The sequence below is a fragment of the Nesterenkonia massiliensis genome (genome assembly GCF_000455245.1).
Classification (GTDB): Bacteria; Actinomycetota; Actinomycetes; order Actinomycetales; family Micrococcaceae; genus Nesterenkonia; species Nesterenkonia rhizosphaerae.
In genome coordinates this window covers 166,135-223,805 of the sequence record NZ_HG005166.1, presented here as the reverse complement: position 1 = coordinate 223,805, position 57,671 = coordinate 166,135, and the positions used below count along the sequence as shown (strand labels likewise).

52 protein-coding genes and 2 pseudogenes (2 of these 54 only partly in view) are annotated in these 57,671 nt (G+C 63.1%); 10 read left to right on the top strand and 44 right to left on the bottom strand.

Features of this window, described 5'->3' with window-relative positions; all coding sequences use genetic code 11:
- Together TX78_RS04225 and TX78_RS04220 are read right to left on the bottom strand one after the other, a co-directional pair.
- Positions 1-110: pseudogene (locus TX78_RS04225) on the bottom strand (hypothetical protein) (its annotated part extends 163 nt beyond the left edge of the window); the annotation flags it as partial.
- 112 nt (positions 111-222) lie between these two features.
- Positions 223-1,998, bottom strand: a complete 1,776-nt coding sequence (locus TX78_RS04220; protein WP_233722156.1) for a glycoside hydrolase family 3 N-terminal domain-containing protein — start codon at positions 1,996-1,998, stop codon at positions 223-225.
- 166 nt (positions 1,999-2,164) lie between these two features.
- On the opposite strand from TX78_RS04220, the gene TX78_RS04215 reads away from it, so the two are divergent.
- Entirely contained in the window at positions 2,165-3,313 is a 1,149-nt protein-coding gene (locus TX78_RS04215; protein ID WP_044493975.1) for a glutamate--cysteine ligase, read from the top strand.
- Between the two features lie 196 nt (positions 3,314-3,509).
- Complete coding sequence (locus TX78_RS12520; protein WP_147640410.1) at positions 3,510-4,658, top strand: hypothetical protein; 1,149 nt, start codon at positions 3,510-3,512, stop codon at positions 4,656-4,658.
- Positions 4,659-4,753: 95 nt separating this feature from the next.
- Here the strand turns inward: TX78_RS12520 and tsaD are convergent, their stop codons facing one another.
- The 21 genes from tsaD to glmS form a co-directional block, all read right to left on the bottom strand.
- The gene (gene tsaD, locus TX78_RS04205; RefSeq protein ID WP_044493973.1) at positions 4,754-5,854 is read right to left on the bottom strand and encodes a tRNA (adenosine(37)-N6)-threonylcarbamoyltransferase complex transferase subunit TsaD; all 1,101 of its coding nucleotides are present in this window, start codon (positions 5,852-5,854) and stop codon (positions 4,754-4,756) included.
- Positions 5,851-6,411 carry a ribosomal protein S18-alanine N-acetyltransferase gene (gene rimI / locus TX78_RS04200; RefSeq protein WP_044493970.1) on the bottom strand — a complete coding sequence of 187 codons (561 nt, stop codon included), beginning with the start codon at positions 6,409-6,411 and terminating at the stop codon, positions 5,851-5,853. The genes tsaD and rimI overlap by 4 nt, the downstream gene beginning before the upstream one ends.
- A 2-nt stretch (positions 6,412-6,413) precedes the next feature.
- The gene (gene tsaB / locus TX78_RS04195; RefSeq protein WP_044493968.1) at positions 6,414-7,106 is read right to left on the bottom strand and encodes a tRNA (adenosine(37)-N6)-threonylcarbamoyltransferase complex dimerization subunit type 1 TsaB; all 693 of its coding nucleotides are present in this window, start codon (positions 7,104-7,106) and stop codon (positions 6,414-6,416) included.
- Between the two features lie 48 nt (positions 7,107-7,154).
- Positions 7,155-8,876, bottom strand: a complete 1,722-nt coding sequence (phnE, locus tag TX78_RS04190) for a phosphonate ABC transporter, permease protein PhnE (protein ID WP_049897436.1) — start codon at positions 8,874-8,876, stop codon at positions 7,155-7,157.
- A gap of 15 nt (positions 8,877-8,891) precedes the next feature.
- On the bottom strand, positions 8,892-9,740 hold the full coding sequence (phnC, locus tag TX78_RS04185; RefSeq protein ID WP_044493967.1) for a phosphonate ABC transporter ATP-binding protein: 849 nt from the start codon (positions 9,738-9,740) through the stop codon (positions 8,892-8,894).
- Positions 9,741-9,856: 116 nt separating this feature from the next.
- A complete protein-coding gene (locus TX78_RS04180; protein WP_044493964.1) occupies positions 9,857-10,861 on the bottom strand; it encodes a phosphate/phosphite/phosphonate ABC transporter substrate-binding protein in 1,005 nt (334 codons plus the stop codon).
- A 241-nt stretch (positions 10,862-11,102) separates the two neighbouring features.
- Positions 11,103-11,645, bottom strand: a complete 543-nt coding sequence (gene phnN, locus TX78_RS04175) for a phosphonate metabolism protein/1,5-bisphosphokinase (PRPP-forming) PhnN (RefSeq protein WP_044493962.1) — start codon at positions 11,643-11,645, stop codon at positions 11,103-11,105.
- Positions 11,642-12,817 carry an alpha-D-ribose 1-methylphosphonate 5-triphosphate diphosphatase gene (locus TX78_RS04170; RefSeq protein ID WP_044493960.1) on the bottom strand — a complete coding sequence of 392 codons (1,176 nt, stop codon included), beginning with the start codon at positions 12,815-12,817 and terminating at the stop codon, positions 11,642-11,644. The genes phnN and TX78_RS04170 overlap by 4 nt, the downstream gene beginning before the upstream one ends.
- Positions 12,818-12,831: 14 nt before the next feature.
- Positions 12,832-13,578, bottom strand: coding sequence for a DUF1045 domain-containing protein (locus TX78_RS04165; RefSeq protein ID WP_049897434.1), 747 nt, complete (start codon positions 13,576-13,578; stop codon positions 12,832-12,834).
- Positions 13,578-14,312 (bottom strand): phosphonate C-P lyase system protein PhnL, encoded by a 735-nt coding sequence (gene phnL / locus TX78_RS04160; RefSeq protein ID WP_081652554.1) that lies wholly within the window; start codon positions 14,310-14,312, stop codon positions 13,578-13,580. The genes TX78_RS04165 and phnL overlap by 1 nt, the downstream gene beginning before the upstream one ends.
- Positions 14,313-14,317: 5 nt before the next feature.
- Positions 14,318-15,148, bottom strand: a complete 831-nt coding sequence (phnK, locus tag TX78_RS04155) for a phosphonate C-P lyase system protein PhnK (protein WP_081652590.1) — start codon at positions 15,146-15,148, stop codon at positions 14,318-14,320.
- Positions 15,149-15,159: 11 nt separating this feature from the next.
- Complete coding sequence (locus TX78_RS04150) at positions 15,160-16,029, bottom strand: alpha-D-ribose 1-methylphosphonate 5-phosphate C-P-lyase PhnJ (protein WP_044493957.1); 870 nt, start codon at positions 16,027-16,029, stop codon at positions 15,160-15,162.
- On the bottom strand, positions 16,022-17,161 hold the full coding sequence (locus tag TX78_RS04145; protein WP_044493956.1) for a carbon-phosphorus lyase complex subunit PhnI: 1,140 nt from the start codon (positions 17,159-17,161) through the stop codon (positions 16,022-16,024). The genes TX78_RS04150 and TX78_RS04145 overlap by 8 nt, the downstream gene beginning before the upstream one ends.
- Entirely contained in the window at positions 17,161-17,820 is a 660-nt protein-coding gene (gene phnH / locus TX78_RS04140) for a phosphonate C-P lyase system protein PhnH (protein WP_044493953.1), read from the bottom strand. The genes TX78_RS04145 and phnH overlap by 1 nt, the downstream gene beginning before the upstream one ends.
- Entirely contained in the window at positions 17,817-18,386 is a 570-nt protein-coding gene (gene phnG, locus TX78_RS04135) for a phosphonate C-P lyase system protein PhnG (RefSeq protein ID WP_081652553.1), read from the bottom strand. The genes phnH and phnG overlap by 4 nt, the downstream gene beginning before the upstream one ends.
- A gap of 161 nt (positions 18,387-18,547) precedes the next feature.
- Positions 18,548-19,240, bottom strand: coding sequence for a GntR family transcriptional regulator (locus TX78_RS04130; RefSeq protein ID WP_049897433.1), 693 nt, complete (start codon positions 19,238-19,240; stop codon positions 18,548-18,550).
- A complete protein-coding gene (gene tsaE / locus TX78_RS04125) occupies positions 19,237-19,908 on the bottom strand; it encodes a tRNA (adenosine(37)-N6)-threonylcarbamoyltransferase complex ATPase subunit type 1 TsaE (RefSeq protein ID WP_233722155.1) in 672 nt (223 codons plus the stop codon). Before tsaE ends, TX78_RS04130 begins: the two co-directional genes overlap by 4 nt.
- 44 nt (positions 19,909-19,952) lie before the next feature.
- Positions 19,953-21,098 carry an alanine racemase gene (gene alr / locus TX78_RS04120; RefSeq protein ID WP_044493952.1) on the bottom strand — a complete coding sequence of 382 codons (1,146 nt, stop codon included), beginning with the start codon at positions 21,096-21,098 and terminating at the stop codon, positions 19,953-19,955.
- Positions 21,099-21,179: 81 nt separating this feature from the next.
- Positions 21,180-22,820, bottom strand: a complete 1,641-nt coding sequence (locus TX78_RS04115; protein ID WP_049897432.1) for an NAD(P)H-hydrate dehydratase — start codon at positions 22,818-22,820, stop codon at positions 21,180-21,182.
- Between the two features lie 3 nt (positions 22,821-22,823).
- Positions 22,824-23,174, bottom strand: coding sequence for a holo-ACP synthase (locus tag TX78_RS04110; RefSeq protein WP_044493951.1), 351 nt, complete (start codon positions 23,172-23,174; stop codon positions 22,824-22,826).
- Between the two features lie 105 nt (positions 23,175-23,279).
- On the bottom strand, positions 23,280-25,145 hold the full coding sequence (gene glmS, locus TX78_RS04105) for a glutamine--fructose-6-phosphate transaminase (isomerizing) (protein ID WP_044493948.1): 1,866 nt from the start codon (positions 25,143-25,145) through the stop codon (positions 23,280-23,282).
- Between the two features lie 101 nt (positions 25,146-25,246).
- On the opposite strand from glmS, the gene coaA reads away from it, so the two are divergent.
- From coaA to mscL, 3 genes and pseudogenes are all read left to right on the top strand, one after another.
- Positions 25,247-26,230 (top strand): type I pantothenate kinase, encoded by a 984-nt coding sequence (gene coaA, locus TX78_RS04100; protein WP_407635378.1) that lies wholly within the window; start codon positions 25,247-25,249, stop codon positions 26,228-26,230.
- A gap of 7 nt (positions 26,231-26,237) precedes the next feature.
- Positions 26,238-27,158, top strand: a complete 921-nt coding sequence (locus TX78_RS04095) for a M15 family metallopeptidase (RefSeq protein ID WP_049897431.1) — start codon at positions 26,238-26,240, stop codon at positions 27,156-27,158.
- 43 nt (positions 27,159-27,201) lie between these two features.
- Positions 27,202-27,582, top strand: a pseudogene (mscL, locus tag TX78_RS04090) (large conductance mechanosensitive channel protein MscL); the annotation flags it as partial.
- 178 nt (positions 27,583-27,760) lie between these two features.
- Here the strand turns inward: mscL and TX78_RS04085 are convergent.
- From TX78_RS04085 to rplM, 4 genes are all read right to left on the bottom strand, one after another.
- Positions 27,761-28,564: an aspartate dehydrogenase gene (locus tag TX78_RS04085; protein WP_044493944.1), complete on the bottom strand. Its 804-nt coding sequence runs from the start codon at positions 28,562-28,564 to the stop codon at positions 27,761-27,763.
- A 3-nt stretch (positions 28,565-28,567) separates the two neighbouring features.
- The gene (gene glmM, locus TX78_RS04080) at positions 28,568-29,920 is read right to left on the bottom strand and encodes a phosphoglucosamine mutase (protein WP_044493943.1); all 1,353 of its coding nucleotides are present in this window, start codon (positions 29,918-29,920) and stop codon (positions 28,568-28,570) included.
- Positions 29,921-30,115: 195 nt separating this feature from the next.
- The gene (gene rpsI / locus TX78_RS04075; protein ID WP_044493941.1) at positions 30,116-30,613 is read right to left on the bottom strand and encodes a 30S ribosomal protein S9; all 498 of its coding nucleotides are present in this window, start codon (positions 30,611-30,613) and stop codon (positions 30,116-30,118) included.
- A 38-nt stretch (positions 30,614-30,651) separates the two neighbouring features.
- On the bottom strand, positions 30,652-31,095 hold the full coding sequence (gene rplM / locus TX78_RS04070; protein WP_044493939.1) for a 50S ribosomal protein L13: 444 nt from the start codon (positions 31,093-31,095) through the stop codon (positions 30,652-30,654).
- 431 nt (positions 31,096-31,526) lie between these two features.
- Between rplM and TX78_RS04065 the strand changes: the two genes are divergently transcribed.
- Genes TX78_RS04065 through TX78_RS04055 form a run of 3 tightly spaced genes read left to right on the top strand, consistent with a single transcriptional unit; the run spans position 31,527 to position 35,328 of the window.
- Complete coding sequence (locus TX78_RS04065; protein ID WP_044493937.1) at positions 31,527-32,324, top strand: DeoR/GlpR family DNA-binding transcription regulator; 798 nt, start codon at positions 31,527-31,529, stop codon at positions 32,322-32,324.
- Positions 32,321-33,298: a 1-phosphofructokinase family hexose kinase gene (locus TX78_RS04060; protein WP_044493936.1), complete on the top strand. Its 978-nt coding sequence runs from the start codon at positions 32,321-32,323 to the stop codon at positions 33,296-33,298. The genes TX78_RS04065 and TX78_RS04060 overlap by 4 nt, the downstream gene beginning before the upstream one ends.
- A gap of 14 nt (positions 33,299-33,312) precedes the next feature.
- A complete protein-coding gene (locus TX78_RS04055) occupies positions 33,313-35,328 on the top strand; it encodes a PTS fructose transporter subunit IIABC (protein ID WP_101750612.1) in 2,016 nt (671 codons plus the stop codon).
- A gap of 213 nt (positions 35,329-35,541) precedes the next feature.
- On the opposite strand, the gene TX78_RS04050 is transcribed toward TX78_RS04055, so the two are convergent.
- The 5 genes from TX78_RS04050 to TX78_RS04030 form a co-directional block, all read right to left on the bottom strand.
- Complete coding sequence (locus TX78_RS04050) at positions 35,542-36,684, bottom strand: mannitol-1-phosphate 5-dehydrogenase (RefSeq protein ID WP_044493934.1); 1,143 nt, start codon at positions 36,682-36,684, stop codon at positions 35,542-35,544.
- A 189-nt stretch (positions 36,685-36,873) separates the two neighbouring features.
- Complete coding sequence (locus TX78_RS04045; protein WP_324603308.1) at positions 36,874-38,865, bottom strand: PTS mannitol transporter subunit IICBA; 1,992 nt, start codon at positions 38,863-38,865, stop codon at positions 36,874-36,876.
- Positions 38,866-38,962: 97 nt separating this feature from the next.
- The gene (gene ptsP, locus TX78_RS04040) at positions 38,963-40,621 is read right to left on the bottom strand and encodes a phosphoenolpyruvate--protein phosphotransferase (protein ID WP_044493931.1); all 1,659 of its coding nucleotides are present in this window, start codon (positions 40,619-40,621) and stop codon (positions 38,963-38,965) included.
- The gene (locus tag TX78_RS04035) at positions 40,621-40,893 is read right to left on the bottom strand and encodes an HPr family phosphocarrier protein (protein WP_044493930.1); all 273 of its coding nucleotides are present in this window, start codon (positions 40,891-40,893) and stop codon (positions 40,621-40,623) included. The genes ptsP and TX78_RS04035 overlap by 1 nt, the downstream gene beginning before the upstream one ends.
- Entirely contained in the window at positions 40,890-41,210 is a 321-nt protein-coding gene (locus tag TX78_RS04030) for a PTS sugar transporter subunit IIB (protein ID WP_044493929.1), read from the bottom strand. Before TX78_RS04030 ends, TX78_RS04035 begins: the two co-directional genes overlap by 4 nt.
- A 158-nt stretch (positions 41,211-41,368) precedes the next feature.
- Between TX78_RS04030 and TX78_RS04025 the strand changes: the two genes are divergently transcribed.
- Positions 41,369-43,294, top strand: coding sequence for a BglG family transcription antiterminator (locus tag TX78_RS04025; protein WP_044493928.1), 1,926 nt, complete (start codon positions 41,369-41,371; stop codon positions 43,292-43,294).
- 135 nt (positions 43,295-43,429) lie between these two features.
- Here the strand turns inward: TX78_RS04025 and TX78_RS04020 are convergent, their stop codons facing one another.
- The 10 genes from TX78_RS04020 to TX78_RS03975 all read right to left on the bottom strand — a co-directional run bounded on the left by TX78_RS04020 (position 43,430) and on the right by TX78_RS03975 (position 53,571).
- Positions 43,430-44,080: an SDR family oxidoreductase gene (locus TX78_RS04020; RefSeq protein ID WP_233722154.1), complete on the bottom strand. Its 651-nt coding sequence runs from the start codon at positions 44,078-44,080 to the stop codon at positions 43,430-43,432.
- Between the two features lie 341 nt (positions 44,081-44,421).
- The gene (locus tag TX78_RS04015) at positions 44,422-45,876 is read right to left on the bottom strand and encodes a sugar porter family MFS transporter (RefSeq protein ID WP_044493927.1); all 1,455 of its coding nucleotides are present in this window, start codon (positions 45,874-45,876) and stop codon (positions 44,422-44,424) included.
- Positions 45,877-46,042: 166 nt separating this feature from the next.
- Entirely contained in the window at positions 46,043-46,921 is an 879-nt protein-coding gene (gene truA, locus TX78_RS04010) for a tRNA pseudouridine(38-40) synthase TruA (RefSeq protein ID WP_044493925.1), read from the bottom strand.
- Positions 46,922-47,011: 90 nt separating this feature from the next.
- Complete coding sequence (gene rplQ, locus TX78_RS04005) at positions 47,012-47,581, bottom strand: 50S ribosomal protein L17 (RefSeq protein WP_044493924.1); 570 nt, start codon at positions 47,579-47,581, stop codon at positions 47,012-47,014.
- Between the two features lie 68 nt (positions 47,582-47,649).
- Entirely contained in the window at positions 47,650-48,669 is a 1,020-nt protein-coding gene (locus TX78_RS04000) for a DNA-directed RNA polymerase subunit alpha (RefSeq protein ID WP_044493923.1), read from the bottom strand.
- A 131-nt stretch (positions 48,670-48,800) separates the two neighbouring features.
- Positions 48,801-49,202: a 30S ribosomal protein S11 gene (rpsK, locus tag TX78_RS03995; RefSeq protein WP_044493921.1), complete on the bottom strand. Its 402-nt coding sequence runs from the start codon at positions 49,200-49,202 to the stop codon at positions 48,801-48,803.
- Positions 49,203-49,217: 15 nt separating this feature from the next.
- Positions 49,218-49,586, bottom strand: a complete 369-nt coding sequence (rpsM, locus tag TX78_RS03990) for a 30S ribosomal protein S13 (RefSeq protein ID WP_044493918.1) — start codon at positions 49,584-49,586, stop codon at positions 49,218-49,220.
- A 265-nt stretch (positions 49,587-49,851) separates the two neighbouring features.
- Entirely contained in the window at positions 49,852-49,965 is a 114-nt protein-coding gene (rpmJ, locus tag TX78_RS03985) for a 50S ribosomal protein L36 (RefSeq protein WP_044493916.1), read from the bottom strand.
- 13 nt (positions 49,966-49,978) lie between these two features.
- A complete protein-coding gene (infA, locus tag TX78_RS03980) occupies positions 49,979-50,200 on the bottom strand; it encodes a translation initiation factor IF-1 (RefSeq protein WP_044493914.1) in 222 nt (73 codons plus the stop codon).
- A gap of 239 nt (positions 50,201-50,439) precedes the next feature.
- Positions 50,440-53,571: a type I restriction endonuclease subunit R gene (locus TX78_RS03975; RefSeq protein ID WP_044493913.1), complete on the bottom strand. Its 3,132-nt coding sequence runs from the start codon at positions 53,569-53,571 to the stop codon at positions 50,440-50,442.
- 135 nt (positions 53,572-53,706) lie between these two features.
- On the opposite strand from TX78_RS03975, the gene TX78_RS03970 reads away from it, so the two are divergent.
- Positions 53,707-54,918, top strand: a complete 1,212-nt coding sequence (locus TX78_RS03970; protein ID WP_044493911.1) for a Fic family protein — start codon at positions 53,707-53,709, stop codon at positions 54,916-54,918.
- 36 nt (positions 54,919-54,954) lie between these two features.
- Here the strand turns inward: TX78_RS03970 and TX78_RS03965 are convergent, their stop codons facing one another.
- Positions 54,955-56,049 (bottom strand): restriction endonuclease subunit S, encoded by a 1,095-nt coding sequence (locus TX78_RS03965; RefSeq protein ID WP_049897428.1) that lies wholly within the window; start codon positions 56,047-56,049, stop codon positions 54,955-54,957.
- A gap of 161 nt (positions 56,050-56,210) precedes the next feature.
- Positions 56,211-57,671 carry the 3' portion of a type I restriction-modification system subunit M gene (locus TX78_RS03960; protein WP_044493909.1) on the bottom strand. It continues 513 nt past the right edge of the window, so 1,461 of the gene's 1,974 nt are visible here — the last part of the coding sequence; the start codon falls outside the window, past its right edge; it ends in the stop codon at positions 56,211-56,213.

Genomic DNA, 57,671 nt, shown 5'->3' with positions numbered 1-57,671 from the left:
ACCGAGTGGGCTAATGCGGCAGCACTGACTGCCGCTGAGGCGGCGAGGACTCCGCGAATGGTGCGTACGGCAGGAGTGTTCGACGCCGGGGCGTGATCATATGCGCCCATGCTCACTCTCCTGCACCGATTCTCTGGATCTGCCGGTTACGCCTGCAGTCTACGCTCAATCGCGCGAATTTCTACACTGTGTAGAAAACACTCGTTTCGGCCCTGGAGGTGCTCAGCAGCCGGAGTGTCCTTGCCCGTACTCCCCCACACTCACTGGCAGTCCGCCGGGGGCAGCTTCCCCAGTGAGCACCCGCAGCAGGGCGTCAAAGGACTCGGGGGTACGACCATAGAGTGCAATCTTGGTCCCCGCAGTGGAGGAGGCCAGGCCCTCGGGACGATCCAGGGCCACGACGACGTCCCCGGTTCCCGGGGTCATACTGCCCAGTAGGGTGACCACAGGTCCGGCCCCGGTGCTGATTCCGGCCCGTTCAGCCGCTGCCGCCAGCCGGGCGCGGTCCTGTTCGGTGCCGCCGTAGATCTGAATCGAGTCGGTGACCAGCGGTGCCTCACACTGACCCTCCACCACGGTGACGGCCTGACCGAGCAGAACATCCGCGGCTTCCGATGAACTGAGCGCTTCAAGATCGGCCGCGCCGTCGTCGTTCCCCCGGTCTTCCTCAAGCAGGATCTCCGGCATCGGCACATCCGGACCGGCCGCCAGTTCACCTGCCGCCAGATCCTGCTGCCAGAGCACCAGGGCGATGACTCGCTCGGCCGCTTCGCTCAGTCGCTCAGCGGGCAGCTCCCCGGATTCAACCGCCTCGACCAGGGCGGCGTGGGCGCCAGGGACCGAGGTAGGCATCAGCAAGAGATCAGCCCCCGCTGCCAGTGCGCTCACGGCGGCCTGATCACCTCCGCCATAAGTGGCGGCCATATTCATCGCGTCAGTGACGATCACTCCCTCATGCCCCATGGAGCGGATTTCTTCATAGGCCGCAGCGGAAAGCGAGGACGGTACGCCGGGATCCAGAGCCGGAACCTCAATATGGCCCATCATCACCATGGGCACACCAGCCTCCACCGCCTGGGCGAAGGGCACCCAGTCGCGACTGCGCAGCTGCTCCAGATCCGCCTGCTGGACCGGCAGGGTGTAGTGCGAGTCATCAGTCACCGAGCCGTGGCCCGGGAAGTGCTTGACCGAACCCGCCAGACCGCCCTCGGCCAGCCCGCGGATTCCCGCCACGGCGAGGTTGCCGACCGCCTCAGGATCCCCGCCCAAGGACCGGGAGCCGATGGTGGGGTCTGCCGCACCAATAGTCACATCAGCATTGGGGGCAAAACTCACGGTGAACCCTAGGTCCAGCAGATCCCGACCCATGTGCTGGTGCCCGGCCCGGGTCAGCCTCAGGCCCCGCTCTGGGTCAGCGGCGTAGGCGGCCCCGTAGGCCATCGGCGTCGGCCACTCCGTCACCGGCGCACCTACCCGGGTGACCAGCCCTCCTTCTTGGTCCACCGAGAGAATCGGCGGAACTTCACGCTGCGGATCCGCGGCCGCAAGCACCTGAAGCTGGCCAGCAAGGGCCTCAGTATCCACAGAGCTGGTTCCGCCGGGGATGTTGTGGCCCATAAGAATCACCCCGCCCAGATGAAGCTGCTGGATCTGCGTGGCCGCAGACTCCACATCATTGCCCTGGTACTCCCCGATCAGGACCTGACCGGCCTGCTGCTGAAGGCTCATCTGCGCCACAATCCCGGCGGACTGCTCATAATGTTCTTCACCGGGGCCGGCAAGTGCAGCTTCGCGTGCCTGACGCGCCTCGTCCACGGCCGCATCGTGTTCTGCCTGAGCGTCTTCCTCCGCCGAGGAACTCTGCTGCCCTGCACTGCTCTCAGAACCCGCGCCGCCGTTGCCAGAACCGTCGGGACCGGCGTCGTCGGTTGCACAGGAGCTGGCAAAAAGACTCACAGCCAAGGCCAGGATCAGCACGCGGCGAGGGGAAGAATTCATGGGTTCCAGAGTAAGTCACCGCCGGCTCAGATACGGAGCGCGTCCTGACCAGGGGCGTATGGCAGTAAGCGCCCAGAATTCAGCCAGGAAGTCTCCAGCTCCGTGGATAGAGTGAACACAGCCGCACCGCAATCGGTGCAGCGATATCTGTGTGAAGGAGAGCCAAGTGGAATTGCCCTTTGCGAAGTCTGAACGCTTCACCCTCGGCCTGGAATGGGAACTAGCCCTGGTGGACCGTCAGACCGGCGATCTGCGCAGCGTGGCCGAACGCATCCTGGAGTCTGCGCGCAAGGAGATCCCCGAGCTCTCCGGAGAAGACGAACACCCCTATGTGAAGCAGGAGCTGCTGCTGAACACCATCGAACTGGTCACTGATGTGTGCCACAGCGTGGAAGAGGGTGTGGAGCAGCTGCGCAAGACAGCGCAGACGGTGATGAAGCATGCCGAACCCCTGGATGTGGATCTCTACTGCCAGGGCAGCCACCCCTTCGCTCCGCCGAGCAAGCAGCCGGTGACCGATAAGGAGCGCTATAACGAGCTGATCTCCCGCACCCAGTGGTGGGGTCGGCAGATGGTGATCTACGGCGTCCACGTTCACGTGGGGCTCGATGATGTGAAATATGCGATGCCGGTCGTCAATTCACTGTGCAACTACAACGCGCATTTTCAGGCGCTTTCGGCTTCTTCCCCGTACTGGTCGGGTGAGGACACCGGGTATGCCTCCAACCGTGCGCTGATGTTCCAGCAGCTGCCCACCGCCGGGACCAGCTTCCAATTCGAGGAGTGGTCCGGGTATGAGAAGGCCGTCTCCGATCTGGAGCACACCGGAGTGATCCGCGATGTGACCGAGGTTCGCTGGGATGTCCGGGCCGTACCGCGGCTTGGCACTGTCGAGCTGCGGGTATGCGATGGCGTAGCGACCCTGGAGGAGATCGGTGCACTGGCGGCGCTGACCCAGTGCCTTGTCCGTGACACTGTGCAGCATTTGGACAATGGCGGCTCGGTGACCTCCATGCCGCCGTGGTACGTGAAGGAGAATAAGTGGCGGGCAGCCCGCTACGGGCTGGATGCGATCATCATCCTCAATGAAAACGGTGATGAGGAGCTGGTCTCCGACCACCTGGCCAAGGAACTGGACCGGCTGGAGCCGGTGGCGAAGGAACTAGGCTGTGCCGAGGAGCTGCGGTACGTGGAGACCATGATGAAGCAGGCCGGTTACCAGCGGCAGCGCAAGGTTGCCGAGACCCACGACGGCGACCTGCGCCAGGTGGTGCTGGATTCCGCCGCGCGCACCCGCACCTCCATCAACGGCTGATCTCGCTGAAGGCGCACCCCACTTACGCAAATAGGCGCTTGCGCAGCTAGGGTGCGATTGCGCTAAGTGGGGTGTCGTCCCGCACCTGGCTGACCTGACCGCCACGCCATGCGATGGGCGATTATCTGCGCCGCCGTTTTCCACAGGTGGCCAATCCGACCTCGTGTCATCTCGCGGACGGCATCAGGCTGGTGCTATGACACCTGCGCCCGCACCCCCAATCCCGCACTTGCTGCTGCCGACGCCGCCAGGGCGGCCCAGTACGGACCGGACCCTCGAACACCGGGCACGTCAGGGCGAACTCCTAAGGCTCCGACGCGGCGTCTACGTCGACACGGCCGCATTCTTCAGCGCCTATCCCAGTCAGCAGCATCTGCTGGCGGCCGCCGCAACTGCCGCGGTCAAGCGCAGGCCCGTCTTTTGCCGGGAAACATCTTTAGCCGTGCACGGTGTGCCGATGCTTCAGGTCCCCAACGCTGTGCATCTGCGAACGTTTCGCTCCTCGCGCGCGGGAGCATCCGGCGCATCCTTGCCGCAACTGCCAACCCAGCATCGCGAACTTCAGCACCTTCTCAAGCAGGCCCAGTTCTCTTCTGAACTCATCCGTCGGCGGTTTCAGGCGTTGGCGGAACGACGCGTCGTCGCTCCTATCCCCACCGGTTATCACCGGGCTCAAGCGACTGCGGCATATCGCAATCGTGAACTCCAGCTGCCGCTAGGCCCACCGGCACAGTTCTTCAGGGATCTGCTAGCGCCAGGGCAGCTGACTCAGGCAGAATCCCTGACCTTCAGCGTGATTGATACGGTCGCCAGGATGGAACTGGCCGACGCCATCGTCGTTCTTGATGCTGTACTCGGGGGACGCGTTCCGGGGCACCGTGCCCTGGCGACCCAGGACTTCGCGCCCTGGCTCGATTTCCTGGGCCCCCAACGGATGAAGGACCGGTGGGATCAACTCATAGCCTTCGCCGACGGCGCGGCAGAGTCAGTCGGCGAGTCCTGGTCGAGGGCGGTGATGCACACTCTGGGATTTCCAGCACCGATTCTGCAAGCGAACTTCCAACTGCCGCGCGGGGACACGGCGCGAACCGATTTTTACTGGCCGGATCTCGGGCTTGTCGGCGAGTTCGATGGGCGGATGAAGTATTCCCGGTCCCGGGTACTCTCAGGCCTCGATCCCGGAGAGGTCGTCTTCCAGGAGAAACTGCGCGAGGAGGCTCTCTCCGAGCTGGGGCTTCGCGTGGTGCGCTGGGTCTGGGATGATCTGAAGTCCCCTCAGCAGCTGGCGGACCGTCTGCTTCGCGCAGGCTTGCCGCAGACAGACCGGACGGGCTCACTGCGGTGAGGACACCCCACTTCACGCATTCGCACCCCACCTAGGCAAGCGCGCGTTTGCGGATGTGGGGTGCGATCGGCGAGATCGCAGCTGCCTGCGGCGGATTAGACGCTGACGCGCTCCACCGGCAGAGAGGAATCGGCCGGGATGCCCAGCGAGGATGGGGACGCGCCGGCTGCCACCAGCTGGGCGCCCAGGGCTGCCACCATCGCACCGTTGTCAGTGCACAGTTTCACCGGTGGGATGATCAGCTGGATGCCCGCTGAGGCACAGCGGTCCCCCAGCAGCTGACGCAGCCGGCGATTAGCAGCCACGCCCCCGCCCAACAGCAGCGTGGTGATGCCATGCTCTCGGCAGGCACGCACCGCCTTGGAGGTCAGCACATCAACTACCGCCTCCTGGAAGCTGGCAGCGATATCAGCCACCGGCACCGGCTGACCGGCCTTCTCAAACTGCTCCACGGCACGGGCGACTGCAGTCTTCAGCCCGGAGAAGCTCCAGTTATGGCGGTGCTTCCCTGGATTCTCAGCGCTGCCTTCGAACTTCGGCATAGTCAGCCCACGGGGGAACCGGAAGGCTTTAGGGTCGCCATCGGCGGCGGCAGCGTCAATGGCCGGTCCCCCGGGGTAGCCCAGGCCCAGCAGCCGGGCGGTCTTGTCATAAGCTTCCCCGGCTGCGTCATCGATGGTGGAGCCCAGCAGCTGCACATCATCGGTCAGCGAGCCTACGCGCAGGATCTCAGTATGGCCGCCGGAGACTAATAGCGCACCGGTATTCGGCGGCAGTGACTGGACCTGCCCCTCGGCAGTGTCCAAGAGCCCCACCGCCACATGCGCCACCAGGTGGTTGATGCCGTAGAGCGGCTTATCAGCTGCCATCGCCAGGCCCTTGGCTGCGCTCAGTCCGACCATCAGGGCACCGGCGAGTCCTGGACCGGAGGTCACCGCAATCGCATCAACCTCATCCAGGCTTACCCCGGCGGTGTCCAGTGCGCGGCGCAGCGTGGGGGTGAACGCCTCCAGATGCGCCCGGGCAGCAATCTCCGGGATCACACCGCCGAAGCGGACGTGCTCCTCCATGGAGGAGGCCACTTCATTGGCCAGCAGCCGGGTGCCCCGCACAATGCCTACGCCGGTTTCATCGCAGGAGGATTCGATGCCGAGCACCAGCGGCTCAGCCTTGGGTGCTGCAGCAGTTGCGCTCATGGGGCTCCCATCAGATTGGCGGCAGTGGAGGGCTTGGGGTCGGCGAGGTGTTTGCGCATGATCAGCGCGTCCCCGCCGTCGGGATAATACGCCCGCCTCTTGTGGATCTGTTCAAAGCCCACGCGCAGGTAGAGCCGCTGGGCTGCGGGGTTGTCCTCGCGGACCTCCAGCAGCAGGTCTTCTGCGCCCCGGCGGACGGCCTCGGCTTCTATCTCGGCCAGCAGCCGGGTGCCCAAACCCCGGCCTTGGGCGGCGGGAGCCACCGCAATGGTCTGCACATCAGCCAGCGGCAGCACGCACATCATTCCGGCATAACCGACGATGACGCCGCGGCCCTGAGGCTGGGTAGCCTCCGCCACCCAGTAGCGGTGGGTGGCTCGCTCGGCGGCCAATGCAGGTTCAGCCTGAGCGAGCTCGTCGTAGAAGAAACTCTCCGGCCAGGCATCGTGGGGGAAAAGCTCGCGTTCAAGTTCGAGGACGACGGCGACGTCGGCGGCGGTCATCGGGCGCAGAGTGATGGAGCCCGGGGTGGGGGCTTCAGCGTATGTGCCGGACATGCTCAGCGGCCTCGCATCTGCTGTGGCACTTGAGCATCAGATTCGCGCAGGTACAGCGGATAGGGATCGCGCAGCGCGCCTTCTCCCGCGGCTGCGGCCACCATCGCCAAATCCGCAGCGTCCGGGAGCCAAGTGGCGACGTCGGCGTCGAGGGCCACGGGATGGAGCTGTTCAGGATAGAGGCCGGCTCCGGCACCGACTACCGGCAGGGCAGGCGCCTGGTCGGCGGCGCTGACATGGGGCCCGTCCAGCATGACCGCAGCCTCCTGCGCGGACCGGTAGCGTGCCCAGTAGATTTCGTGGCGGCGGGCATCGGTGGCCACCAGGAACTCCTTCGGCGTATCGTCACCGGCGGTGCGCACCAACCGGTACGCCAGGGCATCGAGGCTGCAGACCCCGTGCAGCGGCAGCCCCCATGCTTCAGCAAGGCTATGCGCCAGGGCCAGCCCCACGCGCAGGCCGGTAAACGGCCCGGGACCCACACCGACGACGACGCCCGTCAGCTCCTTCACCGCTACCCCGGCCTGGTTCAGAACGGCATGGTTCAGAACGGCCTGACTCAGAACCTCCTGCACCGCCGGCGCGAGCCACTCCGCGTGGGTGTTGGTGGCCGAGGTCCGCCGGCTGGCAATGACGCCCTCAGGGCCGAGCAACGCCACAGAGGCACCGGCGGAGGAATCGATAGAGAGAAGCACCCCTCCATCGTAACGACGAAGGGGTGCTTCCCTTGAAGCGCAGGCTCTTTAGCGGATGACTTTGCGCATATACAGCGCCAGACCCTCCACAATCAGCACCACAACCAGAATGTTGATGATCAGCAGCGCGAGCACATCGAACTGCTGCAACCGGTGCGCCTGCAACAGCCAGTACCCCACGCCGCCAGCACCGACGATTCCCAGCAGCGTGGAGGCGCGAATATTGACGTCCAGCTGGTACATCACGTGGGCGATCATCGCCGGGGCAGTCTGCCGCAAAGTGGCAGCAAAGTAGACCTGCGCGCGGTTGGCGCCGCCAGCCCGGACGGCATCCTGAACCCGCACATCAGTCTCCTCGATGGAGTCCGCCACCAGTTTCGACAACAGGCCGATCGCGCCGAAACCAAGCGCGAGCACACCCGGCACCGGACCGAAGCCGACGATCACCAGCAGGATGATGGCCAGGATCAGCTCCGGAATACCGCGCACCACCACGATGAACACACGGAATCCGGTGGCCACTGCGGCGCTGGGCGCCACGTTCCGGGCAGCCAACGACCCCACCGGGATGGCCAGCACCACGCCGAGCAGCGTGGCGGCCAGGCCCATCTGCACGGTTTCCACCACTGAAGGCCAGAAGAAGTCCCAGTAGTTGCCGCCCCCACTGGGCGGGAAGAACTGCCCCATAGTCGGGAAGAAGTTCTCGACGGCGCGGCCGAAGTTCGCCTGGGTCAGATCCGTGACCAGCACAGCCAAGGCGATGAGCACCAAGAGAGTACCGATGCTCAGCGTTCGGGCGATGCGCGCCCCATCCCAGGGTGGGCTGACCCTGACCCTGCCACTGCCAAGTCGCTGTGGACTGTGGGTGTCCACCGGCCGAGTGACCCATCCGTCGGAGATGCTGTTCAGCAGCCCGATGAAGCCGCCCTTGCCGCGGCCCATAATTGCCATGCGGATGACGCCGGCAATCAGCTCCACCACGATGCACAGCACCAGTACCACCAGCGCCAGCGCCATACCGCGCTGCCACTGCATAGTGTTCAGCGCACCGGCGAGGTAATAGCCGATGCCTCCGACGCCCACATACCCCAGGATCACCGAAGCTCGCAGATTGATGTCGAAACGGTGCAGGCCAGTGGCGATGATCTGCGGCATGATCTGCGGGATCACAGTAGACAGGATCCACTGCCACCGCCCTCCACCGGCTGCCTGAATCGCTTCCGAGGGACCTTTGTCGATCTCCTCAATCGCGTCGGCATAGAGTTTGCCCACCATACCGATGGAGCTCAGGCCCATGGCAAGGATGCCGACCAAGGCGCCGAGACCGAAGAGCCGGAACAGGATGACGGCAAAAACAATGTCCGGAACAGCCCGGCAGAACATGATGATCACGCGTGAGCTGAAGCGCGCGAAAGGGCCGGTGGTGGTGTTGGCTGCTGCCAGCACAGCCAGCGGTAGGGAGACGAAGACCGAGAAGGCCGTGGCCAGCAGCACGATGGCCAGAGTCTCCACTGTCATCGACATCAGTTCCCCGAACTCGGGGAAGTCCAGCGGCAGGGTACGGGAGAGGAAGTCTCCGGCATTGGCGAACTGACCAAAGACCTTCTCGGGGGTGACCCCGAGATCGATCATCGACCAGACGCCTCCAGCAAGCAGCCCGAGCATAATCACCCACACCACGATGGTGTGCGGGTTCGGGGCCGGGCGCGGAGGCAGTTCGGTACGGCCTGCCGTGGAGCGTGGGGCAGGCGCGGGTGCAGTGAGTGTCATAACGGGCCGAACCTCTCAGGCCTGCGGGGCCGCGGCCAGAGCGGAAGCTTCCTGCTCCAGCTCGTTCTCGCCGACCTTCGCCACTGCACTGTAGATGGTATGGGCCTCATCGAGGCTGAGGGTGCGGGAGTCGCGGTCGAGCACCACTTCACCGCCGCGCAGACCGATGATCCGATCGGAGAACTCTAGTGCCAGCTCCACCTGGTGCAGCGAGCAGACCACGGTGAGGTTGTCCTCCTTGGCGATCCGGCTGATGAGGTCCATCACGGTGGCCGAGGACACCGGGTCCAGAGCGGCTACGGGCTCATCGGCCAGCAGCACCTGAGGCTCCTGAATCAGCGCACGAGCGATGGCCACCCGCTGCATCTGACCTCCGGAGAGTGCATCTGCCCGGTTGAAGGCCTTATCTGCCAGGCCAACCCGGGCCAGCTGTTCCATGGCCTGTTCGCGCACTGCCCTCGGGTAGCTGAAGAGCCCGAGCCGCGGGCCGCGCAGTGAGCCCAGTTTTCCTGTGCAGACGTTCTCCAGCACAGACATCGACTCCACCAGGTGGAAGTGCTGGAAGATCATGCCGACGTCGCGGCGTAGGTGGCGCAGCTTCTTCTGTCCGGCCCTATGCACTTCGGTGCCGAGGGTGATGACTTCACCCTCGGTGGGCAGCTGCAGCCCGTTGATATGGCGCAGCAAAGTGGACTTTCCCGAGCCCGAAAGCCCCAGCAGCACATTAATCTTGCGGGGCACGAAGTCGATGTTGATGTCTTTGAGAGCGGTGAGGTCGCCGAAGCGTTTGGTCACCTGCCGAAGGCTGATGCTCTGCTCGCCGCCGGACGCCGGAGCCTGGTAGTCGAAAGTGGTCTGTGCCATGGTCAACTGTCGCTTTCTTCTTCTTCCGCGGTCTTACTCATAGGAGTGGCACAGCCCGCATCTCAAGTCCCGACCCATCGGGCCGGGTGAGGTGCGGACTGTGCCGAAAGGGTGAATCACACGGTGCAGGCGTCAGCCTCGGTGATCTCACACACTGCGCGGATACCGTCGAAGACGGAGTCGTCGACCTCGATGTAGCCGAAGTCAGCGGTCGGCACCACGGCGGAGCAGTCGTTCTCAGGCTCGCTGCCGGGCTCGGGGTTCTCGCAGTAGCCGTTCTCGGCCAGCCACTCAGTGTTGAGCTTGGTCAGCAGGATGTCCCGCATGGCCTCGACCATGTCCTCGGGCAGGGACTCATGTGCGGCAAACGGTGCCGACGGGATGTCCTCAGACTCCCAGACGACCTTCATGTCATCCGGGGAGTAGTTGCCCTCGGGGCCGGTCATGTTGACATCGACCATGGTGTCGTAAGCGAAGCCGGCGTCGCAGTCACCGTTCATCGTGGAGATGAAGGAGGCGTCGTGGCCGCCCGCGAAGACCGACTCATAGTCGCCTTCCTCCAGGCCAGCTTCCATCAGGCCTGCAGTCGGGTAGAGGAAACCGGAGGTGGAGACCTGGTCCACGAAGCAGACGGTCTTTCCTTCGAGGTCCTCGATGCTGTTGATCTCGTCGTTATCGGCCTGGGTGACCAGGTAGGAGACGTAGGAGGGATCCTCACCTTCTGCGTTGATGGCCACGGCCACCGGCTGGGCACCGGCGGTGTCAGCTGCCACCACGTAGGAGAATGGGCCGAAGTTGGCGATATCAGCGTTGCCGGCGTTCATCGCTTCGATCACTGCCGCGTAGGAGGTCGCCGAGGTGGAGTTGATCGTCACGCCCAGGTCCTCTTCGAAGAGCTCGAGCAGGACTTCGTACTGCTGGACCAGCTCGGTCTGCTCCTCAGACGGGATGGAGATGAACTCCAGGGTCTCGGGCCAATCCTCACCGCGCTCAACGGTGGAGTTTTCGTTCTGGTTTCCCTCAGCTGCATCAGCGGTGGCGCCGTCGTCGCCGCAGGCAGAGACCAGCAGTGCGAGGGAGGTGACTGCCGCAGCAAGTCCAAGTCGGGAGGTGCGTGACATCCGTTTCCTCTTCCAGAGTGTCGGTATTGCGTAATGTGGGAGTAATTCAGCGCCGGGCTGGGCAGGACTGCACAGGGCACGACGGCGCCTAGAACACTCTGGGCTCGCAACGTTGAGGATGAGGGAATCTCAGGCAACCAGAAAGTGAACACTGCAGAAACAGCCCTAGACGTTCCATAAAATACCCACTAAAACGTGACGGGCATCACGAAACACAGAGCGCACTAAATACTGGAACGCTCTAGTTCGCTGCCTCCCGGAGATAGGCCACCAACTGATCTCCTGCCTCATTCAGCGTGCCGCTATTGATGATCTCCAGATCCACCGGAAAGTCAGGCGCAGGATCGGGCCGGTTCAAACGCGCCGCCAGCGCGGCGTAGTCCTCCCGCCCGCGGGCAATGATCCGTGCCCGGCGCACATTCTCAGCTACGGTGATGCGCACAACCCGAGCCCGAGCGAAGCGCGTGCTGAGCTGCCCCAGCACAGTGCGGGAGAGATTTCCGACCACCACCGCCCCGGCGCTGACCTGTTCTAAGGTTTCGGCCGGGATCCCGTACTGCAGGTGGTGCGCCTTCCAGGACAGAGCGAAGGCACCTGCAGCTTCGAGTTCTGCGAATCGTGGCACGCTGACATGCTCGCTGTCCTCAGCATCGCCGGCCATCCGGGTGATCACCCGACGTGGGAAGAGGAACCCCTCGGGTTCAAGCCTGCGCTGGGCATACCGCAGCACTGCGTCCTTACCGGCACCGGAAGGACCGACTACCCCTACGAAGACCCCGCTCATGCCACCCGCAGTCCCTCACGCCACACACCGCGCACAATGGGCACCGGAGAGCCGAGCGGGTGCTGGTCATCAGGAGCGCCGTCGTAGGCATGCACACGGATCAGATCAGCCCGCATGCCCGGTGCGATCACGCCGCGGTCCTCCAAACCGATGGAACGGGCCGGATTGGCGCTGATCAGCCGGGAGGCCTCCGGCAGGCTCAGGTCGCCCCGAGCCACCAGGAGGAAGGCCGCCTGCAGCGGACTGGCGGGCACGTAGTCGCTGGAGATGATGTCCAACAGACCGTGGCTGAGTAACTCGGTGGCCGCCACATTCCCGGAGTGGGAGCCGCCGCGGACAATATTGGGAGCACCCATCACTACGAGCTGGCCGGCTTCGCGCGCTGCCCGAGCAGCCTCCACGGTGGTGGGGAACTCTGAGATCCGCACGCCTAAGGCTGCAGACTCATCAACATGAGCTTCGGTGGCGTCGTCGTGGGCTGCCATGGTGATCCCGCGAGTGACCGCACGGTGGGCCATCTGCTGGCGATGAGTGTCGGCGAATTCGGCGGAGAGTCGGTGGAGTTCCTGCACATGATCGTCGAATGTCGCGTTGTTCAGCCGGCCCTTGCCGATCATATAGGTGCGGAAGGCCTCCACATCGGCGTACTGCCGCTGGCCCGGGGTGTGGTCCATCAGAGAGACCATCCGGACCCTCTCGTGGGTGCCAACCTCGTCGAACACCTCGACGACGTCGGGGGTGGAGACCTCACAGCGCAGGTGGATGAAGTGATCTGCTCGCAGCAGACCGGAATCTGCGGCATGAACGACGGCGTCCACCAGCGTCTGGGCGCTGCGTGCCATATTGTTTCCGTCCAGCGGGCCGGTGCCGATGCGAACGGCGTCGAGCACCGTGGTCATTCCGGAGGCGGCCATTTGGGCATCATGGGCAATGACGGCCGGGATGGGATCCCAGAACCGCTTGGGCCGAGGCTGATAGTGAGTCTCGACCTGGTCGGTGTGCACCTCGACCAGGCCGGGCATCAGCAGCTCCTCAGCCAGATCCTCACGGCGGTCACCAGGCAGCTGGGGATCTTCGGAGATCTCAGCGATCAGGCCATCCTCCATGCGCAGTGATCCATGGATGATCTGATCGGCAAGCAGGATCCGGGCGTTGTTTAGGACCAAAGACATAGCAGGCACATTCCTCAGGTGGTGATGGTGGGCGCGAAGGGATGAACAGAGAGGATCTCGAAGGGCGCGGCGGGGGCGGATTCAGCGGAGCTGGATCCAGCGGGGGCTGATTCACCGGGGGTGGATTCAACGGGGGTGGATTCAACCGAGTCCGGTTCGACGGCGATCACTACAGACCGCAGGGCCACGTCCTGACCGGTGACATCAGCGAAATGATCCGCCAGCGCGGCGTCGACCTCGTGGGCCCGGTGGGGTGGCAGCGCATCCGTCAGGGTCAGGTGGAAGCGGAACTCGTCGTATACGTAGGGGTACCCCCATTGCCAGAACAGTTCGCGCTGGCGCAATGAGAGCTCCGCTGGTCTGCGTCGGCCAATGTCCTCGCGGCTCAGCGGTGCGCGGAAGTGATCGAACTCGCGCACGGTCTCTTCTGCCAGAGCGTTGATACTGCTGAGGTCACCGGTTGGCAGCATCGCCCGGAACGCGCCGAGCGGACGCGGGGACAGTGCTGGTATGACCAGCTCCGTACGGGCTGCGGCGAAGCGAGTCAACGCATCCTGCAGCTCAGCTTCGGTGTGCCCGGCAGCCAGCCTGAACGGTGCCTTCAGCGTGGCGTGGAAGCCATAGCGCCGGGCGCTGACGGTGAGCTCGCTGAAGTCCTTGCGGGCGTACCAGGTCTCGGCTGCTGCTCGCAGTGACACCGCCGCGGCGTCATCGTGGGCTCCCAGTGCACCCGGGACCGCGTAGATCGCGTACCTGGTCATCAGGCGCTGACCGATCCGGCGGCTACGCTGGCTGCGGCCTGTACATCCACCACAGCATCGGCGACGGCTCGGCGCACCTGGGCATCATGGAAGATCGCCAGCATGCCCACGCCCTGGGCAAGACGTTCGCGCATCAGCTCGATGACTACCTCGCGGTTGCGGGCGTCCAACGATGCAGTGGGCTCATCCAGAAGCAGCAGCGGATAGGGCGCAATGAATCCTCGCGCGACATTGACCCGCTGCTGCTCGCCGCCGGAGAAGGTGGCCGGGGGAAGGCTCCACAGCCGCTGCGGGATACTCAGCCGCGCCAGCATGTCCGCAGCCTGCTGCTGAGCCTGGGAAGCGGACACCCCGCGCTCGCGCAGCGGCTCAGCGACCACCTCAAGAGCGGGCACCCTGGGCACCGCGCGCAGAAACTGGCTCACATACCCCATAGTGCCCCGTCGGGCGGCCAGGACCTGGCGGGGCTGGGCAGCCGCCAGGTCCAGCACACCATCGGCGTGGGAAAGCAGGATTTTCCCGGAGTCAGTGCCGTAGCTGCCGTAGACCATCTTCATCACGGTGCTCTTGCCGGCCCCGGACTCACCGCCTAAGACCACGCAGGACCCGCGCGGGACGTCGAAGCTGAGCCGGTGCAGCACGGGCATGACCTGTGCGCCCTGCAGGTGCAGGGTGAAGGTCTTGCTGATGTCACGAACGGACAGGACCGGCTCAGCGGCCATCTGGTGCGCCATGGGGTTCATCCTTGCAGGATCGAGGAGACGAGGAGCTGGGTATAGGCGGCCTGCGGGTCATCGAGCACCCGGTCGGTAAGCCCGGATTCGATGACGACGCCGTCCTTCATCACCAGAGTGCGGTGTGAGATCAGCCGAGCTACCGCGAGATCATGGGTGACGATGATGACCGAGAGCCCCAGATCAGCAACCAGGGAGCGGATCAGATCAAGCAGCCGGGCCTGCACGGAGACGTCCAGACCGCTGGTGGGCTCATCCATGAAGACCAGCCGAGGTGCGAACACCAGGTTGCGTGCGATCTGCAGCCGCTGGCGCATCCCTCCGGAGAAGGTGGCCGGGGTGTCATCGATCCGGTGGGAGGGGATCTCCACCCGTTCGAGCCAGTGCTCGGCCTGGGCCCGGAGTTGGCCGTAGTGGCGTGCACCGTTGGCCATGAGGGGCTCGCAGATATTGCCCCCGGCGCTGATGTGCATGCGGAGTCCGTCAGCGGCGTTCTGGTGGACGAAACCCCATTCGGTGCGCCAGAGCCGTCTGATGTCGCGCTCACTCAGCGAGGCTAAGTCAACTGCCCCGGCCGTGGCCGTGATGCCGCTCGAATCAGCCGGACGGTACCGGATGGTTCCCTCATCGGTAGTCAGCCGCTGCGAGAGCATGCCCAGCAGTGTGGATTTACCGGATCCGGACTCCCCCACGATGGCCAGCACCTCACCGGGCCACAGATCGAAGCTGACGTCCTGACAGCCGAACTGCTGTCCATACCGGTGACCGGCGCCCTCAACGGTCAGCAGCGCGGACTCATCGGCATCACTGTGCAGGCTCATACTGTGCAGGCTCATACCGTGCAGGCTCATACCGGGATCTCCTGTCCGGCAGCAGCTGCTGCCTCCGCGGTCTTCTGGCAGTAGTCGGTATCCGAACAGACGTACATCACGGCTCCGGCGTCATCCATCACGACTTCATCCAGATAGACGTCTTCAGCACCGCAGATCTGGCAGGGCTGTTCAAAGCGCTGCGGCTCAAAGGGGTAGTCCTCAAACCCCAGGCTTTCAACGTCGGTATAGGGCGGGATCGCGTAGATGCGCTTCTCCCGTCCGGCGCCGAAGAGCTGCAGTGCGGGGCTCTGATGCATCTTGGGGTTATCAAAACTGGGAATTGGCGACGGCGCGGTGACATACCGCCCATTGACCATCACCGGGTAGTCATAGGTAGTGACGAAATGCCCATAGCGGGCGATGTCCTCATAAAGCTTGACGTACATCAGCCCGTACTCCTCCAGCGCATGCAGCCGCCGGGTCTCAGTTTCACGGGGTTCTAGGAACCGTAAGGGCTCGGGAATCGGCACCTGGTAGACCATGATCTGGCCCTCGGCCAACGGTGTCTCGGGGATGCGGTGGCGGGTCTGGATGATAGTGGCCGCCTCGGTGTGCGTGGTGGTGTGGACGTTCACGACTTTCTCAAAGAACTGTCGGATAGACACCGCATTAGTGGTGTCATCGGCACCCTGGTCGATGACCTTCAAAGTGTCCTCGGGCCCAATGACAGCTGCAGTGACCTGCACCCCGCCGGTGCCCCAACCGCGCGGCATGGGGACCTCCCGAGACGCGAAAGGAACCTGGAAACCCGGTACGGCTACGCCTTTGAGCAGGGCGCGGCGCACTACGCGTTTGGTCTGCTCATCCAGGTAGCCCTCGTTGTAGACGATGCGCGGCTCAGCCATGTGCGGTCTCCTTCTTGTCCTGCTGCTCAGCCTGACGGCGCTGCTCGGATTCCTGCCGCTCTTCTAACTCCCTGCGCTCTTCAAACTCCCGGCGAAGCTGTCGCAGCAGGACCAGTTCGCCCTGAAAGTCCACGTAGTGCGGCAGCTTTAGGTGTTCCACGAAACCGGTGGCCTGGACATTGTCCGCGTGGCTGAGCACAAACTCTTCGTCCTGGGCAGGTGATACCTGCCGTTCTCCGAACTCCTCGGCGCGCAGCGCCCTGTCCACCAACGACATCGACATCGCTTTGCGCTCACCCCGTCCGAAGACCAGGCCGTAGCCGCGGGTGAACTGCGGAGGCTGTTCCGCGCTGCCTACGAACTGGTTGATCATCTGGCAGTCGGTGACCTCCATACGACCGATGGGCACCTCGAATCCCAGCTCAGGAGCCTCGAAGCTGACTTCCACCTCACCCACGCGCACTTCTCCGGCGAACGGATGCGTCCGGCCGAAGCCGCGCTGGGTGGAGTATCCCAAAGAGAGCAGGAACCCTTCGTCTCCGCGGGCCAGTGCTTGGAGCCGTTCAGCCCGCGACATCGGATACACCGTGGGTTCCCGGGTGAGATCCGCAGGCTCGGGGTCGCTCCACCCCTCGGGACGGTCGGGCTCGATCAGAGCGTCGACGCCGAGGAGATCAGTGATGCGAGGCATCGCCACTTCCTCCTCGGTAGCCTCTGCGGCCGGTGGTTGTGGTGTCGGCAGATCATCGGCGAGCAGCCGGTGGGTGTAATCGAAGGTGGCCCCTAACTGCTGGCCACCGGGAAGATCCTTGAACGTGGCGGAGATTCTGCGCTCGGCTGGCAGCGCAGAGGTGTCCAGCGGCGTCGTCGTACCGAAGCGCGGCAGCGTGGTGCGGTAGGAGCGCAGCAGTGTCACCGCCTCCAGCACATCGCCCTGGGCCTGCAGCAGCGCTTTGGCTGCCAGGTCCGGGTCATAGAGGGACCCTTCGGCCATCACCCGGGAGATCAGCACGCCCATCTGGTCACGCACCTGACGCCAGCCGATCCGAGCGTCCTTACCGCTGCCGCGCTGTGCCAGCAGGGCATGGGCGTTGGCGATGGCCTTTTCACCGCCTTTGACTGCCACATACATCAGTGGGCCCTCCCTTCCAGTGCCGTGAGCTCAGTGGTGCGTGGCAGGGCGCGCACGCTGGTGTGGTCAGTGAGAATAAGATCGACGCCGCGCGGGAACCGGGAGTGGTTGACCTGCCACTGGTCGAGGAATCCTGCCCCGAGGCCTGCGATGGTGAGCGTGGCCTGCCCCTTGATGCCTGGGCCTGCGATCCTGAAAGTGGCTGCGGGATCGGCTGGCGGCATATCGAGTGCCGGGGTGTCGAGTGCCGGGGTGTCGATCACCACGGTGGCGGAGATATGCGGTTCCTCGTCGGTGCCGCAGGCCAGAGCGTTCAGGTCCGGGGCGTGGGCAGGGTCAGCGACGACGACGAACATCGCCTCGGCGGGGTCCTCAACGATCCGAGCGCCGGTGTGGAATCGAAGCCATGACTCCACAGTGCCGGTTTCTCGCAGCTGATCATCCAGCCAGACCGGAGTCTGCTCATCGCAGAGGGTGAGGATCACGGCCCCGGCTGCTGCGCCTAGCGGTCCCGGGGCGCGCAGGGTTTCTTGGACCGCCGGTGCCACCTCATAGGTTGTGCCTGGGCGGGACATGGCCTCCAGTACCGCCCGGAAGGTCTGTTGGGCGTCGTGGACTGGATCGGCGAATCCGGGCAGGTAATTCTCGGCTGCTCTCATTCCGCATCCTCTTCATCGTCAGGTCCGGCGTTTTCGCGCGCTACGGTGAAGAAGTCCACGAGCGTGCTGCGCGCCTGGGCTCGGCGTCGTGCTTCTTGCTGCGCCTGTGCCTGCTCCAAAGGCTCAATCACGTCGCTCAGGACACGGGGGCGCTGAGCCGAGTGCAGCAGGGCATCAAAAATTGCGGCCACACCGGCATGATCGGGATGGCTGCCCAGTACATAGGCTGTGCCGGTGTGGTCTGTGCCCAGTTCGGCGTCGCGGATGAGAACTGTCGCGCGGGTGACAGTCGCCTCGCCGAGATTGAATCGGTCTCCGGTTCCGCCGGTCCGGCCCTGCACCATTACGAGCCCGGCTTCGGGTCCGCGCAGATACTGAACCTCAGGAGGGTCAGGCCAGTTCTCCCACAGTTCGGTGAGCTCCTCCAGAGGAGCATTGGCCAATACTCGGGCGGTGCGCTGACGCTCATCAATGCTGGGCTCACCAACACTGGCGGAAGCTGGCGGGGCAGAAGGCGAGTCAGCGGCAGGTGGAGCGGTGTCAGATGAAACAGCGTCGGCGGGCATGAGCCCAGTGTGCTCAGGGCATGTAGCTGCCCCGGGACTCTTGGGTGAATCAGAGGTGAACGGACTCGTAAACTTCCCGTCACCTGTTGCGGATCGGCAACAAGTCCCGTTTCTCCGCTCGTGGCCCGCCAGAGGGCGAACTCATGAGCCTGGCTGGCCGCTCACCATTCAACGGTCAGCCGGATGACATCTGGGCGGTGCCAGCCTCGAGAGAACAGCAGCGGACGCTGGGTCTGCGCATCACGGCTGAGGGTCTCGATCATCGGCACCAGCTCGGGCTGGGGCAGTTCCAGCATCTGTTCCACCTCGTCAGGAGGGAAAACGTGGGAGACCCGGCTGCGCGCGCGTACCGGCTGGTGCCCTGCCATGCGCAGAGACTCATAGAGTGACTCCACGGTCCGCAGCGCCAGTTCAGCCTCGGCCAGCACCTCTGGAGCGATCCAGATATGCGCACAGGCACCGATGCGGTCATTGATCCAGCTGCGCCGCCGCACCCGGGTCAGTGACGCGCCCGGGTCGCATTCGAGGGCCTCGGCCAGCTCGGGCCCTGCGGTGACCACGGTGACATCTTTGAGGATGCTCTTCACGGTGCCGCCTGCAGCGGTGATCCCGGCGCTCAGCGAGGGCGGCAACGCCGCGGAGATCAAGTGGTCCACCGGCCGGTTGGTGAAGGTCCCGGCCCCGCGAACCCGGCGAATCAGGTGTCTGGACTCCAAGATGCTCAACGCTGATCGCACCGCAGCGCGGGTGACGCCGAAGCGTGCTGCCAGCTGATGCTCCCCTGGCAGCTGCACCCCATCGGGCAGCTGCGCCTGCTCCTGGCTCAGCTGCTGGGCGATCTGCTCCGGCTTCACTGCTGAGAAGGCCCGGGCTTTGCCGCGCTCAAACGGGCGCCGGGGTATTCGGCGGTGACGTCTGGGGCGTGTTCCCAACGCCGTCCGTAGCCGCGCAGCACAGCCAGGCGCTGGCTGCCGAGAGCGTCGGCCTCTGTCTCGGAGAAATCAGTCTGGAACACCGGGGCACTCTCAGGCACAGCTGCGCGGGCGTCGTCGTCACCTGGGGGTGCTGCTTCGGATCCGGTGTCAGTGCGGGTCAGCTCCAGGTCAAGCCAGGACCCCTGGGCTCCCATCAGGGGAACTTCGACGACGCCGCGGCCCCACTCCACCACCGTCACCGACTCAGCAAGACTGGCCGCCAGATCAAGTGATTCGAGGCCTTCGACGTCGGTGCGGTAGGCATCGACATGTACCAGGTCCGGACCGCCGCTGCGGCTGCGGTGGATCCTTGAGAGCACAAAGGTCGGCGAGCTGACCAACCCCTCTACCTCCAGTGCGGCAGCCAGGGACTGTGTGAAGGTGGTCTTTCCGGCCCCGAGCCCGCCGGTGAGCACCAGCAGATCCCCGGCGCGCAGATATACGGCCAGGCTGCGGGCCAGCTGCTCAGTGTCCTCGAGATCCTCCAGCGGGATCTCCAGAGTCCACTGGGGGTTATCGGCGGCGGCAGGAGGCTGGGTATCTGACACGCTTCCTATGGTAGTTCCGCCTGCTTCGGCAGCGGTATTGGGGCTTAGGCCTCCGTGACGCTGCTGTCGGTCACTTCGCGCGGGACCCGGGCACCGATGCGGGTGATGATCTCGTAGTTGATGGTCCCGGAGGCTGTCCCCCATTCGGCGGCGGAGATGCCGGAGGCACCACCGAAGATCGTGACTTCATCGCCGACCTGCACATCGGTATCCGCAGGACCCAGGTCGACCACGAACTGGTCCATGGCCACCCGACCGGCTGAGCGGTAGAGGGTTCCATTGATGCTCACCGGAGCGTGAACCGCTGAGCGCGGAATACCATCGGCATAGCCCAGCGGAATCAGCGCCAATGCACTGGGGCGGTCCACGCGGTGGGTGAGCCCATAGCTGATGCCCTGTCCCGCCGGGACCACTTTGACATTGGCGACTGTGGTGCGCAGTTCCATAGCGGGCTTCAGGCCCAGCGATTCGGCGCTGCGATCAGCAAATGGGCTCTGCCCGTAGACCCCGACGCCGACTCGCACCATATCGAAATGGGCATCGGGACGGGAGAGCGCGGCCGGAGTATTAGCCACATGCCGGAGATCGGCAACGATGCCATGTTCAGCAGCAATTTCTAGGGCCTGTCGGTAGGCGCTCAGCTGCTCGTCGGTTTCCCGCCGGTCTGGCTCATCGGCCACTGCTAGATGCGTGAAGATCCCTTCGACGCTGATCAGGCCCTGCTCCTTGTGCTGCCGCACGCGCTGGAGAAGATCCGGCCAGGCGGCCATGGTGGAGCCGTTGCGGCCCAGTCCGGTGTCGATCTTCAGGTGGATGCGCGCCGGTGTCTGCAGGCTTGCAGCAGCCGCGGCGACCTCTTCCAGTTCCCATCCGGAGACGCCGAGGTCGATGTGGTGCTCAATGGCCTGAGCGAAATCTGTGCCGCGGGTATGCAGCCAGGCCAACACGGGTGCCTCGATGCCGGCTTCGCGCAGTGCTAGGGCTTCGGTGACATGAGCGGTGCCCAACCAGTCAGCTCCGGCGTCCAGGGCGGCACGAGCGACGGTAAGGGCACCGTGTCCGTAACCATCAGCCTTGACGGCCACCATCATCTTGGCCGGGCGCACAAATTCAGCGATGGTCCGCACGTTGTGCCTGATGGCAGCGGTGTCAATAAGTGCTGTTCGTTCTGCCCCTGCCGGTGAAACCATGTGGCCAAGCTTATCGGGCGCCGCCGGTCCCCCGGCGCGCAGATCAGCACTCAGCTGGCCAGGACCTCCGCCGGCAAGTATTCAGTCGGCCAGTACGCGCAGCAGCGCGGAGGCACCGTATCGGCCGTGTCCCCGTGGGTCGAGCCGCCGGGCCGCAGCGGCATGCAGGGCCACACCCAGCGCGGCACAGTACCGCGCTGATTCCTCCTGGGTGGCCAGCAGGGCGCCGATGATTCCAGCCAGCACATCTCCGGTGCCTGCAGTGGCCAGTCCCGGGGCGGGTTCGGTATGCAGCAGCGGCGGTTCGTCCCCGGGGGTGGCGATCACCGTGACCGGGCCTTTGAGCACGACGACGGCGCCGGTCAGCTGCGCCAGCCGGGGTGCCGCGGCAAGGACTTTCTGCTCTGCTAAGGCATCCTGCAGCTGAAGGTCTCCTAGCCGCTCGGCCAGTTTCTGGGCCTCCCCGGTATGCGGGGTCAGTACCGTGTGCTTCCCCAGGGAACCGGCATAGCCGGGATCGGCCAGCAGCTTAGGCGTGATTAGCGCCAGTGCGGAGGCATCCAGCACGCAGGGCACTGCGTTTCTCCGGGACTGCTGGAGCAGCGCTTCCGCCTGCGCCAGACGCTGTGAGTCATCTCCTAATCCGGGTCCGATGACCATCGCAGCAGCACGTTCGGCCTGGTTCGAGGCCACTGTCTCCGGCCAGTGGTTGACCACCGCCTGCGCCACCGCATCCGGTGCCTGCACCTGCGCCATTCCCACTCCCGTGGCCAACGCCGCGCCGACGCTCAACTGGGCGGCACCGGGATACCGTGCAGAGCCGACCAGCAGGTGGAGCACTCCGCGGGAGTATTTGTGGGCATCGGCGTCCGGGCCCCGACGGCGCAGCACCGGCACCGCTTCCCCGGCAAGATTCCTCGCAGCCCCACCGGACCCACTGGAGTGGTCAATTCGCTGCGTATCCCCAGGCCGGAAGCGCAGCAAATTGTCCACTCCGGCCTGGGTAGTCATCCCAGCACCTCCAATGGTGCCAAGGGTGTCAACTAGTTCGCTCATGACATAGCCGGTGGGCTCGGGCAGGTGCGCACCGAGCCCGATGTCTACGGTGTGCAGCACACCCGAGAAGGCCCGACCCTGGCCAAGCAGCAGCCCGGTCTTCAGGCCGCCGAAAGTCACCGTGTGATCGGCGCGGATCGCAGTTCCGCGCACGGCCCCTGTCTCTGCGTCCACACCAGAGGGCAGATCGCAGGCGACGACGACGCTGTCCTGGGGTAACGATGGCGCATCGAAGCTGCCGCTGAAGCCGGTGCCCACCACAGCATCCAGGATGAGGTCGGCGCCGTCGTCGATAGTGGTTTGCAGCTTCCCACCGGCCTGCCGGAACGCCGCGAGTGCCTGAGTGTGGCAGGTGGGTCGCAGCAGCACAGCGCGAGCATCTACGCCGCGGCGGCGCAGAAAAGCCAGCGCGTAGAGTCCGTCCCCGCCGTTATTGCCGGAGCCGATGAGGCCCACCACGGTGGCCCCGTACACCGAGCCGCGTTGAGCTTGAAGAATCTGCAGGATATGCGCCGCAAGCCCCCAGGAGGCCCGCCGCATCAGGGCTTCCCCTTCGCCGACATTCAGAAGAGGCTGCTCCGCGGCGCGGATCTGCTCTCCAGTCCAGACCGGAATGAGCCGATACCCTGGCTCATCCCGGTTCTGCGAGTCTCGCTGTGTCAGCACGGCTCAGCCTTCGGCAATCACCATGGCGGTGGCGACGTCGCCATCGTGGGAGAGGGAAAGGTGCCAGCGCTGCACACCTTTGGCCTCGGCAACTGCCGCTACTGTGCCCTGCACTTTGACATGTGGGGCCCCGGCGGCATCCATGGCGACCTGGCAGTCCTGCCAGTTCATACCGGCCGGTGCTCCCAGTGCTTTGGCCACTGCTTCTTTGGCGGCGAAGCGGGCCGCCAGGGAGCGGGTATTCAGGGGGCGTTCGGCTTCAGTGAAGAGCCGCTCGCGCAGGGCGGGGGCCTTGCGCAGCTGCTGTTCGAAGCGGGTCACCAGGACTACGTCTACGCCGATGCCTACGATCATCTCGGTCTCCTCCCGAATACATGTGAGGCTCCAGGCCGATTCGACCGGGAGCCTCACATATGGTTCTTAGTTCACGCTGTTCACCGCAGTTTCTCGCCTACTACGTCACTCCACGGTGACGGACTTGGCGAGGTTACGCGGCTGATCCACGTCATAACCCTTCTCCGCAGCCAAAGCACACGCGAAGATCTGCAACGGCACAGTAGTCAGCAACGGCATCAGCAACGGCGCAGTCGAGGGCACATAGAACACCGTCTCAGAGAACTCACCCACCGACTGATCCCCAGCCTCAGCCACCGTAATAGTCTTCGCTCCGCGGGCCCGGACCTCCTGAATATTGGAGACCACCTTCGAATGCAGACTATTACGCCCATGCGGAGACGGAACCACCACAAACACCGGCTGATCCTGCTCAATCAACGCAATCGGACCATGCTTCAACTCACCAGCAGCGAAACCCTCAGCATGGATATAGGCCAGCTCCTTCAGCTTCAGCGCACCCTCCAACGCCACCGGATACCCCACATGACGGCCCAGGAACAACACACTCGGGGTGTCCTTCATACTCCGCGCCAAAGCCTTAATCGACTCAGCACCATCAAGGATCTCCTGGATCTTGCCCGGAATCTTATGCAGATCCGCCAGAATGTCCTTGATCTCCTCCTGGAACAACTGACCCCGCAACTGCGCCAAATACAGACCCAGCAGATACGACGCCGCAATCATCGCCAAGAAAGCCTTCGTCGAAGCCACCGCGATCTCCGGACCAGCATGCAGATACAACACAGCATCTGATTCACGCGGAATAGTCGACCCATTGGTATTACAGATCGAGAGGGTCCGCGCACCCTGTTCCTTGGCATACCGGACAGCCATCAGCGTGTCCATGGTCTCACCAGACTGAGAGATCGAGACCACCAAAGTCGACTCATCAATAATCGGATCCCGATACCGGAACTCATGGGCAAGCTCCACCTCCACCGGGATACGAGTCCAATGCTCAATCGCGTACTTCGCCACCAGACCCGCATAGGCCGCAGTCCCACAGGCCAGCACAATGATCTTCGAAGTCTTCTTCAACTCCTCAGGATCAATACGCAGCTCATCCAGAGTCAATCGACCCTCAGCATCAGTACGACCCAGCAGAGTGTCCTCCACCGCCTTGGGCTGTTCATTGATCTCCTTCTCCATGAAAGAGTCATAGCCGCCCTTTTCCGCTGCAGAGGCATCCCAGTCAATATGGAACCGCTTACCCTCAGCCGGGGAGCCATCAAAGTTCATGATCGTCACATCATCAGTAGTGATGGTCACAATCTGATCCTGCTCCAGCTCCACCGCCTCACGGGTGAAATCAATGAACCCGGAGACATCAGAACCAAGGAAGTTCTCTCCCTCACCAAGACCGACCACCAGCGGGGAATTCCGCCGCGATGCCACCACCCGGTCAGGCTGGGCCACATGAACAGCCAGCAGCGTAAAGGCGCCCTCAAGCTCATTAGAAGCCTGCCGCATCGCCTCAGTCAGATCAGCGGTCTCACGGTAATAGCGGCCTATCAGCTTCGCTGCGACCTCAGTATCAGTCTGAGACTCAAAGACCTCACCGGCAGCCAGCAGCTTTTCCTTCAACTCAGCGAAGTTCTCAATGATCCCGTTATGGATCACCGCCAGCTGACCCTCATCACCGAAATGCGGGTGCGCATTCTGATCAGTAGGCCCACCATGGGTCGCCCACCGGGTATGACCAATGCCCACAGAAGCCGGCCGCATCGGAGCAGCATCAATCTCTGCCACCAGATTCGCGAGCTTGCCAGACTTCTTCCGGCCCTCGATCACACCATCAGCAACGGTGGCCACACCGGCAGAGTCATACCCGCGGTATTCCAGACGCCGCAAACCCTCCAGCAGCACATCAAGAGCAGCATGCTCACTGGTCTTCTCAGGCAGGCCGATATAGCCAACAATTCCACACATGTACACCAGGGTATCGTGTCTGTGTGTCTTCGCATCTGTCTGAAGAGCCCTCGCACGGGCCGTTTCCTGCCGTCTCTACGGGGCCCATCCCTCAGGAGGTGCTGGGGACTGCGCCGTGGGCGGGGTCCCCACCGTTTGAAGACGGCACCACGTCCTACTCCCCGTTTGTGGAGCTGGACAGAGCGGCCTGGGCGCGGCTGGCGGACACTATTGAGCAGCCGCTGAACCAGGACGACGTCGACCGGTTGCGCGGCATCGGAGAGCACCTCTCCCTGGAGGAGGTGGCGCAGGTCTATCTGCCGCTGTCGAAGCTGCTGAACATCTATGTGGAGTCCGCAGCGCATCTGCGGACCAAGACCAATGAGTTCCTGCGTGAGACCACGCGGCGTACGCCTTTTGTGATCGGCGTGGCTGGTTCTGTGGCTGTGGGCAAGTCCACTACTGCGCGCGTGTTGCAGGAGATGCTGCGGCGCTGGCCGTCTACTCCTCGGGTGGAGCTGGTGACCACCGATGGATTCCTCTACCCCAATGCTGAGCTGGAGCGCCGTGGGCTGATGGAGCGAAAAGGCTTCCCGGAGGCTTATGACCGCCGTGGGCTGCTGCGCTTTGTGGCGGAGATCAAGTCCGGCCGCCCTGAAGTCCGGGCCCCGAAGTACTCGCATCTTCGATATGACATCATCCCCAACGATGAGGTGGTGGTGCGTCGTCCGGACGTGCTGATCCTGGAGGGGCTCAATGTGCTGCAGCCTGCCCGGCACCGCGAGGACGGCACTGTGGGTCCGGCGCTCAGTGATTTCTTCGACTTCTCCATCTACGTGAACGCCAAGCCCAAGCATATTGAGCAGTGGTACGTGGACCGCTTCATGAAGCTTCGCTCCGGAGCCTTCGCCAATCCGCAGAGCTACTTCCACCGCTACAGCACCTTCAGTGACCAGGAAGCGATGGAGCGCGCTACCGATATCTGGGGGCGCATCAACGGTCCCAACCTGCGGGAGAACATTCAGCCCACACGCTCACGGGCGAAGCTGGTGATGTCCAAGGACGCTGATCACAGTGTCTCCCGGGTGCTGCTGCGAAAGGTCTGACACTGTGATGGTTGAGTCCCGTGGGCAGGCGCTGCAGCGCCGTCGAGCTGTTTACCGGCGGCGTCGGGCTTGGGCTGCGGTGATTGCCGTGGTCCTGCTGGCCCTGCTGGTTTTTGGGCTCTATGCGGGCTTGAAAACCTGGGGGCTGCTGCCCAGCGGCCAGGACGCCGAGGAGTCGGAGGCCGCTGAGCTGTCGGGTAGTAATTCCGACGACGACCTTGCCTCCCCGGCGGGGTCCTCAGCAGCGGCCGCCGAACCGGAGCCTGAACCAACGCCCGAGCCGGAGCCTGAACCCGAGCGTGCCAGTGACCCGTCCTGGGACCCCGATTCCATCCATGTACTGGTGAATCGGCAGAACCCCTTTGAGCCGGTGGACTACGCACCCACTGATCTGGTGGTACCTGATGTTCCGCATTACGGTCCAGAAGCCGCCATGTCCCTGCGGCAGGAGCCCGCAGCCGCCCTGGAGGAGCTCATTGCCACCGGGCGCCAGGAGGGCATGGCCCTGGGACTGGTGAGCGGGTACCGCTCCTTCGACTATCAGTTCCAGATCTACTGGGCCCGCCATGCTGAGGTAGGCACCGAGGCCACGGACCTCTATATGTCCCGGCCGGGGTACTCCGAGCACCAGACCGGGTTGGCCGCGGATGTGATCAGTATCGAGAATCCTGACTGCATGCTCGGGGAGTGCTTCGCTGACACCCCCGAGGGGCAGTGGGTGGCGGAGAATGCGCACCGTTTCGGCTTCATCATCCGGTATCTGGAAGATATGGAGCACATCACCGGCTATCCCTATGAGCCGTGGCATCTGCGCTATGTGGGAGTCGAAACCGCCACCGAGGTCTTTGAGCTGGGCCTCACCCTAGAGAAGTACTGGGAGCAGCCAGCTGCCCCTGACTACGACGACGCCGAACCCGCCTCCCCCTAAAGAAGATCTGCCATAGGCGAGCGGTACGGCATACACTGTCACCATGCTCAAGGGATTCAGAGATTTCATCATGCAGGGCAATGTCATCGACCTTGCCACTGCTGTGGTCATTGGTGCGGCATTCGGTGCAGTGGTCAACGCCATGGTGGAGAACGTGCTGATGCCGTTCATCTCCGGCCTGGTGGGCGCTCCTGACTTCGACAGTTTCGGCGTCGTCTGGTTCAACGGCAATGCCCTGCAGTTCGGCGTGCTGCTGACGGCGCTGGTGAATTTCCTGCTGATTGCCGCCGCTATCTACTTTGTGATCATTCTGCCGATGAACAAGATGATCGAGGCACGCAATAGGAAGCTGGGCGCTGTAGAGGAGGCGCCCGAGGAGAACATCATGCTGCTTCGTGAGATCCGTGATCAGCTCAAGGCGCAGACCGAGGTGACCAATCCCGCGTTTATCGCCTCTCTGGTCGAAGCTGAGCGCCAGGCTGAGGCCGAGGCTGCTGCCAAAGCCGAGGCCGAGCAGAATCCGGGGATGCTGGGCAAGGCCAAGAACATGGTCTGGGGTAAGGACTGATCTAGGCGCGCGCCGCGAACTGGGCCCGGTCGGTTCAGAACCCGATAGCCTCCACGCGGCGCAGGACGGCCTCTTGCACGCTCAGAGCAGCCAGCCAGGAGGTTTTGGGATTCTGCGGCAGTGGATGGTTGGTCAGCACGATCCTGAGCCTGCCGAATGCTCCCTCGACGTCGACGGTATGCGAATTCTCCTTCGCATGCGGATCAGCAATGAGACGCACAACGGTACTGTCAAAGCCCACGCCTGCCAGGGCCACTGCAGCGGTGACATTGGCATTCTTGGGAAACTGTGCTGCTGCCGCTCTGGCGCTTCCTTCAAAGAACACTTCCGCGTGCTCCAGCTGCGCTAGCGCACAGAGCTCCTCAGCTGCAGACCCCCGCCAGGCGGACGGAGGTTTGCGGCCTTCATAGACCACGGAGTCAACTCCGGCCAGCATCCCAGCACGTAGGGCGTCCAGTCCCCCAATGGCACCTGAGACCACAGTGAGTCTGGCTCCGCTGGACTCAGCGGCTTCATCCAGTGTCATCTTCACCTGGTTATCGCCGAGCACACCGAGGGACGCGACAACTACGTCGACGCCGCGGCGCAGTGCCTCAGGGACGGCATCACGGACGGCGCTGTGCCCGGCGCATTCCACCACCAGGTCAGGCTGCCAGTCCAGCAGTTCGGTGACATCAGAGAACCCTTGTGCCGAGGTCTCCTCGCTGAGTCGATGGATTCGATGCTCTCGCTCCAGAAATGCGAACTGTGTCTGCGGCAGCCGCTCACGCAGCCCTTCAAGGCAGGACTGCCCCATAGCGCCCATACCCAGGATTGCTAGACGCGCCGGTTCTCTCATGGTTTAGAGGGCGAGTTCGGCTTTGACAACATCTGCCAGAGCCTGCGCCTCAGCCCGAGCAAGATCAGCAGTTTCTGCCTCGATCATCACCCGCACCACAGGCTCAGTACCCGATGGCCGCAGCAACACGCGCCCTGACTCCCCTAAACGAGCCTCCACCGCAGCAACAGCGGCCTGCACCACCTCATGCGACTTCACCCGGGCCTTATCCACACCAGCCACATTGATCAGCACCTGCGGCAACCTCGTCATCGACTCATCAGCCAACTCACGCAATGACCTACCCGTAGCAGCCACCCGAGCCGCCAACTGCAGACCCGTGAGCACACCATCACCGGTAGTCGCATAATCGCTGAAGATCACATGCCCAGACTGTTCACCACCAAGGTTGAACCCACCAGCACGCATACCTTCCAGCACATAGCGGTCCCCCACCGCGGTCTCCACCAGGTTGATACCAGCCTTAGCCATCCCCAGCTTCAACCCCAGATTGCTCATCACGGTGACCACCAGGGTGTCATCGTTCAACCCACCGGCTTCTTTCAGCGCCAGAGCCAGAACGCCCATGATCTGATCCCCATCGATGATCTCCCCGGTGTGATCAACCGCCAGACACCGGTCAGCATCACCATCATGGGCGATCCCCAGATCAGCAGCATGAGAGATCACTGCTTCCTGCAGGTTCTGCAGATGCGTTGACCCGTAGTCATCATTGATGTTCAGTCCATCAGGATCAGCACCAATGACGATCACCTCAGCACCGGCAGCAGCGAAGGCTTCCGGGGAACAGCCCGAAGCAGCACCATGGGCGCAGTCCAGCACGATCTTCAGCCCCATCAGAGAGACTTCCCCCAGGGACTGCAGCAGATGGACCACGTACCGGTCTTCGGCGTCTGAGAACCGTTTGATACGCCCGACCTGATCCCCGGTGGGCAGGACAGGGGCCTGTCCCATCTGGGCCTCGATCTCATCTTCGACCGAGTCATCGAGCTTATGCCCGCCACGGCCGAGGAACTTGATCCCGTTATCCGGGGCCGGGTTATGCGAGGCAGAGATCATTACACCGAAATCAGCGTCGATATCCGCCACTAGGAACGCCGCAGCAGGTGTGGGCAGCACACCGGCGTCATAGACATCCACACTTGAGGAAGCCAACCCGGCCTCTACCGCGGAGGAGATGAACTCACCGGAGACCCGCGGATCACGAGCCACCACAGCAACTGGTCTGCGGCCTGCAGCCGCACGACGATGTCCCAGCACCACCGCAGCAGACTGGGAGAGACGAAGAGCAAGGTCCGCGGTCAGCAGCCCATTGGCCACACCACGAACACCATCGGTTCCGAATAATCTGGTCATATTGGGGAACAGTCTAGAGGGCGAACACGAAAATCCCCGCCGGGAGAACCCGACGGGGATTTTCGTAGCAAAGCTGTGATCAGCGCTTGTGGAGCCAAGCGCTTGCCAGCACGGCTGCCTGATCGGGGATAAGCCGACCAGATTCTCGCCCGGGCCCCGGTGTGACTGCGCAGCAGCACACCGGGAAGGCGTGAATCAGCGCTTGGAGTACTGAGGGGCCTTGCGGGCCTTCTTCAGACCTGCCTTCTTCCGCTCCACGGCGCGAGCGTCGCGGGTCAGGAAGCCGGCCTTCTTCAGTGCAGCACGGTTGTGGTCACGGTCGATGCCGTTGAGCGCACGGGAGATTCCCAGGCGCAGGGCACCGGACTGACCGGAGGGGCCGCCGCCGTCGATGCGGGCGATGACGTCGTAGGCGCCTTCGAGGCCCAGCAGGGTGAAGGGGTCATTGACCTCCTGCTGGTGCAGCTTGTTGGGGAAGTAATCCTCCAGGCTGCGGCCGTTGATGGTCCACTTGCCGGTGCCCGGCACGATGCGGACGCGGGCACGGGCGCGCTTGCGGCGGCCGATCGCTGCACCGGGAACGGTCAGCGGGGCGCGCTCTGGGGCGGCCTCTTCGGCAGCGGCGGGGGCAGATTCCGAGGTGTAGCTGGTCAGCTCCTCGGTCTCGGTGAGCTCTTCAGTGTTCTGAGCCACGTTTCTCCTTGAAAGTATCTAGTGTCGGGTGGCCAGGACTACTGAGCGACCTGGGAGATTTCGAACGGCTTAGGCTGCTGGGCAGCGTGCGGGTGCTCAGCACCTGCATAGACGCGCAGCTTCTTCAGCTGTGCAGCACCCAGCTTGTTGTGAGGCAGCATGCCCTTGACGGCCTGCTCCACAGCACGGGTGGGGTAGCGCTGGATCATGTCACCGAAGGTGATGGACTTGATGCCGCCCGGGAACCCGGAGTGGCGCCAGTAGCGCTTCTTGGAAACCTTGTCGCCAGTGACGGCGACCTTTTCAGCGTTGATGATGATGACGAAGTCGCCCATGTCCTGGTGAGGTGCAAAGGTCGGCTTGTGCTTGCCGCGCAGCAGGGTCGCAGCCTGGCTGGCGAGACGGCCCAGGACGACGTCGGTGGCGTCGATGATGTGCCACTGAGCGTCGGCGTCGCCATTCTTGGGAGTGTACGTACGCACGTTGGTATGCCTTACGGTCGGTCTTCTACGGTTCAGATGCCGGCTGCAGCAGTGTGTGAGAGTCACGCTGCGTCGCCATCTGTTCAATTGCTCTTTTGGTCTGGACTCCCCGAGGGAAGCCCATTGTGTCAGTGCACTCGGTATTCCAGGTGAGGGCTGGAAAGAATCCGGTTCCGTAGCTCCCCATCCCGTCTCGCGGAGGCTTCACGGCCATGCAACTGAGCCGCCTCAACACGATTCCAGGCAGGGCTGGACACGCACAACAACCTCCAACTATACAGCAGAGCCCGCCCGGCCCCAAAAGGCTGGAATCACAGACCCCGCAGCCCCTCCGCCAGCGCAATGTTGCAAAACGCAGATAAACACAGATAAAGTCCGACTAAACCCACACACTGTGTGCCAGACCACTTACCGCAAGGGAGACACTCTCTATGGCTCTTCTGGCCCCCGAACGGCACGACCGTATTCTCGCGCTGCTGGCGCGAGACGGCACCGTCAGTGTCCAGCAACTGGCTGACAGCTTCGCCGTCACCCGTGAAACAGTGCGCCGCGACCTCGATCAGCTCGAAGCCGAGGGCGCACTGCGCCGCATCCACGGCGGCGCAGTGGCAGCCTCCACTCCTTCCCGTGCTGAAAGCTCCCTGCAGGAGCGTCTCGCCCGGCAGTCGGAGCAGAAGCTGCGCATCGCCCAGGCGGCGCTGACCTATCTGCCCCCAGAGACCGGGGGCTCGATGATCATCGACGCCGGCACCACCACCGAAGCACTGGCCGGCCTGCTGGCAGATCGCTCACCGGCGGAATCTGGTACCCGACGGTTCCTGCTCACCAACGCACTCCCCATCGCCCAGCGGCTCAGCAGTGCCAGCTCGTTCGACGTCGAGATCCTCGGGGGCAGCATCCGCGGCATCACCGGGGCTGCCGTAGGTGCGCAGACCACCGCCGCACTGCAGCGTCGCCGCGCCGATGTGGTCTTCCTGGGCACCAATGGAGTCGACGCCGCGTTCGGGCTGAGCACACCAGATACCGCCGAGGCCGCGGTGAAGACAGCCCTACTAGAAGCAGGACAGCAACGCGTACTGCTGGCTGATTCCTCCAAGCTCGGCCGCACCTCGCTGGTGCAGTTCGCCCGACTGGAGGACATTGATGTGCTGATCACCGATGTTGAGCCACAGGCCGCCCTGGCCCAGGCCCTGCAGGAGGCCGAGGTTGATGTGGTGGTAGCACCATGATCCTGACCGTGACCCCCAACCCCAGCCTGGACAAGACCGTCGAGCTAACGGCTCCGCTGGCGGTGGGGCAGGTGCAACGAGCCGCCCAGGCCCATGCCGAGCCCGGCGGCAAAGGCGTCAACATCTCCCGAGCCCTGACCGCTGCCGGGGTGGAGAACCTGGCCGTGCTACCCGGTGATCCCGCTGACCCGGTGCTCACCGGCCTGGCTGAGATCAGCGTCAGCTGTCGCAGCATGCCGATCGGGCAGTCGCTGCGGACGAATATCGCCATCACCGATCCGCTGGGCACCACCACCAAGGTCAACGAGCCCGGCCCCCAGTTCAGCACTGAGGCTGAAGCCGAGTTTATCGAGCTGATCATCGGCAGCGCAGCCGAGGCGGCCTGGACGGTGTTGGCCGGATCCCTGCCGCCGGGACTGAGCACGCGGTTCTACCGCGAGACCATCACCAGGCTGCGCAGCGCCGGCGAGCACCTGGTGGCAGTCGATGCCTCCGGGCCGGCGCTGGCCGAAGCGGTGGCAGCGGCACCGGATCTGATCAAACCCAATGCTGAGGAGCTGCTGGAGCTGGCCCACGCGCTGCTGGAGCCGGAGCAAATCCCCGAACTCTCAGCCGCTGAGCTGGAGGCTTCCAAGGACGCGGTGGTGCAGCTGATCCGCGCCCTGAAGCCCCACGGCGTCCAGGCAGCCCTGGTGACCCTGGGCGGCCACGGCGCCGTCTACGTCTCAGCGGACCAGCACCAGCCGGTGCTGAGCGCCTGGGGTCCGCCGCTGACAGTGCGCAGCACCGTCGGTGCCGGCGATGCCTCACTGGCCGGATTCCTCGCCGCACACGTGAAGGGCGAAGATCCCCGCAGCTGCCTACGCCGGGCCATGGCCCAGGGCCGGGCGGCGGCTTCACTTCCCGGCTCCACCATGCCGGTCCCCGAACAACTCGTGCTCGACGACGTCGTCGTCGACGAGCTCACCCCATAAGGAAAAGGACACACATCATGGCCATCATCACCGAAGAGCTGGTCAGCCTGGACAGGATTACCGCGACGCAACCGCGCGAGGTGATCGAGCAGCTGGCCGGCCAGATCGTCACTGCAGGCAGAGCCTCCGACGCCGAGCCGCTGATCACCAGCGCCTGGGCGCGTGAGGAGCAGTCAGCCACGGGCATGCCCGGGGGCTTCGCCATTCCGCACTGCCGGACCTCCGCGGTCTCCGAGCCGACCCTGGCCTTCGCCCGCCTGGGCACCGCCGTGGACTTCGGCTCCTTCGACGGCCCTGCCGATCTGGTGTTCCTCATCGCCGTTCCTGAAACGGCCAGTCAAGACCATCTGAAGATTCTCTCCGCGCTGGCCACTGGCCTGATGCAGGATGAATTCGTCACCGCACTGCGCAGTGCCGGCAGCGCCTCTGAGGTGGTGGCGCTGATCGACTCTGCGGTGGCACCCACCGAAGAACAGCCGTCCGCCGAAGAGCCCACCGCCCAGGAGCCCACCGCTGAGGCCGGTGAGCCGGTGCGCCGTTTGGTGGCGGTGACCGCCTGCCCCACGGGTATTGCCCACACTTATATGGCTGCCGATGCACTCAAGCAGGCAGCACAGGCACGCGGCATCGACCTGCATGTGGAAACGCAGGGATCAGCGGGTTCGACGCCGCTTCCCGCCTCGGCTATTGCGGACGCGGAGGCGGTGATCTTCGCCGTGGATGTCGACGTACGGGATAAGAGCCGTTTCGCAGGCAAGCCAGTGGTGGCGGCCCGAGTCAAGCGCGGCATCGATGATCCCGGTGCCCTGCTCGATGATGCACTGCGCGCGGCCCAGGATCCCAATGCGGCAGTTGTCAGCTCCGAGAGCGAGGACGAGGCTGCCACGGGCGAGCATGGCCGGGAGAGCTTTGGTCGCAGCGTCCAGCGTGTGCTGATGACCGGTGTGAGCTACATGATTCCTTTCGTTGCAGCCGGTGGTCTGCTCATCGCACTGGGGTTCCTGCTCGGCGGCTACAACATCACCGATGTGGCCTCGGATATCGCCTTCAACCACTCCCTGTGGAATCTGCCCACCGCAGCAGAGCTTCCCGCCGACTTCCATGGTTGGGGTGCGCTCGGCGGTTATCTGGGTTCGGTGTTCTTCACCATGGGCAGTGCCGCCATGGGGTTCCTCGTGCCGGCGCTGGCGGGCTATATCGCCTACGGAATGGCCGACCGCCCTGGTATCGCACCGGGCTTCACTGCCGGTGCTGTGGCTCTTTCCATGGATGCCGGATTCATCGGCGGCATCGTTGGTGGCGTGCTGGCCGGTGCAGTCGCCTATTGGTTCCGGCGCTTGGATGTGCCGCGCTGGTTGGCGGGACTGATGCCGGTGGTGATCATTCCGTTGGTGGCCACCATCGTTGCCGCCGGGCTGATGTTGTTGGTGCTGGGCGGCCCCATCGCCGCACTGACGGCTTCGCTAGAGGGCTGGCTGGAGTCCATGACGGGTTCGGCCGCGGCCCTGCTGGGCGTCATCCTCGGCCTGATGATGTGCTTCGACCTCGGCGGACCGGTCAATAAGGTGGCCTATTCCTTTGCCGTAGCCGGTGTCTCCGGAGCAGTGGCTGCTGGCAGCGAAGCCCCGCTGATGATCATGGCCACCGTGATGGCCGCAGGCATGGTGCCTCCGCTGGGTCTGGCCCTGGCGACCTTCCTGGACCGCAAGCTCTTTACCGTCGCTGAGCGGGAGAACGGCAAGACTGCAGTCCTGCTGGGTGCGGCCTTCATCTCTGAAGGTGCCATTCCTTTTGCGGCGTCAGATCCGCTGCGCGTGCTGCCGGCCTCGATGCTGGGCGGCGCTGTCACTGGCGCCCTGACCATGGTCTTCGGTGTGACGTCTTATGCACCGCATGGTGGTGTGTTTGTGGCCTTCGCCATCGAGAGCTTCCTGCTGTTCCTGCTGGCTGTGCTGGCAGGTGCCGCACTGACCGCGCTCAGCGTGATCGCACTGAAGCGCTGGACTCGCAAGGCACCTGCCGCGGCCTGAACACCACTAACAACGACGGCGGCTCCCCGGTCTCCCAGGATTCTGCAGAATCCAAGACCGAGGGGCCGCCGTCGTTCTATGCTCTTATTCGCTCACGCAATATGACGTCGGTTTCACCGGATTTACCCCCGCGAGGACCGAAAGTAAGGTCAAACTGCGTGACCGAACGTGGTGGGGGCGCCGCCGCCGTCGTCGTCTGCCAGTGCGGACAGCTCAGCGCTGGGCTGCTGCCACCCGTTCCACCACTGCCGTAAAGAGCGGGTGGGCAGAGGTCAGGCCCGTCACCTTCTCGGTAAAGGCCTCAGCGTTGAGTTGGCCCAGGAGCTTCTTCATCTCCACAGCTTGTTCGTCTGCGGCAACGTCGAAGGCCAGTGCGGCTTCGATGGCGCCCAGCAGTCCCTGAACCGGCAGTCCCCGTTCGGCGGCCTCGGCCGCAGGGCCGATCAGCCGTTCATGACGGGAGAGCTTACGCAGCGGCTGGCGGCCCACCCGGTCCACGGTGTCAGGCAGCGCCGGATTGCGGAAGCGGTCAAGGATGGTGTTCCGGTAGGACTGCATCTGATCAGGGGAAAAGCCATGCTTGGCCACCAGAAGCGCAGAGGTCTCCTCCAGAGCGGCGGTGACTCCTGCGGCCACGTGCTCATCAGCCAGGGCATCGGCGATCTTCTCCAGACCTGCCGCTGTCCCCAGGTACGCGGCCGTGGCGTGGCCGGTGTTGACGGTGAAGAGCTTGCGTTCAATATAGGGCCCCAGTTCATCGACGAAGTGGGCACCGGGGATATTGGGCAGATTCTCCCCGAAAGGTCCCTTCTCGATAGCCCATTCGTAGAAGGGCTCCACGGTGACATCGATGCCGCCATCTGCTGGCTGGCCCGGGACGATTCGGTCCACCGCGGTATTGGCGAACACTGCTTTGGCGGCCAGTTCGTCCCAGCCCTCACCGGCCAGCTCCTGCATAGCCTGACGCAGAGTGTCCGTGGCGCCGATAGCGTTCTCGCAGGCCATGACCTGCAGTTTCTGCGCATCGGCTGGGCGCTGGCGCAGGCCGGCCACAATATGCGGGGCAATGAACTTCAAGATGGTCGGCCCCACTGCGGTGGTCACCACGTCAGCGGTTGCGACTTCTTCGGCCACTGCCGAGGCGTTCTCGGCGCTGTTGACTGCGCGGAAGCCGGTCACGGTCTTGTCTTCTCCGCCGGTGCCGACCTCGTGCACCAGATAGGAGTCAGCCGCGGTGAGAGCCTCTACCAAGGGTGCGGCCACATCGGAGAACACCACCTCGTAGCCGCCCTCATGCAGCAGCAGCCCCACGAAACCGCGGCCGATATTGCCTGCTCCGAAATGAACAGCCTTCATATCTGATCTCCTCCCCAGGAGTGTGTCCGGGCGGATCCGTTGTCAGGATCCGGCTGCCCGGTCATGCATGGATGTCTAATAACGGCGTGAGGGTGCGCCGACTGATGGTCTCAGTCCGCGCACCCTCACGCTTTCAGATGATTCGGTTCAGTGGCTAGACCAGCGCCGGTGGGCCGGCCTGTTCCAGCTTCAGCCTTCGTTCACAGCCGAGAGCAGATCCAGGATCTCCTGCTCGGTGGAGGCTGCCTTCAGCTTGGCGACCTCTGTTTCGTCAGCGAAGAGCGTGGCGATCCGAGACAGGATCTCCAGGTGTTCATCGCCTACACCGGCGATACCGATGACGAATGTGGTGTGATCTCCTGACCAGTCCACGCCGCCGTCGTAGCGGACCACCGACAGCGCCGAGGCCTTGATCGCTGCCTTGGCCGCATTGGTGCCGTGTGGGATGGCCAGTTCGCTGCCCATGAAGGTGGAGACGGTGGCCTCACGGTCACGCATCGCCTGCAGGTAGTCGCTGGTCACCGCACCAGCGGATTCCAGGATGTCTGCTGCTTCCTGCAATGCCTGGTCCTGGGTCGCTGCACCGGAGTGGATGCGAATCTGCTCCAGGGTCAGGATTCCGCTTTTGACCGCAGTGGCGGTCCCACCGGAGCCAGCAGGTGCGGAGATCGGGTCAGCCGCGGCGGTCTCACCGGAGGCGCCGCTGTTCTTCACCAGTTCCACGACGTCGTCGTACTCGGGAGCGTTCATGAAGTTGTCCACGGACACGTGGATCGCATTCGGCTCCTTCACCCGGGCACGGTCGGTGAGGTTCTGCTGGGTGATGACCAGGTCGGCGTCGCCGGGCAGCCCAGCGATGGCTTTATTGGTGACACTGACATTCTCGATGCCCGCGCCCTGGAACTTCTTGCGCAGCACCGAGGCGCCCATCGCGGAGGAACCCATGCCTGCGTCGCAGGCGAAGTACACGGTGCGGATCTGCTCAGTTGACGATGCCGGGACGGCAGCGGCACCGGCGAGGTTGTCCAGGTGCGAGGATGACTTGCCCTTAGCGGCGGCAGTCTTTGCCACAGCGGAGGAGAACTCGTCGTCGCCGCCGACATTACGGCGCCGGTCGGCCAGCAGGATGACTGCAGCTACTGCGAAGCTGACAGCAGTGGAGAGGATCACCGAGAGGATCACGCCGAGGTAGCTGTCTGCGGCAGTGGCGAACATGACCGCGATGATGGAGCCCGGGGCGGCAGGGTACACAAGACCCGAGTCGAAGAGCATATTGGTGGTCACACCGGTGGCACCGCCTGCGACCACTGCCAGCAGCAGAGTCGGCTTCATCAGCACGTAGGGGAAGTAGACCTCGTGAATACCGCCGACGAAGTGGATCAGCAATGCACCGGGGGCGGTGGCGCGTGCCGCACCCACACCGAAGATGGTGAAGGCCAGCAGGACACCGGCACCCGGGCCGGGGTTGGCCTCGAGCAGGAAGAGGATGGACTTGCCGGCCTCGCCTGCTGATTCGGTGACGCCCAGCGGAGTCAGCACGCCGTGGTTGATGGCGTTGTTGAGGAAGAAGACCTTGGCCGGCTCGATGATCAGCGAGGTCAGCGGCAGCAGCTGGTTCTCCACAAGGAAGCTCACAGCAGAACCGAGAACGTCCATGAACCAGTTGATGACCGGAGCCAGGCCGAAGAAGCCGACGACTGCCATCAGGAAGCCGAGGATGCCGGCGGAGAACATGTTGACCAGCATCTCGAAGCCGGCCTTGATCTTGCCTTCCCAGAGGCCGTCAGCCTTCTTCATCAGCCATGCCGCCAACGGGCCCATGATCATCGCGCCGATGAACATGTGAACCTCGGCCAGCGGATCCTGACCCTCCGGAAGCGCGGCGTTGAACTCCGCGATCAGGAAGTCCGAACCGGCGATGACACCGAAAGTTGCCACAGCACCAACGACGGCGCCGCGCATCTCGTAGATCATCTTGCCACCCTGCACCGCGATCAGCACCGGCAGCAGGTAGTGGATCATCGGACCGACGATGGTGGAGAGCGCATCAGCAACTGCCCAGCCATCGGAGAACTGCTCGATGTTGACGACGATCGCGGTGATGATTCCCCAAGCGATCAGGGCCGGAATGACCGGCATGATCATTCCCGAGAGGAATGAGCCGAACTTCTGTACGGCCACCCTGACACTGCCGGGTTGTGTTTTTTCAGCAGACGCTGTCATAGCGTGCGCCTTTCTCATCTTTGAGGTGGGTGATGGGGTGTTGCATACCGCTGTTTCAGCGAGCGGCGACGTCGAGGGCCGCTTGGCGCGCATCTGCTGCGGTGGAGGCGGCGAGTGCGGCCTGGGCGATGGCCTCGGCCTGGTCCTTGGTGTGCCTGGAGAGCTCCAAGCGCACATCAGCCAGGGCAGCCGGTGCCATGGAAAGTGTGTTGACGCCGAGTCCTATCAGGACCACTGCCAGCAGCGGGTCCGCGGCGGCTTCGCCGCAGACACCCACCGGTTTGCCGGTGTGGTCTCCGGCTGCGCCGACCTCGCGGATCAGTCGCAGCACGGCCGGGTGCCAAGGATCCTGCAACCCTGCGACCGAACCCAGCAGGCGGTCAGCTGCCATGGTGTACTGCGTCAGGTCATTGGTACCGATGGAGGCGAATCCGGTCACCGGCAGGATCTTGTCAGCCAGCAGCGCGGAGGAGGGCACCTCGATCATCACACCAGCGGTTTTCAGCCCGTGCTGGGTGGCGAATTTGGTGAAGGTCTCTGCCTCTTCCACAGTGGAGACCATGGGGGCCATCACCCAGAGATCGGCCTCGGTGGCAGCCTCAGCCTCAGCTAGGGCAGTCAACTGATCGCGCAGGATCTCCTCATTGGCCAGCAGGGCGCGAAGTCCGCGCAGCCCGAGAGCGGGGTTCTCCTCCTCGGCGTCGTTGAGGAAGGGCAGGGGCTTATCAGCACCGGCGTCGAGTGCCCGGACCACGACCTTCTTGCCGGGGAAGGCCTGGAGCAGCTTGATGTAGGACTCGCGCTGCTCAGCAACGCTGGGGGCCTTATCTGAAGAGAGGAAGAGGAACTCGGTACGGAACAGCCCCACACCCTCAGCACCTAGGTCCACTGCTTCCTGGGCAGCCTCTGGACTGCCCAGATTGGCCAGCAGCGGCACCTCGGTGCCATCGGCCAGGGCCCCGGGGGTCAGCGGGGCGGCCGCTGCGGCGGCACGCTCCTCGATGCGCCGAGTCACGTCATCGATCTGCTCCTGGGAGGGCTCAGTGATGATGGCTGAGGCTGCGGCGTCGACGATCACCTGCTGGCCATCACTGAGTTGGGCGGCGTCCTTAACACCGACGACGGCAGTGATTCCCTTACCACGGGCCAAGATGGCCGTGTGAGAGGTCGGTCCACCTTCGATAGTGACCAGCGCCTGCACTTTGTCCAGATCCAGCAGCGCGGTATCAGCCGGAGCCAGGTCCTGAGCCACCAGTACGAAGGGGTGACCGGGATCAGGTACACCGGGTGCCGGCTCACCGCGCAGATGCGCAATGACCCGCAGGGCGACGTCGGCGAGGTCCGCGGCGCGTTCGCCGAGGTATCCGCCGAGGGTCTGCAGGGTCTCCTGGAACTCGGCGAAGGCGGCGTGGACGGCGAATTCGCCGGTCTTGCCGGCCTGGACGCGCTGTTCAACTGCCTCCAGCAGCGTGGGGTCCTGGGCCATCATGACCTGAGCCTCGAGAACCTCCTGCGCCTGTCCGCCGGCGGTCTCCCCGCGGCTGGCAAGCTCAGCAGAGACCGCCTGGATGGCTTCCTTGACCCGGGCGGACTCCTGCTCGGGCTTCAGCTGGCTGTCAGTATCAGCCGGGGGCGCTGGCGGCGGCGCCATCCGCGCCACCGGGCCATAGGCAACACCTTGGCCGATGCCTGTGCCGGTGAGGCTCTCAGGCATCAGTTGGCCTCGTCGTGGTTGGTGGTCAGCAGCTCAGCCAGGGTGTCCAGAGTCTGCTCGGCGTTCTCGGCCTCCACGGTGAGAACAACCTCATCACCATGCTCAACGCCCAGGGACATCACGCCCAGGATGGAAGCAGCGTTGACACTCTTCTCGCCCTTGGTGATGGTCACCGGAACGCCGGCGTTCTGGGCGGCTTCCACAAAGAGCTTCGCGGGGCGGGCGTGCAGGCCGTTGGAGGAGCCGACAGTGACAGTGCGGGTTGCGCTCATGAGGGGTTCGCTTTCGTCGTAAGAGCCTGACGGACCAGCGCCAGGGCACGTGTTCCGTCGAGGTCTGAATTGATGTCTTCAGGCAGAAGCTGCACCGGCGCTCCTTGGGGCGCGGTGAGGCTACGGATCTCCTCGATGGTGTCAGCCAGGTGGGGTCCCAGCAGGACCATGTCCGCGGTGTCGATATCGTGCAGCAGCGAGGACTGACTTCCGGCCCAGGCCGTGTGCGGCATACCGGCATCGGCCAGCGCTCGGTTGAGCCGCTGGGCGACAAAAGTGCTGGAGGCACCAGCACCGCACATCACGAGGATCTTCATTGATCTGCCTTCTCCTTTCCCATAGATTCTCCAGTGACTCGCCCCACACCGCTACGGTCTGTGGGGGATATTTCTTTCCTCCCCTGCGGAAAGTTGCTGAAGCCTCCACTATTGTTGGGCCCAAGAGAGTTCCGGCTGGTCACGTGGAAGGAGGCCCCATGGGGCTGAGCAGACGCCAGGATCAGCTGGTCGATCTGCTGCTGCGCGATGACCGTTGGATCACGGCAGCCTCACTGGCAGACCTGTTGGGCGTCACGCCTCGCAGCGTGCGGTCCTATATCTCTGCGCTGAATGCGCGCAGCGCTGAATCCCCCGCTGTTGAGTCCGGGCCCGCGGGGTATCGCGCGAATCGCGCTGTACTGGGCGCGCTGCGTCGTACTGGTAGCAAGCCGACACCGAATAATGCCGGTCCCCGGGACCGGGTCCATACCTTAGTGAGAGAGCTGCTGGAAGCTGATTCCGGGGTGGATGTGCACCGCACAGCAGAACGTCTGCACGTCAGTGAAGCTACGGTAGACGCCGATCTGGCCCGGGTGCGTGAACTGCTGGAAGGCACCGGGTTGTCCCTTGAACGCTCCGGCCCCCGCGTGATGCTGGTGGGCACCGAGCTCGCTCAGCGCCGGCTGGTCTCCAAGCTCGCCCATGAGGAGATGACCCAGGGTTCCTTCGACGTCGACCAATTGCGACGCTCCGCGGGCATTGCTGCCGATAGGGCCGCCTTTGCACCGTTCCGCCGCGAGCTGACCGCCGGGCTGGTGGAACAGGGCTATTACGTCAACGAGCTGGCTGCTGCCGATGTGCTGCTGCATGTCGCCATTGCCGCCGACAGGGTGGCCCACGGCCGCGCCCTGGAGATTTCGGCTGTGGATCTGGAACCCCACCAGCAGCAGGTCGCTGATCTCTTGGACTCATTGAGCCGTCAGTACCTGGGGGTGACGATGGGGCGCGGCGACTTGCACCACCTGGTCTCTCTGGTGCTGACCCGTGCCGTGGCACCGAAGAGCAGTGACCGCACCCCGGTTGCTCTGGACCCGCAGATCGAGCAGGTGGTCAGCCGCGCCGTCGCCCATGCCGCCCAGGAGTACCTGGTGGACATCCTGCACGGTGACTTCATCCAGCGGCTGAGCCTGCACGTGCAGAATCTTGTGCTTCGAGCTCGGGAACAGGCCTGGTCAAGGAACCCGCTGACCCGGTCACTGAAATCCACCTACCCCATGGTGTTTCAGGTGGCAGTCTCCATTGCTAATGACATCAGCCAGGAGCTCGATATGTCCTTAGGCGATGATGAAATCGCCTATATCGCCATGCATGTGGGCGGCCGCCTAGAACGCAGCCGACGGGCCGAGGCCGTCCTCACGGCCACTATTGTCTGCCCCGGCTACTACGAGCTGCATGAACTGCTGCGTTCGCGCATTGACCGTTCACTGGGAGCCTCAGTGGAGGTGGTGGCGGTAGAGACCAATATGGACCCGGACTGGTCATCAATCACCACGGATCTGGTGCTGACCACTATTGAGCCTCAGGTGCCCGACGAGCGCACCGTGCTGCTGCCGCCCTTTCTCACCGAGGCGGACACCGAACGGATCTCCGCAGCAGTCTCGCGACGACGACGCAGCCTGCGGCTGGCACGGCTGCGCGCCGAGCTGGAACATTATCTGAGCCCCGAAGCCTTTGTGCGTCCCCTGGTGGCCGCCGATGAGGAGGAAGCCATCCGTCGGCTGGGCGAACCGCTTGTGGCTCAGGGCGTGATTGACCAGGACTACGTGCAGCGGGCGTTGGAGCGCGAGCGGCTCTCCTCCACCGCTTTTACCGAAACGCTGGCAGTACCGCATGCGCTGAAGATGACGGCGGGCCGCACTGCACTGTCCATTGGAATTGCTGATGGGTCGGTGCGCTGGGGTGGCGGAAGGGTCCAGATTGTGGCGCTGGTGGCCTTCAGCGAGGAAGACCGGGAAGCCTTCCAGACGATCTTCGAGCAGCTCGTAGAAGTCTTCAGTGAGCATGAGAGCGTCCAGCGAATTCTGCGTCGCGGCACCGATTTCGCCGGGTTCCTCGATGAGCTGGCCGCCGTGATCGACGGCTGACCGGCCCGGCCCCGCCGTCGCCCGATCTATGCGGTGTCAGGCAACGGAGGGGCCGTGGACCGGTTTTTATGGGGGCCGGCTTGGGGGTCGACACGGCTCAAGAGCTAAGTGCCGCTGCTCAGCGTGCCTAGACCACTAGTACTTGGCCGACTGGCCGCCGTCGATGGGGATCACGGCAGCGTTGATGTAACGTGCATCATCGCAGAGCAGGAAGGCCACTGCTGAAGCGACTTCGTAGGCTTCACCGTAGCGCTTAGTCGGGTTGGCCTGAATGAACTCTTCAGCGGCGCCTCGCGGGTCCTCCGGGTCAATCTGCTTCATTGAGCCTTCCACCATGGCTGTCCAGATGGCCCCGGGGGCAATGGCATTGATTCTGATGCCGTACTGGCCGTACTCCACTGCAGAGTTGCGGGTCAGCCCGACGACGCCATGCTTGCTGGCTGCGTAGCCCGACTGGTGGCCCACGCCGCGGATGCCGCCCACCGAGGCGGTATTCACAATGTATCCCGAGCCCTGTTCGCGCATGATGGCCAGCACCGCTTCCATCCCGAGGAATACGCCGCGCAGATTAATGCTCACCACGCGGTCGAACTCTTCAGCCGTGAAATTCGCGGTCAGGTTCTGGCGTCCCTCGATGCCGGCGTTGTTGAAGAAGCCGTCAAGGCGTCCGTAGGCGTCCATGGTGGCTTTGACGTATGCCTGGGTATCGCTTTGCTGCGCGACATCTGCTGTTGCCAGAAGGATCTGCGCCTCAGGAGCGTGCTCCAGAACTTCCGCCTTGGTCACTTCCAGACCCTCTTCTGAAAAGGTCCACAAGTGCCAGCCGAGCACCCTCCTTGGCCTCCTGGATAGCTCTCTGGCGTCCCAGTCCAGAGCCAGCGCCAGTGATAAGGGTTACGCGGTCAGTAAATCGAGCCATGATCCGCCCTTTCTCCGTATGGAGTGTCCACTGGCAAACCTACTCCTGAGGATCTGCCGAAGAACGGCTTCGAGCAGGCTCTTGTCATGGCTCGTCCGGTAAGGGTCTGTGACACACAGTTCGCTTTACCAGGGCTTCGGGGTTTTACCGTGGGGTATACGGGGCGGTAAAACCCCGAAGGGCGGGTAAAACTGGGATCACCGAAGAATCAGGCGCGGATATAGGCGCTCTCATTCATATCCTCGATCTCCCGGCCCTTAGTCTCCGGAACCCACTTGAGCACGAAGAACAGGCTCAGCAAAGCGGAGCCGGCGTAGAAGCCGTAGGCGAAGACCAGGGACAGCTCTGCCATCTGCGGGAAGAGGCTGGAGATCAGGAAGTTCGAACCCCAGTTGAAGGCCGAGGCCACGCCCAGTGCGACGGCGCGAATCCGGTTGGGGAACATCTCACCCAGCATCAGCCACATGAACGGACCCCAGGTGGCGCCGAAGAAGATCACAAAGACATTGGCGGAGACAAGGGCGATGATGCCCCAGGGCTCCGGCAGGGAGACCACGGTCTCCAGCTCGCCGAACTCGTTGGCGAGCTCTTCCGATACCGCCTGGGAGAAGGCCACTGCCATCATCCCCAGGCCCAGCGCCATACCTGCGGAGCCGACTGCCAGCGGGATCCGGCGCCCGACCTTATCCACGATCAGGATGCCCACGATGGTGGCCAGGATGTTCAGGCTCGTGGTGATGACCTGAACCAGCATGGCCTGGTCTTCCTGAATGCCCACGGCCTGCCACAGGGTGGTGGAGTAGTAGAAGATGACGTTGATGCCCACGAACTGCTGGAATACGGCCAGTCCGATGCCCACCCAGACGATGGGCATGACCTTGCCGCCCACGAAGAGATCGCGCAGCTTCTGACGAGCCTCGAGGTTGATGGTGCGGCGGATGTCATCAATCTTGGCGGTCAGGTTTGACTCGCCCTTGATACCGACGATGTCGGTGAGCACCTCGCGGGCTGCGGCGTCGCGCCCACGCGAGACCAGGTACCGCGGAGACTCCGGGATCGACAGCGCCAGCAGGCCGTAGATCAAAGCCGGTACAGCTTCGGAGATGAACATCCAGCGCCAAGCGTCCAGGCCCAGCCACAGCGGAAGTTCCGCGCCACCGGCCAGGTTGGCGAAGAGCGCATTGGAGACCGCAGCCATGAAAATACCGATCACAATGGCCAGCTGAAACAGCGAGCCCAGACGGCCGCGCCAGTTGGCCGGCGAGACCTCGGCAATGTAGGCCGGGGCGATGACCGAGGCCATACCCACGCCGATACCACCGATGATTCGCCAGAAGATGAGGTCATACACACCGAAAACCAGCCCGGAGCCGATCGCAGAGGCCAGGAAGAGTCCCGCCGCGATCAGCATCGCCTTCTGGCGTCCGACCCGGTCAGCTAAGTTACCGCCGGTGAAGGCACCGACCACACAGCCCAGCAGGGCAGTGGAGACAGTGAAACCGCTCATCAGCGCGGAGAGGTCAAAAGCCTCACGGATGGGGCCGACGGCGCCGTTGATCACAGCGGTATCGAAGCCGAAGAGGAAACCGCCGAAGGCGGCTACCAATACTACCCAAGCAACCGCTCCCACAGAGGAGTCCTCGCTGCGTGATTCAGTGCTCATCTTTGAGTTCCTTCTCAACGACGTACAGTACGTGCCGCAAAAATGCGACTGGCCGGTCAAGCCCGGCCGATCCCCGGAGAGTATACGCTGTCCGTGTGCACTGCGCAACTTTAGTTTGAGGGTGAGATCTAAATCATTTCACAGGGCGCGGTCCGGCCGACATGCCTCATTCTGCGTCGTCGTTGACTGCACTTTCAGCGGTGCCCGTGTGCACCGGCCGCAGGGCACGCGTCTGTTCGGCACGCTGAGCCAGCTGATCCTCCCGCGGGTAAGCCACAGACTCAAGAACTAACCCTTGGGGTGGAGCCAGTCGTACTCGCTGGTCCCAACTGGGTTCCTGCAGGCGGCTGAACAGCCAGCCTGGTGCGCGGCGTCTTTCTCCCACATCCAGGCAGCCTCCGATGAGGGCGCGAACCATATGGTGGCAGAAGGCGTCGGCAGTCAGCGTTGCGGTGATGATGCCATCGGCACCGCGGCGGATGGTGAACGCCTGAAGCTCACGAATAGTGGTGGAGTGCTCTCGTGGACGGCAGAAACTTCCAAAGTCATGCAGCCCCAGCACAGCGGTGGCTTCAGCGTCCATGAGGCGCGCGTCAACCGCACCGCGGATCCAGGCGGTGTCATGACGCCGCAACGGGTCCCATAGCTCGCGACGGTCCGCTATCCGGTAGCTGTAGCTGCGGCTCAGCGCGGAGAATCGAGCGTCGAAGGTCTCAGGGACAGCTGAGACGCTCTTCAGCACCACGGCGCCCTGCTGGCGGTTCAGCACGCCGCTGAGCCGGCGCAGCATGGCCTCGTGGGGCAGCAGGTCTCTGCCGCGGGCTAATCCTTGCCATTCATCGTCACCGAGGTCCAGGTGCACGACTTGACCTCGGGCGTGCACACCGGCATCGGTGCGTCCAGCGACAGTCACCCGGACTTCGCGTCGCAGAATTGTTGCCAGCGCCTCATGCAGGGCGCCTTCTACCGTCTGCAGCCCTGGCTGAGCAGCCCAGCCCTTATACGCGTTACCGTCATAGGCGAGGTCGAGTCGGATTCTGGGCATGAAACTAGCCTACTTCGGTGAAGACACGACTGAGCCCCCGCTCTGCAGAGAACGGGGGCTCAGTCAGTGGTGTGTCAGAGAGTCAAGGACTTACTTGTCCTCGGACTCCTCAGCAGCAGCCTCAGCGGCGGTTGCATCCACCTCAGTGTCGGCAGGTGCTTCAGCAGCAGCCTCGTCGGACACCTCAGCGGTCTCCACCTCAGTCTCCTCGACCTCCGGCTCCTCCACAGGAGCAGCGGCAGCGGTGGCACGCTCAGCGTCAGCCACAACCTTCTGCTTCGGGGAAACAGGCTCCATCACCAGTTCGATGACGGCCATAGGAGCGTTGTCGCCCTTACGGTTGCCAATCTTGGTGATGCGGGTGTAGCCGCCCTCGCGCTCGGCCATAGCCGGTGCGATCACGGTGAAGAGCTCGTGAACGATGCTCTGGTTGGTGGCGTTCTTGGCGCTGATCAGGCCCACAACCTTGCGGCGTGCTGCGAGATCGCCCTTCTTCGCCAGCGTGATGAGACGCTCAGCGTAGGGACGAAGGCGCTTGGCCTTGGTCAGAGTAGTGGTGATCGAGCGGTGCTCGAACAGCTGAGCGGAGAGGTTCGCCAGCATGATCTTCTCGTGCGCCGGGCCTCCGCCCAGACGCGGTCCCTTAGTGGGGGTAGGCATTGTGTCTTACTCCTTGAATGAAGCGCTCACCTGCGGCGAGCACGAATGTCTTAAATGACGGGCCGGACTCAGTTGGAGAACTGAGCGTCTGCGTCGTCGTCGTACTCGTCCTGCTCAGCGGCGAAGCGAGCTGCCGTGGGGTCGAAGCCCTCCGGGGAGTCCTTCAGCTGGAGGTTGTACTCGGCCAGCTTCTCCTTGACCTCGTCGATGGACTTGGCACCGAAGTTGCGGATGTCCATCAGGTCGGCCTCGGAGCGAGCGGTGAGCTCACCGATGGTGTGGATGCCCTCGCGCTTGAGGCAGTTGTAGGACCGCACCGTCAGCTCGAGGTCCTCGATCGGCAGTGCCATATCGGCTGCCAGTGCGGCATCCGATGGGGACGGGCCGATCTCGATGCCCTCAGCCGAGAAGTTCAGCTCGCGGGCCAGGGTGAACAGCTCCACCAGGGTGGTGCCTGCCGAGGCCAGCGCATCGCGCGGAGCCATAGAAGGCTTGGTCTCCACATCGATGGTGAGCTTGTCGAAGTCGGTGCGCTGCTCCACACGGGTGGCCTCCACCTTGAAGCTGACCTTCAGCACCGGGGAGTAGATGGAGTCGACCGGGATACGGCCGATCTCTGCGTCCTCGAGCTTGTTCAGAGCTGCCGAGACGTAGCCGCGGCCACGCTCCACAGTCAGCTCCAGGTCCAGCTTGCCGTCCTCGTTGAGGGTCAGCAGGTGCAGGTCGGGGTTGTGGAACTCCACACCGGCCGGCGGGGTGATGTCAGCAGCTGTGACGGCGCCGGGGCCTTCCTTGCGCAGGTAAGCCACAACGGGCTCATCGTGCTCGGAAGACACTGAGAGACGCTTGATGTTCAGGATCAGCTCGGTGACATCTTCCTTGGCGCCAGCGATAGTGCTGAACTCGTGGAGGACGCCGTCGATGCGGACGCTGGTCACAGCGGCACCGGGAATCGAGGAGAGCAGGGTACGGCGCAGGGAGTTACCCAGGGTGTAGCCGAAACCCGGCTCAAGGGGTTCGATGATGAAGCGGGAGCGGTTATCAGCGACGACTTCTTCAGTCAGCGTGGGGCGCTGTGCAATGAGCACTGGTGGTTCCTTTCAGAGTGCATCCGCTATATGACGCATTCTCAGTTCAGTGATTGATGCTCAGCCCGACGACGGCGGCACAGGCGGCTGCCGTCGTCGGGCCCTAGACGATCAGGGTAAAGAAGTGTCGCTCAGACGCGACGGCGCTTGGGCGGGCGGCAGCCGTTGTGAGCGCTGGGGGTGACGTCAGCGATGGATCCGACCTCCAGGCCAGCGGCCTGTAGGGAGCGGATCGCGGTCTCGCGGCCGGAGCCGGGGCCCTTGACGAAGACGTCAACCTTCTTCATGCCGTGCTCCTGTGCGCGCTTAGCAGCCTGCTCGGCTGCCATCTGTGCGGCGTAGGGAGTGGACTTGCGGGATCCCTTGAAGCCAACCTCGCCGGAGGAGGCCCAGGAGATCACAGCGCCAGTGGAGTCCGTGATGGACACGATGGTGTTGTTGAAGGTCGACTTGATGTGAGCCTGACCCTGAGTGATGTTTTTGCTTGCCTTGCGGCGCGGCTTACGGACCGCTGCACGAGTCTTGGGGGGCATTGTCTCTCCTGTGAACTACTTCTTCTTGCCTGCGACGGTCTTCTTGGGGCCCTTACGGGTGCGCGCATTGGTCTTGGTGCGCTGACCGCGGACGGGCAGGCCACGGCGGTGGCGCAGGCCCTCGTAAGAGCCGATTTCGACCTTGCGGCGGATATCAGCGGAGACCTCACGGCGGAGGTCGCCCTCAACGGTGAAGTTGCCTTCGATGTAGTCACGCAGAGCGACCAGCTGTTCGTCAGTCAGGTCCTTCACGCGGGTGTTGGGGTCAACCCCAGTGGCCTCAAGGACCTGTTCAGCGCGGGTGCGTCCCACGCCGTAGATATAAGTGAGTGCGATCACCGTGCGCTTTTCGCGCGGGATGTCCACACCTGCCAGACGTGCCACGTGGCAGTCCTCCTTTGTCTTATCCGAAGGTCTGAAGCAGCGCGATCCCCTCTGGGACTTTTATGTCCGACGCCGGAGGCGGCGTCATCAGCGGGTCCCCGGCCTTCGGTAACCGGAGGTATGCTCGCCAGCTCATTCGCGAGCTGCACTGCTTTGCTGTATTGAGCTGTGGTGGGAATGCTCCCGTTCGCCAACTAGGCGACCGGTGGCACAACTCCCTGCGCGGTACTTAAGCGCCCTCACTTAAAAGACTTAAGTGAAGAGCTCAGCCCTGGCGCTGCTTGTGGCGCGGGTTCTTGCAGATCACTCGCACAACACCACCGCGACGGATGGTCTTGCAGTCGGAGCAGATCGGCTTCACGCTCGGCTGAACCTTCATGGGTTCTCCTCGATTACTTGTAGCGGTAGACGATACGGCCGCGGTTGAGGTCATAAGGGCTCATCTCCACCACGACCCGGTCCTCGGGGAGGATGCGGATGTAGTGCTGGCGCATCTTGCCCGAGATGGTTGCCAGGACAACGTGATCGTTCTCCAGCTTCACACGGAACATTGCATTCGGCAGGGCTTCAACAACTGAGCCCTCGACCTCGATGACGCCTTCTTTTTTACCCATATGCTCCACACACCGTTCACGATCCCCTGAACCGCCCCGTTCACACCGGAATATCGGCATAAAGTAGGGCTGAGCGGAGGATCTGGATTTCTGCTTTAGAGTCCCTGCCCGCACATCTGCCAACAGGCATAGTTGGGCAGAGACAACCAACAGACAATCGTACCTGAGTCAAGCCCGCCGCGCCAGTCGGTGTTAGTTCCACCAAAACCCAACGTCGACGGCGGGCCGACTCCACCTGATCAGGCCGCGCGGTGCTCTTCCAGCAGCCGTTCGTAGAGCCCCATATCCAACAGCAGCTTCACCATACCGCCAGGATTCTTGCGAGCAGCCTCCGCCAATGCCGCATGGTCCTGATCATCACCCCAGATAGCATCCTCGACCACGGCATTCAGTGTGGGTGAATGCTTGAAGTCCGCCTCAGGGTTATTACTGGCCTGTGTTTGAAGCTTCTTGTCCTTCACAGCACGAGCCAGCAGTGATTCGGTGTAGCTGAGCTTGTGCTCGTCATCCACGTCCAGGTGGCCTAAGTACTCGTTGACTGTCTCGATGACCTCTTCCCAAGTGCCGCGCTGGGCATCGCCACCACGGGAGATGCCCGCCTCGGTCATTCCGCGCAGACCTTCTCCCCCACCCCCAGCGGTCAAGGACTCTTCCCGGAGTTTCTCTAGCTTGAAGTGTGTGAGAACAACGTCGTCGAGGTTGATCCGGTCGGGGTCTGTCTCCTCCTCGGTGAAGCTCACGAGCTTGCGCTGAAGCTTCTCCGCGTACACGGAGAGCTTCTCGTAGTATTCATCTCCGAAATTGAGGATTTGGCTGAAGAAGTCGTAGGCCTTGGAATAGGCACCCAGGGTCTTACGGAACTCCTTTAGTTCCTCTAGTTGAGCAGCATCGTCCTGCTGTACGTAGATGTTCACTGCTTGCTGCCAATACACGGCGAATCGTTCAACCGCGATGTCGATGACGCCATTGATCTGTCCGTGGGCGTTCTTCTCACTCTTGGCGCCGCGCCAGATGCGCCAGAAGTGGTCTACTTCAGAGGGCAGGAAGATCCGCTTATTCTCCAGCTTCATCCTCAGCTCCAGGACCAGCTCGGGATCGGATTCCTTCACCAGGACTGCATCCTCGTAGTACTCCCTGAAAGCGGCTTCCACGCGCTGGGGGTTATCCGGGATGAAGTCCAGGATGTAGGTGTTGTCTTTCCCCTGGGCCTGGCGGTTGAGCCGTGAGAGGGTCTGGACTGCGGAGATGCCCGAGAGTTTCTTATCCACATACATGGCCACCAGCAGCGGCTCATCAAAGCCAGTCTGGTATTTATTCGCGACGATGAGGACATGCTGGTCCTGCTGCCCAAAGACCTGAGCTAAGTCCCGGCCCTTGAGGTCTGGGTTCTCAGTTTCCTCAGTCACCGTGTGCTTCTGTGCTCCGCCAATACTTGGGACATCGGGATCTTCAACTTCTCCCGAAAACGCCACCAACGATTTCAAAGCCAACCCACGCTCTGCCACGGCACGCTGAAAATGCCGGTGATAGCGCACTGCGGCAGCACGGGATGAGGTGACCACGATGGCTTTAGCACGGCCGCCGAGTTCGGGCTGGACCACATGGGTGAAGTGCTCGATGATCTCGTGGACTTTGGAGGAGACGTTGGTCGGGTGCAGCTCCACTTTGCCAATGATCGCCCTACTGGAACGCCGGATGTCCAGCTCTTGATGACCACCGGTCTCAGTGCGACGAGCGATCCGGGCCGCGGTTTCATAACTGGTGTAGTTCTTCAGCACATCGAGGATGAAGCCTTCTTCAATGGCCTGCTTCATGGAATACAGGTCAAAGGGCTCTGGCGGGCTCTGCGGGTCCCTGCGTCTGCCGAATATCTCCAGGGTCTTTCCCTTAGGTGTGGCCGTGAAGGCGAAGTAACTGATTCGCTTGTCTTCATCCACCCTGGCGGCCATTGCTGCCAGCGCTTCCTGGTTCAGTTCGGCTTCATCCATATCAGCAACATCAGTTGCCTGCTGTTGCAGGTAGAGCAGCTCTTTGAGTGCATTGGCCGCAGCACCGGTCTGCGAGGTGTGAGCCTCGTCTGCGATGACGGCGAAGCGTCGGCCATCCAGAATCCCGCCTTCTTCGCGCATCTTCTTCAATGCATGGGGGAAGGTCTGCAGGGTAAGCCCAATAATGGGCACTCGTGCAGCGAAGGCCGCCATGAGTTGTTTGGTTTTAGACCCCTCGCTGCCCGAGGTGATGGGTTGGAACTTCCCTGAAGTGTTAGTCAGCTGATTCACAGCTTCCTGCAGCTGGCGGTCCAGAACTTGCCGGTCGGAGATGACAATGACTGAGTCGAAGACTTTCTGACCATCTGCCGCCTGAAGATCTGCCAGCCTATGGGCGGTCCAAGCGATAGAGTCAGTTTTTCCGGAACCAGCAGAGTGCTGGATGAGGTATTTATGACCGGGACCCTCTTCTGCGGCAGTGTGGACGAGCCTGCTGACTGCCCGCCACTGGTGGTACCGGGGGAATCGGATCTGACTGCGCGTGATGATTTTGCCGGTGAGCGGGTCGGCGCGTTTCTCTCGGTTGACGTAGATGAACTTGGCCAGGATGTTGAGCCAAGTATCAGGATCCAGGATCTCCTCCCAGAAGTAGCTTGTGCGATGCTTGCCCTCCACCGGCGGGTTGCCTGCGCCGTTGTGATGGCCGCGGTCAAAGGGAAGGAAGAAGGTTTCGCTTCCCCTGAGTGCGGTGGTCATCACGATGTTCTCGTCGGTGAGCCCGAAGTGCACCAGGGCTCCACGGAACGGGGTCAGCAGCGGTTCGCCCTGTGGCAGCCGGTCCTTGCGGTACTGGTCTTTAACCTTTTCTAACGACTGGCTAAAGGTGGTCTTGGTTTCAATGGTGGCCACCGGGATGCCGTTGAGGAAGAGGACAAGGTCAATGCGGTTGCTGTGCCGCGTGGAGTAGATGACCTCACGGACAACCCTCAGCCGGTTCTTCCGGTACCGCGCAGTTAGTTCAGGGTTTAGATCCGTGGAGACCGGGTTCTGCATGAGCTGGAATCGGCGAGCCCCGATGACATCCACCCCGTTGCGCAACACGTTGAGAGTGCCACCGCCCTGCTCTTCGGTGACAGCGAGCTGCTTGGCCACCCTGTCTAGGATTGTGCGCTGCCCCTTCTGCTGGGCCGCACCCGGTTCAGCAGGGACAATCCTGCGGTAGTTCTCCGGATCAGAGTCTTCTAACCAACCGAGGAGGTCTTCGGGCCAGAGGGCACGTTCTTTGTCATAGCCGGAGGAGTTCGGTGACGCCAGCCAGCCGTGGTCGGCCAGGTAGTCCGCAATCTGGCGCTGAAATCTATCCTCGTGGTGAAGCTGACTCATCCGAGGTCCCCTCTTTTGCTCTGCCGAGTGCTCTCCCTCACCCTACTTTGTGCAGGTCAGCTCGCGTGTGAAGAACTGTGAGTCTCGACAGATCGTTACTAACACTTACGCTCAAAGTGTTAGTAAGGTGGATCTATGGCAACACTTCCTGTCCCTGCCATGGGCAAAGAAGACCACTTCTGGACAGCGGAACCTGACGGCAGCACAGGACGACGACGCCTGGCTGCCGCCACTGGGCCGTACCGTTCTGCTGTGCCCGCCGAGTTGAAGGACTACCGGCCGGCTCTTCCCCCTGAACTGGTGACAGATCTGGACGAAGCGACCACAGCACTCGCCCGCTTCGACAACTACGCGTTGGGGCGGCTGGGCCGCGAGAACAACGCCCTGGGACCCATGAGTTCCATCCTGCTGCGCACGGAATCCTCATCCTCCTCTCAGATCGAGAACCTCACGGTAGGCGCACGCCAGCTTGCCCTAGCTGAGCTTGGTCAGAGCTCTAGTGATAATGCCTCCGTGGTGGTCGGCAACCTGCGTGCCATGGAAGCGGCTTTGCAGCTCGCTGACCGCCTGGACGAGGATGCCATTCTGACCATGCAGCGGGTGCTGATTTCGGCGCAGCGTCATGGCGAGAGGTACGCCGGCCGGTATCGGGATTCCCTGGTGTGGGTGGGGACTTCGCGAGTAACCCCTATTGGTGCCAGCCATATGGCGCCCCAGCCGGAGCTGATTCGGCCGGCCATGCAGGATTTGATGACGTTTATGCATCGGGTGGACCTCCCCCCGCTGTTTCAGGCGGCGGTAGCCCATGCCCAGTTCGAGACTATTCACCCGTTCGTTGACGGCAATGGTCGAACCGGCCGCGCCCTGGTGCATGCCATGCTCCAGACGCACGGGGTGATGACGGAGACGACGGCGCCTGTGTCGGCCGGTCTGCTTCGGGACACCGAGGGATATTTCGATGCGCTGACTGCTTTCCGCCAGGGGGATGCGGAGCCGATTCTCAGCCGCTTCGTTGAAGCGTCTTTATTCGCGTCAAACTCCGGAATGGTGTTGGTGGATGATCTGGTGACCGTATTGGAGGACTCGGAGCAGAAGCTCGCAGGACTTCGCCGCAATGCCAGCGCGTGGTCAGTGATCCCGCACTTGATCTCGCATCCGGTGATTGACTCCCGGTTCTTGGTCACGCAGCTTGGACTCAATGAAATGACGGCCCAGCGCGCGCTGGCCCAGCTGACCGAACGCGGTGTGTTGGAAGAACGTTCAGGGAAGCGGCGGCACCGGGTGTATCAGCACCCGGGAGTTCTCCAGACTCTCGATGCCTACGCCCAGCAGCTGCACCGCAAATAGCGTGGACGGGAGGAGGCGCGGCTGCTCGGCGCGCTCTCAGGCGAGCTGAGCGATGTCCTCTTCGAGCTGTTCGGCGGCTGGCTTATGCTTAGCGGTGACATCGATCTGCCCGGTGACGGCAGCCGAGATCAGTGCAGCGCGGCGTTCCTTGGCGAGCGCAATCGCCTTCCGGGAATCGTGCACAGCATCGGCCACCTTAGCTAGGGCAGCGTGAAGTGCTTTGACGAGCCTTTCCTGAGCTCCTCGGTCCCGATATGGGACGAGGAAAGACCTCACCGTAGTCGAGTTTGTGGAGGCCAAATTAGTGGACTGACGTGCGGTGAGATCGAAGTAGTCACGCGCCCATGTGGATTCCAGAACAAGCACCAGGTACTCCGGGGAGAGAGCTTCAGCGCAGCGAAACGAGAAGATGTGATTCTGGTGGAGCATGTTTGGAACACTTCCGTCCCAGATGGCTCCCCGGCCCAATTTGTCGCGGTCACCACCCTCAGTCATCAGAATGTCTCCTGGTTGCAGGCGGTTTGTATCCGCGACCCGCTGCGGCACACGGACTGTGGCCACGTCTGTGAGGTCCACGTAGTTGGTCTGTACATTCGCCACACGGAGGTAGGGAAACTCTTCGACCGGTTCCGTGTACTTGGTGCCTAGAGTGAGACCTGACCTTAAAGTTCCGAGATGCTTCATCGGCACCATTACCGGCTCACCTGCATCGAGGTGAGCGTCGATAGTTGCGATACGACGCTCTTCTTCCAATTTAATCAGCGCTTCTAGATCCGCGATGAAGGCGTCGATTTCGGCGGTCTCGTGGTCGAGGTAGTCGGCGATGGTCTGTTGGGTTCCATATCCGGGCGCGGGTACCAGCACAGTCTTGGAAGTGTTCCAACGAAACTCAGTGGAACGCTCTCGAACTCCTTGTGCGAAAGACTGAACGAGACCCGATAACGCATAGTTTCTCAGGACGTAGGCGTAGAAGGGCACATACGCGGTCTGCGCCTGACGCGGAGTAAGCACCGAATAAACAGGCGAGGATTTGCCCCGATCCTGTGCAACACCGATTGCACCAGCAAATCCATCCATCGCATGAATCACGAGATCCCCAGGTTCGATTCCCTGATAGCCAATCTCTTGCACGGCTTCAGTAAATCCATCTGTTCTGCGTCGGGACCGGAGCATAACCTGGCCATCCCTAAATGCCGTAACTACGCCTGTGCCCTTACCAGGTGTGCGCTGTTGACGCTGAAATAACCGACCGAGAGCCACTTGGGGCCACCGGCTCGGCAAGTACACTTGTCTCACGCTTTCACCTGCTCTAGGCGTTGGCGGATACGGCCGAGGACTTCCTCGAGGTCGCGATCGATCTCTTCCAAGGGGCGCGGCGGAACGTACTCGTAGAAATGCCGGGTGAACGGAATCTCCACGCCGATCTTGGTTTTGGACTCATCAATCCAAGCATCCGGCACGAATGGCTTGACCTCGCGTTCGAGATACTCGTGAATGTCCTCATCCCAGGGCACATTCTCTGTGTCACGCAACGCGGGGTTCGGCTCAGGTGAGCCGTTGCGCTTGGTGATCAGCTCGCCGTCGTCGTCATGCTCCGAGAGTTCTGAGACGACTGCCTTCAGCTGAGCAGGAGTTAGTTTCGCTCCCCCGGCATCCAACCGGGTCTTGAGATCCTTCAAGAACTCATCCCGGCTGGTCCACGTATTCGAAGCCTCCGCCTCGGCTGCCTGCAGCACCTCTCCAAGGCCCGCGCGAATATCCTCCTCCAGCTTCGTCACCGCTTTGGAGTCCAAGGCCCGCTCTACGCGATCCGCGGCGTAGGCGTAATTCAACCGCAGCGCGCGCTCTACGGTGATGGTCCGGTAGAAGAAGTCCTGGTTGCGGAAGATCTTCGAATGCTTGGACTCATCGAAGCCCTCATACAGCTCCGTGATGCGTTTGATGTCCTCCGCGCCCAGCATCTTGCGCTTGGAGCCCACCGACTTGCGCATTTTTGTGAACATCGCGGTGGCGTCGATCAGTTGCACCTTCCACTTGCGGTGCTCTGGCTTCTTCTTGTTCAGCACCCAGATGTATGTGGAGATCCCGGTGTTGTAGAACATGTCCGTGGGCAGCCCGATGATGGCTTCCAGGTAGTCGTTCTCCAGCACCCACTTCCGGATATTCGACTCACCCGAGCCGGCACCGCCGGTGAACAGCGGGGAACCGTTGAGAACAATCGCGCCCTTGCCGCCCGCTGCACCAGTCCCGGGGTCGGGATCCCGCAGCTTAGTGATCAAGTGCATCAGGAACAGCAAGGAACCGTCGGAGACCCTGGGCAGTCCCGGGCCGAAGCGACCGGTATACCCCTGTACCTCATGCTCGGTCTCCACCACTTGTTTGTGCTTCTTCCAGTCCACCCCAAACGGTGGATTCGAGAGGCCATAATGGAAGGTGCGGTCCTCGAAAGCGGGGCTGGTGAGAGTATTTCCCAACACAATGTTGTCGATCCCCTGGCCCTTCACCACCATGTCCGCCTTGCAGATGGCGTATGACTCCGGGTTGATCTCCTGGCCCAGCAGGTTCACCTCAGCCTGCGGATTCAGCTTCCGAATCTTCTCCTCCGCCACTGAGAGCATGCCGCCGGTGCCAGCGGTGGGGTCGTAGACATCGCGCACCACACCAGGGGTGTTCAGCTGTTCTTCCTCAGTCACCAGCAGTGACACCATCAGCTCGATGACTTCTCGCGGTGTGAAATGCTCACCAGCGGTTTC

Excerpts from the sequence above, each read along its gene's own strand:
- ptsP (WP_044493931.1), bottom strand. The coding sequence starts at position 40,621 with ATGCCTGAGAGCCTCACCGGCACAGGCATCGGCCAAGGTGTTGCCTAT.
- TX78_RS04065 (WP_044493937.1), top strand. The coding sequence starts at position 31,527 with ATGGCTCTTCTGGCCCCCGAACGGCACGACCGTATTCTCGCGCTGCTG.
- TX78_RS04025 (WP_044493928.1), top strand. The coding sequence starts at position 41,369 with ATGGGGCTGAGCAGACGCCAGGATCAGCTGGTCGATCTGCTGCTGCGC.
- TX78_RS03970 (WP_044493911.1), top strand. The coding sequence starts at position 53,707 with ATGGCAACACTTCCTGTCCCTGCCATGGGCAAAGAAGACCACTTCTGG.
- TX78_RS04220 (WP_233722156.1), bottom strand. The coding sequence starts at position 1,998 with ATGAATTCTTCCCCTCGCCGCGTGCTGATCCTGGCCTTGGCTGTGAGT.
- infA (WP_044493914.1), bottom strand. The coding sequence starts at position 50,200 with ATGGGTAAAAAAGAAGGCGTCATCGAGGTCGAGGGCTCAGTTGTTGAA.
- TX78_RS04015 (WP_044493927.1), bottom strand. The coding sequence starts at position 45,876 with ATGAGCACTGAATCACGCAGCGAGGACTCCTCTGTGGGAGCGGTTGCT.
- phnE (WP_049897436.1), bottom strand. The coding sequence starts at position 8,876 with ATGACACTCACTGCACCCGCGCCTGCCCCACGCTCCACGGCAGGCCGT.
- phnG (WP_081652553.1), bottom strand. The coding sequence starts at position 18,386 with ATGCCCGCCGACGCTGTTTCATCTGACACCGCTCCACCTGCCGCTGAC.
- rpmJ (WP_044493916.1), bottom strand. The coding sequence starts at position 49,965 with ATGAAGGTTCAGCCGAGCGTGAAGCCGATCTGCTCCGACTGCAAGACC.
- TX78_RS04145 (WP_044493956.1), bottom strand. The coding sequence starts at position 17,161 with ATGTATGTGGCAGTCAAAGGCGGTGAAAAGGCCATCGCCAACGCCCAT.
- TX78_RS04095 (WP_049897431.1), top strand. The coding sequence starts at position 26,238 with ATGGTTGAGTCCCGTGGGCAGGCGCTGCAGCGCCGTCGAGCTGTTTAC.
- TX78_RS12520 (WP_147640410.1), top strand. The coding sequence starts at position 3,510 with ATGACACCTGCGCCCGCACCCCCAATCCCGCACTTGCTGCTGCCGACG.
- phnL (WP_081652554.1), bottom strand. The coding sequence starts at position 14,312 with ATGGCGCACCAGATGGCCGCTGAGCCGGTCCTGTCCGTTCGTGACATC.
- TX78_RS04060 (WP_044493936.1), top strand. The coding sequence starts at position 32,321 with ATGATCCTGACCGTGACCCCCAACCCCAGCCTGGACAAGACCGTCGAG.
- TX78_RS04035 (WP_044493930.1), bottom strand. The coding sequence starts at position 40,893 with ATGAGCGCAACCCGCACTGTCACTGTCGGCTCCTCCAACGGCCTGCAC.
- rplQ (WP_044493924.1), bottom strand. The coding sequence starts at position 47,581 with ATGCCTACCCCCACTAAGGGACCGCGTCTGGGCGGAGGCCCGGCGCAC.
- TX78_RS04030 (WP_044493929.1), bottom strand. The coding sequence starts at position 41,210 with ATGAAGATCCTCGTGATGTGCGGTGCTGGTGCCTCCAGCACTTTTGTC.
- TX78_RS04085 (WP_044493944.1), bottom strand. The coding sequence starts at position 28,564 with ATGAGAGAACCGGCGCGTCTAGCAATCCTGGGTATGGGCGCTATGGGG.
- phnK (WP_081652590.1), bottom strand. The coding sequence starts at position 15,148 with ATGAGCCTGCACAGTATGAGCCTGCACAGTGATGCCGATGAGTCCGCG.
- truA (WP_044493925.1), bottom strand. The coding sequence starts at position 46,921 with ATGCCCAGAATCCGACTCGACCTCGCCTATGACGGTAACGCGTATAAG.
- TX78_RS04165 (WP_049897434.1), bottom strand. The coding sequence starts at position 13,578 with ATGACCAGGTACGCGATCTACGCGGTCCCGGGTGCACTGGGAGCCCAC.
- TX78_RS04150 (WP_044493957.1), bottom strand. The coding sequence starts at position 16,029 with ATGGCTGAGCCGCGCATCGTCTACAACGAGGGCTACCTGGATGAGCAG.
- TX78_RS04170 (WP_044493960.1), bottom strand. The coding sequence starts at position 12,817 with ATGTCTTTGGTCCTAAACAACGCCCGGATCCTGCTTGCCGATCAGATC.
- TX78_RS04050 (WP_044493934.1), bottom strand. The coding sequence starts at position 36,684 with ATGAAGGCTGTTCATTTCGGAGCAGGCAATATCGGCCGCGGTTTCGTG.
- phnC (WP_044493967.1), bottom strand. The coding sequence starts at position 9,740 with ATGGCACAGACCACTTTCGACTACCAGGCTCCGGCGTCCGGCGGCGAG.
- glmS (WP_044493948.1), bottom strand. The coding sequence starts at position 25,145 with ATGTGTGGAATTGTTGGCTATATCGGCCTGCCTGAGAAGACCAGTGAG.
- TX78_RS03975 (WP_044493913.1), bottom strand. The coding sequence starts at position 53,571 with ATGAGTCAGCTTCACCACGAGGATAGATTTCAGCGCCAGATTGCGGAC.
- glmM (WP_044493943.1), bottom strand. The coding sequence starts at position 29,920 with ATGACCAGATTATTCGGAACCGATGGTGTTCGTGGTGTGGCCAATGGG.
- TX78_RS04180 (WP_044493964.1), bottom strand. The coding sequence starts at position 10,861 with ATGTCACGCACCTCCCGACTTGGACTTGCTGCGGCAGTCACCTCCCTC.
- alr (WP_044493952.1), bottom strand. The coding sequence starts at position 21,098 with ATGGTTTCACCGGCAGGGGCAGAACGAACAGCACTTATTGACACCGCT.
- phnH (WP_044493953.1), bottom strand. The coding sequence starts at position 17,820 with ATGAGAGCAGCCGAGAATTACCTGCCCGGATTCGCCGATCCAGTCCAC.
- rpsK (WP_044493921.1), bottom strand. The coding sequence starts at position 49,202 with ATGCCCCCCAAGACTCGTGCAGCGGTCCGTAAGCCGCGCCGCAAGGCA.
- phnN (WP_044493962.1), bottom strand. The coding sequence starts at position 11,645 with ATGAGCGGGGTCTTCGTAGGGGTAGTCGGTCCTTCCGGTGCCGGTAAG.
- TX78_RS04110 (WP_044493951.1), bottom strand. The coding sequence starts at position 23,174 with ATGATCGTAGGCATCGGCGTAGACGTAGTCCTGGTGACCCGCTTCGAA.
- rimI (WP_044493970.1), bottom strand. The coding sequence starts at position 6,411 with ATGTCCGGCACATACGCTGAAGCCCCCACCCCGGGCTCCATCACTCTG.
- tsaD (WP_044493973.1), bottom strand. The coding sequence starts at position 5,854 with ATGAGCGCAACTGCTGCAGCACCCAAGGCTGAGCCGCTGGTGCTCGGC.